Source organism: Brevibacillus sp. NPDC058079 (assembly GCF_042885155.1).
Lineage (GTDB): Bacteria > Bacillota > Bacilli > Brevibacillales > Brevibacillaceae > Brevibacillus.
The window spans coordinates 533140-590810 of sequence record NZ_JBHVSO010000002.1 but is presented as its reverse complement, the minus strand read 5'-3'; the positions used below and the strand labels follow the sequence as shown (position 1 = coordinate 590810).

Genomic DNA, 57671 nt, shown 5'->3' with positions numbered 1-57671 from the left:
TCGAGCAAAAGTGTCGTCCATTCAGGCTGAGAATACGATTGAGGAAATCGTACACCGACTGGAAGAGCTTGGTTCCATTGATCATCTGGTGTGGATCGCTCCTTTTGATGCGATAGATTCCTTGGCGGATCATCGATTAATCGCGGGGCAGGATCAGGGAGTGATTCTATGCTTCCGAACGATTAAAGCCTTGCTTCGCTTGGGATACGGAAGTAAGGAGTTGGGGTGGAGCGTCATCACGGTTCAATCCCAACCCATTTGCCATACAGATGTTGTGAATCCTTGCCACGCCAGTATTCATGGATTAATTGGTTCGATGGCAAAGGAATATCCAAACTGGAAGATTCGCCTCATGGATGTAGAGGCCGAATCTGAATGGCCATTAGATGATATGGTGAGGCTGCCGAGAGATCGTCAGGGGCGTCCGTGGGTTTATCGTCAGGGTGAATGGTATCGCCAGCAGTTGCTTACTGTCGATCATCCCCCGATCGATCAGACACGTTTGAAGCAGGGTGGCATTTATTTGGTGATTGGCGGTGCTGGTGGCATCGGCGAAGCATGGACCGAATATATGATTCGTACCTATCAAGCCCAGATCATATGGATTGGTCGTCGTCAAAAAAATGAAGAGATTCAAGCGAAGATGGATAGGCTTGCCACTTTTGGACCAGCACCAGCCTATATAGCAGCGGATGCAACGCAGCAGAATGCTTTGCAAGAAGCTTTTGAACAGATAAAGCAAACGTATACACGGATTGACGGAGTTGTTCATTCTGCCATGGTCCTGGTTGAGGAAAGCTTGGAAACCATGCAAGAGGAAGGTTTCCGAGCAGTGCTTTCGTCTAAGGTTGATGTGAGTGTGAACATCGCTTTGGTGTTTGAGAAGGAGCCTTTGGATTTCGTATTATTCTTCTCTTCGCTCATGGCAGTTACAAAAGCTCCGAAGCAAAGCAACTATGCGGCTGGATGTACCTTTAAGGATGCCTATGCTCATCAATTGGCCCAAGCATGGCCATGTGCGGTGAAACTGATCAATTGGGGCTATTGGAGCAGTGGGCAAGTGGAAGAGTCTCATCAAGAGATGGTAGAAACCTATCGTCGTTTGGAGCAAATCGGCATTGGTCTTATTCAGCCTCCAGAAGCCATGCAAGCCATAGAGACACTTCTCGCAGGAGCTATGGATCAAGTTGCTTTAATGAAGACCACGAAGCCTATTGTCATTGAAGGGATGAAGGTAGAGGAATGGGTGAATGTTCACGTTGCACTTTATCCATCCATGCTACAGCTGTCTGCCCATGAAAATGAAGGGCTTGCTGGTGTGGTGGCTGCCTTTATCAAGGAGAGATTGAAGCAGGATCCATCAGCGCGAATGCGGATTCTCGAACTCGGGTCAGGTACAGAATCTACCAGTTCCTTGATTTCACAAAAATTACATGCCTATCGATCTTTTATGAGCTTCCAAGTTATTGATCCAGAAGCGGCATTAAGTGAACAAGGTATGAATGCTAGTGAATACGACCTGATTATCACAGCTGATAAACTGCACACAGCTCAACAAATTCGCCAAACCATGCGTAACTGCAAGAATCTCTTAAAAAGGAATGGTCTGCTTCTAGTAAAAGAGATGACCGATCAAAACGTACCTAAAGACCTCGCAGAAGGTCTTTCACTACCTCTGGAAGCTTGGCAGAAAGTATTGAGAGATGAGGGCTACCGAGTTGTCTCCTATCCACAGTTGATGATCGCTGAAAGTGACGGCGTGGTCCGCAAGTCCAAACAACAGCAGAAATCAATGGGGACCTTAGCTTCCACTCTACCCATTCCTTCACATGCAGACAGAGGAACGAGCACAGAGGAAATACTTCGGGCGAAAAGCATAACCTATTTCAAACAATTGGTCGGAGAAACACTGAAAATTCCATTTGACCAAATCGATTCTTCTGCCGCTCTGGAGGAGTATGGCATTGATTCGATTATGATTGTGCAGATGACGAATGTCTTACGGAAAAAATTGCATCAGATCAGCACGACCCTCTTTTTTGAATATCAAACGATTGATGCGCTGGTCGAGCATTTCATGACAACACAAACGGATGAATTGCTTGCATTAGTCGGAATAGATGAACAGCAGCCTGTTCAAAAGCAAATAACCAACGCAGCAGCTTCTGCAAAGCCAACCAGAGAGCAAGCTGGCTCGACATTTCGAAAGGCAAAGTCTCGCCGTTTCCTGCAAGTTCTTGATAAAGAATCGGAAAAACCAACAGCGCCGTCCAGACAGGATGTGGCGATCATTGGTCTTTCAGGTCGTTATCCGCAAGCGGAGGATGTCTGGGAGTTTTGGACTCGTCTGAAAGAAGGGAAGAATTGCATCACGGAAGTACCGGAGGATCGTTGGAATTGGCAAGAATTTTTCAGCGAAGAAAAAGGGAAAAGAGGATACATGTACACCAAATGGGGCGGTTTCATCGAAGATATTGATAAATTCGACCCGCTATTTTTCCAAATTTCGCCTAACGAAGCAGAGCAGATGGACCCTCAGGAGCGCTTATTTTTACAAACGGCATACGCCAGTATGGAAGATGCGGGCTACACACCTGCCACATTAGAGGAAAGTAGAAAAATTGGTGTGTTTGTTGGTGTCATGAATGGAAATTACCCAGCAGGAACGAGCTACTGGTCGATTGCGAATCGCCTTTCCTACTTGTTCAATTTCCAAGGACCGAGTCTAGCAGTGGATACGGCATGCTCCTCTTCTTTGACGGCGATCCATTTAGCCTTGGAAAGCCTGTACAGCGGTACAAGTGAATGTGCCATCGCTGGCGGTGTCAATTTAATTGTCGATCCGTTTCACTATATTCGACTGTCTGGAGCGACTATGCTATCTGCTGGTGACAGCTGCAAGTCGTTTGGCGACCAAGCGGACGGCTTTGTAGATGGAGAAGGTGTGGGCGCTATCGTATTGAAGCCTCTGCAAAAGGCGATTGCCGACGGAGACCACATATACGGCGTGATCAAGGGAAGCATGCTCAATTCAGGGGGCAAAACAAATGGATATACGGTTCCAAACCCCATCGCGCAGTCGCAGGTAATCCACGAGGCATTGCAGCGAGCAGGAGTGGATGCTCGTGCCGTCAGCTATATCGAAGCGCACGGTACAGGTACCGCTTTGGGCGATCCAATCGAGATTGCGGGACTGACTCGCACATTCGGACAATACACGAAAGACAAGCAATTTTGCTCGATCGGCTCGGCCAAGTCGAACATTGGACATACGGAGAGCGCGGCAGGAATTGCAGGCTTGACCAAAATATTGCTCCAGATGAAGTATGGTCAAATCGCACCATCCCTGCACGCTGAGGTCATGAATCCAAACATTGATTTCAGCGATACACCATTTGCGGTTCAGCAAAAGCTGGCTGAGTGGAAACGACCAACCATTGAAATCAACGGAGTAACCAAGGAGTATCCGAGAATCGCCGGGCTATCATCATTCGGGGCAGGAGGAGCCAATGTCCATATCGTCATCGAAGAGTATCCCGAAAAAGATAGACAGCCTCAGAGTAGCATCCAGCCACAGCAACCAAAAATGATCGTGCTCTCCGCGAAGAACGAAGAGAGACTGTTCGTTCAAGTGAATCAATTATTGAAGGCGATCAAAGAAGAATCATTCACCGATGCCCGTTTGGCTGATATCGCTTTTACGCTTCAAGTAGGGCGGGAATCGCTGGAAGAACGCTTGGCTGTTATCGTCAGATCAGTTGATGAGCTGGAGGAAAAACTAACGCATTTTACAGAAGGCGCAGAGTACATTGCCGAGCTGTATCGTGGGCGAGTGAAACGCAACCATGACACGGTAGCTCTTTTTGCTGATGAAGATATGAAGCAAACAGTGGAGACATGGATTGCCAAGGGGAAATACACAAAACTGATGAACCTTTGGGTCAAGGGCGTCTCTTTTGACTGGAATAAACTATATAGCGAAGATAAGCCGCGCCGCGTCAGTTTGCCTACCTATCCTTTTGCTAGAGAGCGTTATTGGATAGACCTTCAAAAGCCAATAGCAACAGGTATGCCCGAAGCATTTTCGGCTAGCGGGGATATCCTCCATCCATTGCTTCATAAAAACACTTCTGACCTCTATGAACTGAGATACAGTTCCAGTTTTACAGGGCAGGAGCCGTTCTTGGCAGATCATCTTGGAAACGGGCAATGCCTCTTTCCACTCACTGCTTATCTGGAAATGGCACGGGCGGCAGTGAAACAGGCAGCAGGAGATAGAGCGGGGACTTTATCTGGAATCCGAATGACTCATGTTGCTACAGAAGAGCCGCTATTGGTGGGCGATGATTTGGTTCAGGTACATCTGGGGATCTATCCAGAGGATACTGGAGAGCTTGCTTATGAAATCTACAGCGAATCGAAAGAAGATGATACCAAGTCTGTGGTACATAGCCAAGGTATGGTCGAATTTACTTCGCTCGTTGAAGCACCAACTTTGAATCTAACTGCCTTGCAAGCCGAGAGCAGCGAGATGCTTACTGCCCGACAATGCTACGAGCAGTTAAAAGAACGTGGAATGGCTGATCAACCGAATTTGCAAGGGATTGACCACGTATACAGGACGCGAGGACAAGTACTGGTAAAACTCTCCTTGCCCTCAATTGTGACGGAGACAGCAGGACAATTCGTTCTTCATCCTAGCCTGCTAGAGTCCCTGTTGCAGTCATCTCGTCATCTCATCACGGAGGCTACATCATCTGACAGTATCAGCTCCATCCAATCAGATGGTACTTTTACCCTTGAAGAGCTGGAGATCTTCGAGAATCATCCTGTTCTGATGTTTGCTCTCATTCGATTCAGTGATGATGTCCAAGAGGAGAATGAGACTGCGACAATAGACATTGATTTATGCGATGAGGCAGGCAGAATAGGCGTGAGGATGAGAGGCCTATCAATTGGGAGCGAAAAACGGGTTGCGACGTTGAGAGAGACTCAGGAAACAGTGGCTTCCGCTCCACCGCTGTTGGGAACCACGATGCTCACTCCAGTATGGAACGCCGTGTCTGTAGAAAAAGGGGAAGTCATTCCAGCAACAAGTGATCAAGTAGTCATCGTTTGCGCCGAAGAAAAGGACGGAGGTCTCCTACAACGTCTTTACCCTCAAGCTACTGTTTTACCGCTTCAGTCAGATGACTCAATTGAGGTTATCGCAAGTAAGCTGGAAGAGCAGGGGGTAATCGATCATATCATGTGGGTTGCTCCTGATAGCTCTTTGGAATCCGTAAAAGAGGAGTCCTTGATGAACGATCAGGAGCGGGGCGTTATTCAAGTTTTCCGCTTGATCAAGGCTTTGCTTGCGTTGGGGTATCAGACGAGAGACTTGGGCTGGACGATCATTACTGTTCAGGCGCAGGCTATCTACAAAAAAGATACGGTTCATCCAACGCATGCCAGCATCCACGGGTTGATCGGATCGATGGCGAAGGAATATCCGAACTGGAAGGTAAGACTCGTCGATTTGGGAGCGCATGCCGATTGGCCGCTACATGATATTTTTGCTTTACCTGCCGATGCTCATGGAAACGCTTGGGCATATCGTGGACACGCGTGGTATCGCCAGCAGCTGATGCCCGTGCAGAGTCCTTCCATCAACCAAACCGTCTACAGTCAGCATGGAGTCTATGTTGTAATTGGAGGCGCGGGCGGTATTGGACAAGCGTGGAGCGAATACATGATCCGCACCTATCAAGCACAGATCATTTGGATCGGTCGTCGCAAGAAAGATGAGTCGATTCAGAACAAAATAAATCAACTTGCTGCCCTAGGACCCGCACCGCTCTACATCGATGCCGATGCTACGGATCGCGAGTCGCTGCAATCTGCTTACGAAGAGATCAAGAAGCAATATGCCAAGATTAACGGGGTAATTCATTCCGCAATTGTTCTCCTTGATAGAAGTCTGGCGAATATGGACGAGACAACCTTCCGCGCTGGACTGGTACCAAAAGTAGAGGTAAGCGTGCGGATGAGCCAAGTATTTGGCGAGGAGCCATTGGATTTCGTCCTATTTTTCTCCTCGATTAACTCGTTTACGAAATCGCCAGGACAAAGCAATTATGCTTCAGGCTGCGCCTTCAAAGATGCTTTCGCCCATCAGCTTGCCAAGGAATGGACGTGTGCGGTGAAAGTAATGAACTGGGGATACTGGGGCAGTGTTGGAATCGTTGCGTCCAAGGGCTATATGGAACGCATGGAACAAATCGGCATTGGCTCGATTGAACCTTCAGAAGGGATGGAGGCATTGGAAGCCTTGTTATCTGGTCCGATGAATCAAGTGGCGCTGATGAAAACGACCAAGCCACTCGATATGGAGGGAATCAATACAAGCGAATCTGTTGCAGTCGTTTCAAACAAAATTTCCTCCAGCATGGCAAGCATTAAAAACAAGATAAAAGTAAAAGAGATGCCGAGAGCAGCCTATTTTGCATCAGAAATGGATACGGACAGGCACAGCTTGTTTGATGACGTACAAGCAACGATCATTCAACTCGCCTCTCTAATCCTGAAGGTAGAGAGCGAAGAAATAGATTCGGATATTGAACTGAAGGAGTACGGATTCGATCCAGTCAAGCTCAGCGAATTTTCAACTAAAATCAATCAGAAGTACAAGCTTGAACTGACACCTGCTGTGATGATGGACTATCCAACGCTTAAGCACATCACTGAATTTCTAGTCAATACCACCCTGAAATCTCAATCGGAAAGAGAACAGGACAAACCGGTTCTATACGTGTAAGCCGAAGGAGTGCCTAGAATGAACAAAATGGACGAGCTTCTCTTAAAGTTAATGTGGGGTCAATTGCAGTCGCTTGGCTGCTTTACGGAAAAGAATCAAGCGCTTAGCGATCTCAAAAGAAAAAGCGGTCTGCTTGACTTATACGACATGTGGCTCGAAGAAACGGCTTCTGTTTTGGCCCAGAATGATTATCTCGTTTACGATAGCGCAACATCTACCGTGATCGATACTGCTCCCATTTCCAGTACGGCTGTCTGGCAAGAATGGGAGCAAGAAAAAGAAGTCTGGCTAAAAAATTCGGATACGAATGCGCAAGTTAAGCTAGTGGAGGCAACCTTGCGTGCTTTACCACAAATTCTCACTGGAAAAGTGCGGGCCACAGAGGTCATCTTTCCCAATTCGTCGATGGAATTAGTAGAGAAGGTATACAAAAATAACACCGTTTCCGACTACTTCAATGAAGTGCTTGCTGATACAGTGGTTGCTTTTGTGGAGGAACAGCTGACCCAAGATTCTGCGGCCCGAATTCGCATTCTCGAGATTGGTGCAGGTACGGGAGGAACGAGTGCTGTCGTTTTCCAAAAACTAAAGGCGTATGAAGAGCATATCCAGGAGTATTGCTACACAGATCTCTCCAAAGCCTTTTTCATGCATGCAGAAAAAGAGTACGGCCCAAGCAATCCTTATTTGACCTATCAGATTTTTAACGTAGAAGAGTCAGTGACGGGACAAGGAATGGATCTGGGCAGGTATGATATTGTCATTGCAGCAAATGTCCTGCACGCCACCAAAAATATTCGCCAAACCGTGCGTAACGCGAAAGCCGTTCTAAAGAAGAACGGCTTGCTTCTGCTAAATGAAATGAGTAAAAACACCATCTTCCTCCATCTTACCTTTGGTTTGCTCGAGGGATGGTGGCTGTATGAAGACCCAGAGCTGCGCCTTTCGGGCTGCCCTGGGTTATCTTCGTCAACCTGGCAGAGAGTATTGGAGGAAGAAGGATTTCAGTCGGTCTTTTTCCCATCAGAAGAGGCGCATGTGATGGGGCAGCAGATTATTGTTACCGAAAGCGACGGCGTGATCCGCCAACAGCAAAGACAACAGCCTAAACCGAAGCAAAACATACATGCTGAACAGCCAAAAGCAAAGAGAGTGAATATACCTTCCGCTCCTAAAGAAAGGGCAATCGAGGATGTCCTGCGCGAAAAAAGTACGGAATACATCAAACAGCGAATCGCTGAAACACTGAAGATGCCGAGTAACCGAATGGATGCTTCCGAGCCTTTAGAGGCCTACGGTATGGATTCCATTTTATCTGTACAACTGATCAATCAATTTCGGAAAATATTCGGTGAAACTATCAGCGGTACTTTGTTTTTTGAATATCAGACAGTAGCTGACTTAGTCGAGCATTTACTAGAGACACAAAGAGAAGCGCTGATTTCGCTCACAGGATTGGATGATCACAAGCAGGAGCAGGAGCCAAATCGAACGGAAGATCATGTTGAGTTTGCCCCATTGCCGAAAACCGAAGGGAAACGTAACCGAGGAAAAACGAGAGCATTTGCGTCATCTGCTCATTCGCAAATGACGGCGTCCAAGCCTACGTCCTCCGGTAAAATAGCGATTATTGGCATGAGTGGGCGTTTTGCTCAAGCTAACAACTTGGACGAATTTTGGGAGAATTTACTGCATGCGAAAAAGTCTATTTCAGAAATCCCAGAAAAGCGTTGGGATTGGACAGCGTATTATCATCCAAATCGGGAGGAAGCCATTTCCCAAGGAAAAAGTTATAGCAAATGGGGTGCCTTCTTAGAGGGATTTGATCAGTTTGATCCGTTATTCTTTCAGATGACTCCGCGAGAAGCAGAAAATATAGACCCTCAAGAGCGCCTCTATTTAGAAGAGTGTTGGAAGGCGTTAGAAGATGCAGGATATGCCTCATCGAAGATGTCTACGGAGCTGCGAAAGCGAACAGGGGTTTTTGGTGGCATTACGAAACAAGGATTTCATCTGTATAGCACGGAAACTACCCATCACTTTCCGACAACCTCGTATTCATCGATGGTTAATCGGGCTTCCTACTATTTAAACTTACAGGGACCGAGTATGCCGATTGATACGATGTGCTCCTCAGCTTTAGTAGCGATTCATGAAGCATGTGAATACATCCGAAACGGGAAGGGAAGCATGGCGATTGCTGGTGGGGTGAATCTGTACACACATCCGCTTACGTACTTCGGTCTGACAGTGGGACAGCTCATCTCCCATACTTCTGACAGTGCTGCCTTTGGGAACGGGGGTATAGGTTTTGTGCCTGGCGAGGGAGTGGGTGCGGTTGTTCTCAAGGATTACGATCAGGCTGTACATGATCGGGACCATATCTATGCCGTGATACGAGGAACCGCCGTCAACCATAAGGGTAAAGCCAATAGCTACATGACACCAAGCCCCATCCCCATTGCAGATGTGATGGAAGCGGCGTTGGGAGAAAGCGGACTGGACCCTCGATCCATTAGTTATCTGGAAGCTTCTGCCTATGGGTCAGACATAGTCGATGCCGTCGAAATGACAGCGGTGACGAAAGCTTTTCACAACCGTCAAGGAGCAGAAGGGGATTATCGACTCGGTTCGGTCAAACCGAATATCGGGCATTGTGAATCGGCTTCCGGCATGTCGCAGCTGATGAAAGTAATTTTGTCATTACAGCATCAGACGCTGGTTCCAACCCTGATTCCTGACGAATTGAATCCGAATATTCATTTTGATCAACTCCCATTCCAATTGCAGCGAGAGGTATCGGAATGGAAGCAGGTCACAGTAGATGGGCAGACAGTCCCCCGGCGAGCAGGCATTACCAGCTTTGGCGGCGGTGGAGTGAATGCCCATCTTATCGTTGAGGAATACAACCACAATCCATCATCAAGGAGAGTAAACGATTCAGAACCTGAGTTGTTTGTCTTTTCGGCTAAGAATAAAGAGAGATTGCAAGAATACATTCACCGCTGGATTGGTTATTTGCATAAGAACCAGCATATCCAAATAGCGAATACAGCCTATACCCTTCAAATCGGAAGAGAAGAAATGCCTTGCCGTTTGGCTGTCATCACCAAAAGTCAAACAGAGCTTTACCAGCAACTGGAACGCTGGTTAGAACATCAAGAAGAGACGGAACATTGCTTTTTTGGCGATCTCAAGGAAAACAAAGAATTGATGTCAGACCGGGTTACGCGGGCCATCGAATCAAAAGATGTAGGAGAACTGGCAAAATTGTGGGTTCTAGGCAATCCCATCCTGTGGCAGAAGCTGCATGAAGGGAAGGAGTTATCCCGAGTAGCTAAGCTCCCAACCTATCCATTTAAGAAGAGAACGTGCTGGATAGAACGCAATCAAACGAATCGCTCTAGGAGGGAGACGAGCATGACATCCGCTCATCCAGAATTCGAAAACAAGGCCGTTGAGATTTACACATATAGCGCCAATAGCAGCGAAGCGGAGTTTTCAGAGGATTACTTGACTGTATGTCCATTTGAAAGGAAGATTCCAGGCTTTTCAATGAGCCGTGTCATTTTGAACCCGGAAAAATATCCGTTGGAAAGAGAAATGGTAAGAGAGAAGCAAGTAGAGATGCGCCAGGTACTTTTTTGCAAAGAAAATTTTTCGCGCGTGCAAAAAGTATTGGACTTTGGATGCGGTCACGGGACAGATGTGATTCAAATAGCAGAGCTCTATCCGCATATGGAAACCCATGGATTTACAATTACCAAGGCGCAAGCGGAACTTGGCAATCAACGAATCGCGCAGAAAAATCTGGGGGCACGAGCGAAAATTTTTAATAAAGACAGCTCCAAGGATGCCTTTCCCGCTCTCTATGACATTATCGTCGGGATTGAAGTGAGCTTCCATATTCGTAATAAACATGGACTATTTCAAAATATCTCCTCTTCTCTGAACGAAGAGGGAACCGTTCTGTTGATCGATTACATAGCCAATACGCGAGGGCCGATCGTAGACCAGAACGTAGAAGTCAGCATTCCCACCGTGCAAGAATGGAGTGAGCTTTTAGCGGAGCATCAGTTAGTGATCGATGAAATCATTGACGTATCGCCGCAGATTGCTAACGCCTTGCATGATCCTGACGTGGATCAGTACATCAAGCATTTGCCTAAAGCTGTTCAAGATTTGTATATCAACACGGTGAATCAATCCATCTCTCTTGAAAGAGGGTGGATCAGCTATTGCTTGTTTAAGCTGAAAAAGGCTCCGCATCTTGCGTACACGAAGCGTTGTGAATGGAATGCCAGTAAAATATCGAAGAAAAGACCGTATCCAGAAGCATTAGCGGAAATGGTAAACAGCGGCTATATTCCTTATCCGAAACAGCAAATGAGAACTCTTCCTCATCCAAATCAGTATGACCACAGCTTTCATTGGAATAGGGAAACAATCAAAGAATCGTTGGTCGAGGCTTTTGCCGCCGTTTTAGGTCTTCAACCAGAAGAACTGGAAGAAGTAGAAACCTTGAAGGATATAGGAATTGGCTCTCTTAACGCCGTTGCCTTATCCGAAATGATTAACAGCAAATTTAATCTGAAGCTACCGACCAGCGTTGTGTTTGAACATAATACGTTAGATTCTTTGGCAAGCTATATTGCTAGCCATTTGCAGCAAGACGAGCCTAGCCAGCTCCATGCAAGTAAACCATTCGTATCGAATGCTCAAAATCAACTAATAACATCTGAATATTCTGGACAAAAAAGCAATTTGTCGACAGATCAGTCCATTTTAGATCGGACAAAAATCAAAGCGAGCCTGATCGAGGTCTTTTCGACCGTTTTAGGCTTGAGACAAGAAGATCTGGAAGATGTGGAATCCCTAAAGGAATTGGGAATCGGCTCGCTCAATGCCGTTCAATTATCCGAAGCCATCAATAGCAAGTTTCATCTAAAACTACCGACAAGTGTAGTGTTTGAACATAATACGCTAGAAGCATTGGCGAGCTACATAGCGACTCATCTACCAGAGCGCCAGCCAGCTCAAACAGAATCGTTTAACCAAAATCATGGAAATCTTGAAGAGAAGCCTGCTTATACGGAGAGGGTCTCGACGCGGAATATTGCCTACGAGCCGACTAAAGCGGCTTCTGATGAGATTGCGATCATTGGGATTTCCTGCCGCACAGCAGGTGCAAAGGGGCAAGATGAGTTCTGGGAGCTCGTCAGTCAGGGCAAAGATTGTATCAGAGAAGTGACCAATCCAGACTGGCGCGCCTTTTTCAAAGAAAATGCACTCGGCGATATTCCGATGAAATACGGGGCAATGGAGGATATTGAATATTTTGATCCAGCGTTTTTTAAAATTTCTCCTACTGAAGCCCAATCGATGGATGTCACGCAGCGCATCCTTTTACAAGAGAGCTACAAAGCGCTAGAGGACGCAGGTTATACCCCGTCCATGCTGCGAGGACAACCGGTTGGAACCGTCATTGGTGCAATGGCGGGAATGACGGTAGAACAAGATTTCTCTCATTTTGGCATGCTCGGATCGGATACGAGTATACTCGCCTCGCGCATTGCTTATTTCCTTGACCTAAAAGGACCAGCTTTGGCTGTGAACACAGCTTGCTCATCCTCTTTGGTTGCAATCGATATTGCTAGCCAAAAGCTGAAGACGGAAGAGGTCGATCTTGCTATCGCAGGAGGTATTACGATTTATTCCCATCCTGCTCCGTTTATCTCGATGAGTAACGCAAGGATGCTATCTCCTACAGGGGAGTGCCGCCCGTTTGACAATGGAGCCAATGGCATTGTCGTTGGGGATGGCGTTGGTGTTGTGATTTTAAAAAGATTGCAAGATGCATTACGGGATAACGACAGCATCTATGGTGTCATCCGTGGCAGTGGAACCAATCAGGATGGACGGACATTGGGCATTACCGTGCCTAGCTTCCAAGCGCAAAGCGACCTTCAAAAATCTATTTACGCGAAAAAACAGATTGATGTGGAAGACATTCAATATATCGAGGCACACGGAACCGCGACCAAATTAGGGGACCCTGTTGAGATTCATGCACTGAGTGAATCTTTCCGCCAATTCACGCCGAAGAAACGATTCTGCGCAATTGGTTCTTTGAAAGCCAATATCGGGCATACCACAGCAGCGGCTGGGGTGTTGAGTGTCATCAAGGTTTTACTCAGCATGAAAAACAAGAAGATGGCCCCTTCGATCCATTTTGTCAAAGAGAATGAACACATTGATTTTGAAAACAGCCCTGTTTATGTGAATACCAAGCTGCAAGATTGGCAGACCAATTCCAAAGGCTCTCGCTTGGCTGCGGTCAGCTCTTTTGGCTTCAGCGGCACCAATGCTCATCTGGTGATCGAAGAGTTTGATAGAAGCAAGACCAGATCCGCTGCTCCTGTTAAGGGTCAAGAGAAAGCAATGGGAGTCTTCGTGCTGTCAGCTGAATCACGTGAACAATTGGTGGCCTATGCCAAGAAAACAAAGGCATTTGTAGAGAATCATCATGATGTGAAACTGGCAGATTTCCTTTATACCTACCAGATTGCAAGGGAATCGATGTCTCATCGAGTAGCAATCGTGGTCGACAGTAAGGAACAGCTGATTGCGCAGTTAGAGCAATTCATACAAAGTAATGGGGCGAAAACGGCTGATCTCTTTATCGGAGAAATAAACAAAACGGGCGGAATCAAGATCGGCGATACCGAAGAGGGAAGGGATTTTATCCGCAATCTCGCTCTGAACAAGAAGATCAAAAAGCTGGCGGAGCTATGGGTTCATGGTAACGAAATAGAGTGGGGAGCTCTCTATCCAAAAGGAATGGTGAGCCGTCTATCAGGTCTGCCAAGCTATCCTTTTGCCGAGGAACGATACCGTTTACCCAAAGTTGTCGTAGGCAACCGTCCCCATCAAGAAGCGGCCGCGACCTCCGAACTGACAGCAGAAAAACAGGAACAGAGAGTAGCAGACATAGCCAACTCAACTGAGGTAACCCCTGATCAGGCGGAAGAAGCTGATGTGAGGGAGACAGAAATCCAAAGCTCCGTTACCCATCATGATGTTATACATGCTGATGATGACGATACACCACGTAACGAACTAGTGAGAAAAATTGCTGCTGCTTGGGAAGAGGTACTTGGGGTGAAAAAGGTTGACATCCACAAAAACTTCCAAGACCTGGGCGGCGATTCAATCATGGCCACTCAGATTATTTCCAGATTGAAGAATAGCTTTCCGGTTGATTTGAATTTAGACAATCTCTTTTCGGCGCCAACCGTTGCAGGAATGGCGGAGCTGATTGAAGAGGAACTGATTGCTGTTATTGATGAACTTCCAGAAGAGGCGATTTTGGAGCTATTAAGCTGATGAATTCACCTAGAAGTAAGGCAGCAGAATCAACATGTGGGAAGGAGCAATCCGATGATCAATGATAAGGAATCAGCTAAATCAAGAGATGAGATACTTGCCGAGAGCAAATCGAAGCTTTCCGAGAAGAAACTGGCATTGCTGGAGAAGCTGAAAGGCTCAAAACTGGAGACGAAAAAGACTGGGATTCCGCGGCGTTCAAGAGAGGGCTTCGTGCCCCTCTCTTTTGCCCAGCAGAGACTATGGTTTTTAGACCAGTTGGTACCAAACAGTCCTGCTTATAATGTGGTGGCAGCCTTCCATCTATCGGGTGAGCTTCACACGGACATCATGGAGCGGTGCGTTAATGAGATAGTGAAGCGCCATGAAGCCCTGCGAACCACCTTTCAAGTCGCAAATGGAGAGCCGTATCAGCTAATTGCTCCTGTCTTGCAAATTCCTTTTCCCATCGTCGATCTTACAGGACATCCCGAGGCGGAGAGGGAGGATGAGTTTCGCCGACTCGCTAAAGAGGAAAGCATGTATGTTTTCGATCTAACCAAGGGACCCTTGTTGCGTGTTACTTTATTCAAACTTGGCGAGGATTTGAATATTCTACTTTTGAACGTTCACCATATCATCATTGACGGATGGTCAGTCGGGGTTTTCTTCAGAGAAATGGTTCTGCTTTATCAGGCCTATCTCGCGGGTAAGCCTTCCCCATTGCCTGAGCTTCCGATCCAGTATGCTGATTTTTCAAGCTGGCAGCGGGAGTGGCTTCAAGGAGAAGTGCTGGAGAAACAGCTTTCTTACTGGAGAGAAACCCTTGGAAAAGATAGTAGCGTGTTAGAACTGCCAGTAGACCGTACAAGACCGCCTATCCAAACGTTTCAAGGAGGGAGCCTAAAACTACAAATTCCCTCTTCCCTTTCACATGCCATAAAAGCGCTGTGCGAGCAAGAAAATGCCACGCTGTATATGGTCATGATCACCGCGTTAAAGATATTGTTGCACCGTTACAGCGGGCAAAATGATATCCGGGTGGGAGTGCCCGTAGCGAACCGCAACCGCGTGGAAATGGAGAATCTGGTCGGCTTTTTTGTAAATACGTTGGTCCTCAAAACAGATGTTTCCGGCAATCGTAGCTTTAGAGAGCTGTTGTCATGTGTGAGAGAAACGGCGAACAGCGCATACAGGCATCAAGATGTACCGTTTGAACGACTAGTGGATGAATTGCAGCCTGAGCGTAATATGAGTCAAAATCCACTGTTTGAAGTCTGCTTTGTGTTGCAGAACTTTCCTATGCCGAAAAAATCGGACATGTCTGCATTAGGCTTTTCCTTGGTCAAATTTGAAGAGTTCCGTAACAACACATCCAAGTTTGATCTCTGGATTCAGGTTGTAGAAAAAGGGGATATCTTTGACCTAGACGTTGAGTTCAACTCCGATATTTTTAATGAATCAACAATCAGTCGCATGTTAGAAAGCTTTACAATCGTGCTGGCAAGCATTGTTGCGAATCCGAACAAGCCGATTTCAGATTTGCCGATTTTGACCGCTGCTGAAGAGCAAAAGCTGTTGGTTGAATGGAACGATACGAAGACGTACTACCCACAGCAAGATAGGTGCCTTCATGAAATGATCGAAGCGCAGGCTGCCAAAACACCAGATGCGCCAGCCGTTATTTTTGAAGAGGCGCTACTCACTTACAAGGAATTGGATCAACGGGCGAATCAACTGGCTAACTATCTCCGAAAACAGGGCGTAAGAGCGGAAACGCTTGTGGGCATTTATATGGAGCGCTCCTTTGAGATGGTCATTGGGCTGTTAGGTATCCTCAAAGCAGGCGGCGCCTACGTTCCCCTAGATCCAAGCTATCCGCAAGATCGGGTTGCCTTTATGATCACGGATGCGAATCCTTCTTTCCTCTTGACTGCGAAAGGGCTGATGAACACGCTCCCTGAATACGATGGACAACTAATTTGCCTCGATTCAGATTGGGAGACAATCAGCATGGAGAGCCATGTGGCGTCTGCAAGCGGAGTCAACAGCGACAATTTGGCGTACATGATTTACACCTCAGGTTCTACTGGTAAGCCAAAAGGTGCGATGAATGCTCATCGCGGTATCGTCAACAGACTTTTATGGATGCAGGAACAATATCAGCTGAATGAAACCGATCGGGTAATGCAAAAGACGCCTTTCAGCTTTGATGTGTCAGTATGGGAATTTTTCTGGCCGTTAATGACGGGCGCCTGCATGGTAGTAGCTCGTCCAGAAGGTCACAAAGATACGACCTATCTGGCCCGTCTGATCAAAAAAGAGAAAATCACCACCATGCACTTTGTTCCTTCGATGCTTCAAGTATTCCTGGAGGAGACGGAAATTAGCGGCTGCGAAACGATGCGACGAGTCATTTGCAGTGGGGAAGCCTTATCTTATTCAACGCAGGAGCGCTTTTTCGAGTGTCTCGATGCGGAATTACACAACCTTTATGGTCCTACAGAAGCGGCGATTGATGTCACGTACTGGGTATGTCAAAAAGGAAGCAAACTTAGATCCGTGCCGATTGGACGTCCCGTGGCGAACACCCAAATCTATCTGTTAGACGAGCACTTGAATCCTGTTCCCGTCGGTGTTGCTGGAGAGCTACACATCGGTGGTGTGCAACTGGCTCGCGGATACTATAACCGACCTGAGCTGACAGAAGAAAAATTCATCCCTGATCCATTCAGCAATAAAGAGGGAGCACGCCTTTATAAAACAGGTGACTTGGCACGTTACATGTCGGATGGAACAATCGAGTATCTGGGCCGAATTGATTTTATGGTCAAATTAAGAGGGTTCCGTATCGAGTTGGGTGAGATTGAAGCTGTATTAGATGAGCATCCACATGTACAAAAAGCGGCTGTGATCGTTCATGAATCCGAGCAGAGACCAGGGCATAAGCAGTTGGTATCTTATATCGTGCCAGATTCACAGTCCAAGGAAAAATTGAAAACGGCAACAGAAGAAGAAGCACTTCCTGCGGAACAGGTATCAGAATGGCAGGATGTCTTTGATAAAGCCTATGATGATGAAAATAAATATGAGGCCGATTTCAACATTACCAGCTGGAACAGCAGTTATACGGGTCAGCCTCTTCTAGCGGAAGAAATGCGTGAATGGGTCAATTCGACGGTTGATCGTATCCTTGCCTTGCAACCGAAAAAGGTACTCGAAATCGGGTGCGGAACAGGCCTGTTGTTATCCCGAATTGCGCCTCATTGTGAACAATATTGGGGAACGGATTTTTCGTCGATGGCGTTGGATTATATTACTGCGAATCTGATCAACCAAAGAGAGGATTTATCCAATGTCACTCTGCGTAAGAGCTATGCGGATGATTTTAGTGGACTAAAGGGACAGAAGTTCGATGTGATCGTGCTCAACTCTGTCGTGCAGTATTTCCCAGATGCGAGCTACCTGTTGGATGTGCTGAAAAAAGCCATACACGCCATGAATGACAAAGGAGCAATCTTTGTCGGTGATGTTCGTAATCTCTCTTTACTGCAAACCTTCCTTACTGAGGTGGAGATGGAAAAGTCACCAGCGACGTTGACCACCGATCAATTGCAGCGCCGCGTGCAGAAGCGAATGAGACAAGAGCAGGAGCTGGTTATAGATCCAGCCTTTTTCTATGCGCTTCAAGAGCAGCTGCATCAAATCAGCCATGTAGAAATCAAGTTGAAGCGTGGAAGTCATCATAATGAATTAACTCGCTATCGTTATGATGTGGTTCTTCATCTCGGCAAAAAAGTGCAGCCAATAGAGGACTTTTCATGGCTGGATTGGCATGAGGAGCGATTCCAAAATATTGATGGACTTCGTCAAATCATGACCAAGTATAAACCGCAAATCTTAGGTCTTACGAATATCCCTAATCTGCGGTTGGACAGGGCGAATCGATACCAGTCATTGCTTGCTGACAGAGATGTTCTCAAAACGGTGGAAGAACTGAGAACGGATCAGAACCATCCAGGCACTGGAATAGACCCTGAGGACCTTTGGAAGTTGGGAGCTGAGCTTCGATACAGTGTGGATATCGCTTGGATGGGTGATAGAGAGGATGGCAGCTATGAAGCTGTGCTCAGACCTGAGCATTTACTCGAAAAAAGACAGCGTAACACAGTGGTCACCGCATGGCATCGTCCAGCGAAAAACTACCAGCCGATCGAAACGTATGCGAACGATCCTTTGACAGACAGAGTTGCTCGCCAGTTCATTCCAGAGCTGCGCAGTTATTTACGGGATAAGCTGCCAGATTACATGGTTCCGTCTATCTTTGAGTTTATCAAGGAAATGCCAGTGAACATGAATGGAAAATTGGATCGCAAAGCGCTTCCTACGCCGCTTATGGAAGTGCCAGAGATGGAGGGAGATTTTGTACCACCGACGACGGAGACGGAAAAAATTCTTGCCGATGTCTGGGCTGAAATACTGGGCTTGGATAAGGTTGGCATACATAATAGCTTCTTCGGATTAGGTGGCGACTCCATTCATACCATTCGAGTGGTTGCGAGAGCAAAACAACACGGTTTGGAATTAACTCCACAGCAAATTTTCCAATTCCAGACCATAGCTGAACTGGCAGAGGTTGCAGGTGAGGCTTCCACCCAAAATGCGAAGCGAACTACAACAGTAGTAGAGTTACCAACTCTTGAGAAACATCAGCTGGATAGCATAAAAGTAGACAATCCATACATGGAGGATGTATATCCGCTGACGATTATGCAAGAGAATATGCTTTATCGATACAAACATCATCCAGAGCCTGGTTTGAATGTGGTTCATCATGCTTTTCGCATAGAGGGAGGCCCTTTCCATGTATCTGCTTTTGAGCAGGCATGGCAGCATCTCATCCAACAATTCCCTGCATTGCGAACCTCCTTCATCTGGGAAGAGCTGGATGAACCGATGCAGATCGTGCATGAGAAAGTGGATATCCACATCAAACTGGAAGATTGGCGTAGCATTCCGGAAGAAAATCAACATGAACAATTGCAATCCTATATTCAAAAGCTGAGACAACAAGGATTTGAGATGGGTCAAGCACCACATGCGCATCTTGCTCTGCTTCAAGTAGGAGAGGATGTCTACTACTTTATTTATGTCTTCAACCTGATGTTGCAGGATGGCTGGAGCTATACGTTGATCGTTAAGAGACTATTCGAATATTATCAAGCGTTTTCCCAAGGGAAGGCGATTGATATTGTTCCTGTATATCCTTACCGGGATTATGTTGCGCTACAAAAACAGCAGGACTTAACAGATGCCGAGCTGTTTTGGAAGAAGAATCTGAATGGAATGACCAGCTCCACTCTTGAATGGGCGCAAACGAGCAGGAATAATATTTCTGCCGAAGAGCCTCCCTATTCTCAAGAAAGGTTCATCGTATCGCCAGAAGTCTCCGCGGCGCTGTTATCCTTGTCCAAGAAGTACCATCTGACGCCGTATACATTGGTACAAGGGGCTTGGGCATTGCTGCTCCATCATTACAGCGGCAAGGAAGACGTTGTATTTGGTACGATCTTTTCCGGCCGCAGCATAGCGATGATGGAAGTCGAGCATTCTGTCGGGCTTTTCTTCAATATTCTGCCCATTCGCGTGAGCATCGAGCAAAACATGAGGTTCTTGTCTTGGCTCCAAAACATGCAGTCCAAGGTAGTAGAGACGAGTCAGTACGAATACACGCCGCTGAAAAATATATACGAGTGGTGCGATATTCCACGAGATCGTCTTTTATTTGACAGCTATCTGGTAAGCGAACAGCTCCCAGATTTCTCTTCTGTCTTTAGAGGTTTTAATGATGTCCTCGGAGCTACCATCTATGATTCCATCGCTCAGACGGAGCATCCATTACGAGTGGAAATCCTTTTCTATGAACAAGTGCTAGTCCTGCATATCAACTATTATCGACGTTTCTTCAACGATAAGGAGATTAGCAGTATGCTGCAACACTTGAATGCTCTTTTAGAAGGATTGGTAGCAAACCCAGAGCAAAAGGTAAGCGAGCTAGTCCAAGTTATAAAGTATCATCCCCAACACTAAATTTGCGAACAAGAGGAGAGGTTAGTATGTGTGGAATTGTGGGATGGCTTGATTGGGATGACGATTTGTCATCCCAGCATGCTATTTTGCACAAAATGGCTCAAGCGATCCAACATCGCGGGCCAGACGAAGAGGGATATTGGTTGTCTCCCCGGGCAGCGATTGCGCATCGGCGCCTGATCGTGATCGACCCAGAAGGCGGCAAGCAGCCAATGATCTACCGAGAAGGAGATCAGACGTGCGTCTTATCGTTTAATGGCGAAATCTATAATTATTTGGAACTGCGCCGCCAATTAGAGATGCTTGGACACTTCTTTCAAACCAATTCTGACACGGAAGTATTACTGCACGCTTTTTTGGAATGGAGAGAGGAATGTGTCCGTCATCTCAATGGAATTTTTGCATTTGCCATTTGGGACGAAAAAAATCATCAATTGTTTTTAGCGCGTGACCACTTGGGTGTAAAACCATTATTTTATTGCCAACGAGGGAGCTCGTTCTTGTTCGGCTCCGAACTGAAAGCCTTGCTCGCCCATCCAAAAGTGAAGCCTGAAGTAGAAGCGGATGGGTTAGCAGATATTATCGGACTCGGTCCAGCTAGAACGCCTGGATTTGGCATTTTCCGCAATGTACATGAGGTTCGAGCTGGGCATTGTGTAACAGTCACGAAGGAGCAAATCAGGACAAGGCCATACTGGAAACTTGAGAGCAAGGTGCATACCGATGATATGGATACAACGACAGAAAGAATACACGCACTGTTACAAGACACGGTACAACGCCAGTTAATCTCTGACCTGCCTTTAGTTAGTATGCTGTCTGGCGGTTTGGACTCTAGTGGCTTGGTGGCTTTAGCTGCTGAAGAGCTAAGTAAAAAAGGGAAGACGTTGCAAACCTATTCGGTTGATTTTGTTGACAATGATCAGCATTTTGAAGAAGGCTTGCTGCACATTAGCTTGGATGCGCCATGGGCAAAATCCGTCTCAGAGCATGTACAAACGAGGCATCAAGAGATTACCTTTAACGCCCAAGATCTGATTACTCATTTTCATATGCCGTTGAGAGCGCGTGATCTCCCGGGATTAGGGGAGACGGATACCTCGCTCTATTTGTTCTGCCGGGAAATGAAGAAAAAAGCGACCGTCTCGCTATCAGGTGAATCGGCAGACGAAGTGTTTAACGGGTACCCTTGGTTTCAGAAAGAGAAATTCTTGAATTCAGGCAAATTCCCTTGGATGGAGCATGACGGATGGAGTTCATTTTTAAATGAAGAAGCCATCGAAAAGATTCGCCCACAAGAATATCTTCGAAGACGGTATGAAGAAGGGATTGCAGAGGTACACCCTTTGGAAGGGGAGACAGCATTGGAAGCTCAACAGCGCAAAATGTCGTACCTCTTTATCACGCGTTTTCTTCCGTTGCTATTGGATCGCAAGGATCGAATGAGCATGTATACGGGGTTTGAAGTACGTGTTCCCTATTGTGATTACCGTCTGGTTGAATATTTATGGAATGTTCCATGGAAAGTAAAAAATATTGATCAAATCGAAAAAGGCTTGCTTCGTAGAGCGTACAAAGGATATTTGCCGCATGAAGTATTGTACCGCAACAAAAGCGCATATCCGATGACCTATCACCCAGAGTATTACCATGCGATTTTGGACCATATGAAACAAATTTTAGCGAACCCTAATTCGCCTCTACTACCATTGATTAATAAGTCTGTGATTCAATTTGTACTAGATGGAAAAGCACCTATGAATCTAGCTCAATCAACGAAGCTGATCGAATACCTCGTCCAAATAAATATGTGGTTAGAGGAATACAAGGTTTCCATTCGATAGAAGCCCTAAGATTTGCTGATAAAAAGGACAGTCAGGATGCTTATTCCTGACTGTTTTTCTTTCAAAAATTGTAGTTGAAGGGATGTGTAGGAAATGAATGTCAGTGAGGCAAATCAGAATATGGCAATCCCACAACGACTGCCTGCAAACGGAAGTGACAGGTTTAATTACATGGTTAGCTATCTTTCCGATTGCCAACTTCAAATGGTGCTGGAAATGGACGGACAGGTGAATCAACAGCGATTGCTTCAAGCGATGGAGGCAAGCACCATTGCGGAACCTATCATTGGTTGCCGTTTTATAAAAGATCCAGTCCGCCCCTATTGGGAGCGACGCAGCGATTTGGCGTCAAGCGGTTGGTGTTCCTTGCAACTTCTCAGTGAGTCCGATTCCGAAGAGAAAGCCATACAGGAGTGGCTGTCGAGCCCAATAGACATCGATGCTGATGCGATGGTCAAAATTCGCATTCTGCGGACCTCGACCAAAGATATCATTTGCATCAAATTGAATCATTTATGCAGTGATGGTGCAGGATTGATAGAGTATGTTCACCTGCTAGCTTCGCTATATAGTGAGCTTGCCAAAAACCCTCGCTACGTTCCCGAGTCAAACCCTGAGGGTAGGGATCAGAGCCGTTTGTTCAAGGAGATGGGTATTCCAAATGGCGGGATGCAGCAAGCTCCAGAACCCCAGGGACCAACACTTCCTTTTACGCCTGGAGAACCAGCTAAAAGGAGACAAGCCATTCGCAGAATTCCGCGCGAAGAGTGGCTAGAGCTGGCGCAAGGATTTAAACAAAAAGGGTTTACAGTAAATGATGTGTTATTGGCTGGCTACATGCGAGCTTTATATCAACAAATAGAGAATGTTCCAGCTGAGCAGGTCAAAGTCATGGTGACGGTTAATGTAAGAAAATTCTTACCCACGGGCAAGGCGGACGCGATTTACAACTTGTCTGGTGTTGTTCACGCCTCCATGAATCAAGCAGCAGGGACATTTGCAGATAAGGTGAAAGAAGTGGCGGAATTCATGAAGAGTCAACGCGATAACAAAGAGATTCTGCATGATGCGGTAAACACGTTTGCCTTTGTGGAAAATTTTGAGTTTCAACAGACATTGAAGATCATACAGGATGTAAGAAAACAAATCGTAGCAGATAGAAATAGCACGCCAATATTATCAAATTTTGGTATGATTGGTACTAGTCAGATAGCATTCGATGATGTGAAAGTCGCAGGTGCGTACATCGTATCGCCAGCCTATTACGCACCAGGATTGATGCTTGGAGTCAGTACGTATCAAGATTGCATAACCCTCAACATTTCCTTCTTTGAATCGAACACAGACATTGGGTTAATAGAAAAACTCCTGGATACCATGGTAGAAGAAATCAAGTCATACCGAGAGTAGCCAGCTTACAGCAATTACCTACCCATTTAGATAAGGAGTGAATGAAATGAATAAAGTAGTATTCCCTAATGAAATATCAGGTGCCGAGAATCTGCAACAACAGTTCGAACCCTACGGCTGGTATGCAGAAATGAGAAAAAATAGCCCGGTACATTACGACGAAAAGCAACAGGTTTGGAACGTATTTCTGTATTCGGATGTAGAGCGTGTGCTGACCGATTATCACCTCTTTTCAAGCGATACAGGCAAACGAATCGCTGGTTCCCTCGCATTGAAAGAAAAGGGGATCACAGAGATGGACCCGCCTGATCACGGAAAAAGGAGGGCTCTCTATACAAAGGCATTCTCAACAAGAACACTCCAGGAGTGGGAGCCGCGAATTCAAGAAATTTCACGTCATTTGCTAGAGGAAGTAAAAGAAAAGCAAAGCATCAAAATTTTAGGTGATCTCGCAACCCCGATGCCGGTAATTGTCATTGCCGATTTGCTCGGTGTACCGTCCAGTGATTGGATGCTGTTCAAACAATGGTCCGATGTTCTCATCTCTTCCGGGACCCGCGAAACGTATGAGGATATTAACCTCAAAAAGGAAGAAATCATGAAGGAAATGGCCGTTTATCTCTCTCCGATCATTCAAGAAAAAAGAGAGAACCCGGCAAAAGATTTCCTTTCCGATTTAACGCAAACAGAATATAAAGGCCAAAAACTATCTGACCGCGAGATTATTGATATTGCAATCAGCTTGCTGCTTGCCGGAAATGTAACGACAAGTACGCTCTTGTTTAGTGTTTTCTACTGCTTTTTACTGGATCGACCAGGCGTATATCGTGAATTAAGAGAGAATCCGCAACTGGTAGATCAAGCAATCGAGGAAGTATTGCGCTTCCGTCCGCCAGCACAGGTTTTGATGCGCAAGGTTCAAGAAGATACGGATATGTTCGGAAGTCTGATGAAAAAAGGCGAAATCGTCATGGCATGGCTCGGTTCTGCCAATCGTGATGAAAATACTTTTGCACAGGGAGATCAATTCGATATCCATCGACCTAATAGCAACAAGCATTTATCCTTTGGAAAGGGCTGCCACTTATGCCTGGGCGCACCACTATCCAGGCTGGAAGCAAAGGTGATGCTAACAGAAATGATCAAGTGCTACTCAGACATCTCAATCGGCGGCTTTGACAACGATCTGATCCTCAATGTAACGAGAGGCTAATCCTATCGTTTGCCCGTTTTCGTTTCTAAAAAAGCAGTTGAGCAGGAAGGTTATCCCTGTTCAACTGCTTTTTTTATTTGGAGAGAAGGAAAATAGAATTCCATACTTTTCAATACTTATCTTTCCGAATCAACAAATAAACAATCAACCCTATAAGCGGAAAAAACAAGGAAGCAACAAGCCCGATGATAGCGAATTCCTTGCTATTCCCTCGTCTCCTTGCATCGCGGTATACCCAAATACTGATGACAATGTTAATGATGTTTAAAAATAAGATTATTAGTAACGGGAGGAACACAATAAAGCTAGAGGGAGCATCGCCTACTTGAACCAAAGGATCACCTGCTTTTAAATGTTTTCAAGACTTTCCCAATTATATAAAAGGATGAGGGAATTGTGAAATCTATTTATGAGCCATTTTCGTAACGATCACCGGGATGGAAACTTCCCCCGAACCTCCTCCAAAAAAGCCTGCACCGCCGGGGACAAATAACGATTTTTCATATACGCCAAATAAACCGTCCGCTCCAACGCAGGCGAATCAATCGTTTTCCGAACAAGCGAAGCATCTGTTGATCCAGACAAATAGTTCTCCGGGATAATCGTAACCCCGAGATTCTCCCTCACTAACGTTAACGCGGTTTCAAATCGCTCAATCTCAAATTTGATTTGCGGGTTGACTTGTTCAAACGAAAAGGCCGTTAGAATATCCTCCCTCGTCTGAAATCCCTCTGTACTAATGATGAATGGCTCACTAGCTAAGTCTTTCAATCGAACCGATTCCTTTTGCGCAAGTGGATGATCCTTGTGCAGCACCAGCATTAAGCGCTCATCATACAGGGGAAATAATTCGATATCTTCTTCATCGATGAATTGGTTGGTTATGAGTAAATGCGTATGATACTTCCGCAGTGATTCCTTTACAGCTTTCCCGCTCAACACCTCGATTAGCTTGATGTTAATAGAGGGAAAACGCCCCTGATATCCGCGAATGACTTTTGGAATCCAATGCTTCACGGACTCAATGATGCCGATGATGAGATCTCCGCTGCCAGTCAGCTTTACTTCTTCCATCTCTTTTTTCAACATGTTCATTTGGGAAAGAAGCAACAACGATTTCTGATACAAAATTTTACCAGCATCCGTCAATTCCATTTTTCTTGTGTTTCTCTCGAGCAGTGGAGAGCCGACTTCTTGCTCCAGATTTTTAATCGCATTACTTAAGGAAGGCTGTGAAATATGCAGTTTTTGTGCGGCTTTGGAGTAGCTCAACTGATCACAAACTGTCACAAAATAGTGCAAATGTTTGATGTCCAACTGGATCGCCTACCCTTATTTATAGCTTTAAGCTATCAATTTATTTAAATTATATATTAGAAATAATAAGTTTGTCATTATATAATCAATAAACAAAAGGTTCAGAAAGGATGAATAGCTTGCCAAAGAATGTATCAGCAGATTTGTGGACCGGCCGGACTGACCATACGGAGAGACGAAGCAGTTTTCGCTATCATCAGATTGTAGAAATAACGGACTTGGATATATTGCAAGCTGCTAAGGATCGTACAGTCGCCATCATTGGGTTTGAATGTGAAGAGGGAGTGAGGCGCAATCAAGGACGATTAGGTGCAGCCAAAGCTCCAAACGCAATTCGGCAAGCGCTTGCAAGCCTTCCTTGGAAGGTGGAGGAAGGAAAACGGATTGTTGATGTGGGGAATGTTGCTTGTCCAAACGAAGAGCTAGAAGCTGCCCAGGAAGAATTGGGGAACGCCGTCTCTGCAATCTTTTCCAAAGCTATGACGCCCATTATTTTAGGCGGAGGCCATGAGACATTGTATGGACATTACCTAGGTGTCCGAAAGCATATTGGAAAAGAGTCTTCCTTGGGAATCATCAATATTGACGCTCACTTCGATCTGCGTTCCTATGAAGTTCAGCCTTCATCGGGGACGATGTTTCGGCAAATACTAGAGCATGACAAAAATAGCAGCTATTTTGTGATGGGGATTCAGCGTTTCGGAAATACGCAGGAGCTATTTGATAAAGCAGACGAGCTCGGTGTCCGTTATGTGTATGAAGAAGAGATGACAGACGCAAGAATGGATGAAATTACTTTATCTGTAAGCGAATTCATCGAAAAACACGATCATGTCATGCTAACGCTATGTACAGATGTTTTAAACGCAGCTTTTGCACCGGGAGTAAGTGCTCCATCTCCTTTTGGCCTAACACCAATGGTTGTTCGTACTTTGATCCGTACCGTTGCCGCTCATAAGAAAACGCTTTCTTTTGATATTTGTGAAGTGAATCCGATTTTAGATGAAAACGGAAGAACAGTAAAGTTAGGTGCTTACTTGACGAATGAAGCCATCATGGGATTACTAGAGAACTAAGGGGAGACAACTATGACGTTAGCACTTAATCAAGTAACGACGATTTTTCTCGCAGTAGCACTTCTCGTATTAGGTACATTCCTCGTAAGAAAGGCTAGTTTCTTGCAAAAGTTTTGTATCCCGGCACCAGTGGTTGGGGGCTTGTTGTTCGCTGTCATTGCAACGGCTTTGAAAGCGACCGGAATTTTACAAATTACATTGGATACTTCCTTGCAAAGCTTGTTCATGCTCACGTTCTTTACTACCGTTGGATTGGGAGCGAGCTTCAAGCTGATCAAGCTTGGCGGTAAGCTGCTCGTTATTTACTGGATCGCCTGTGGATTTCTGGCTTTGGCACAAAACGTAATCGGTGTGTCTTTGGCTTCAGTATTCGGCATTCATCCATTGATCGGGATGATGGCAGGGGCTGTTTCCATGGAAGGTGGACATGGAGCGGCTGGCGCTTTTGGACAAACGCTTGAGGACATGGGCATTCAATCTGCGTTGGCGGTTGGGATCGCAGCAGCTACCTTTGGTCTCGTAGCAGGGGGCTTGGTTGGCGGACCCACTGTGAAATATTTGATTACCAAATACGATCTGAAGCCGACGGAAACGGAAGAAGTAGTAGAGACAGTAGAAGAAAAAGGACAACCAATTAACTCGAATACCTTCTTCATCCAAGTCCTGTTGATTACATTCTGTATGGCATTGGGAACGTATTTGGGAGAGCTGTTCTCGACTGCAACTGGATTCGTTTTGCCAGGTTATGTGGGAGCGATGTTTGTAGCGGTGATTGTCCGTAACATCGTAGACAAGCTCAATCCAAAGGCAATCGACATGAAGAGCATCAACCTGATCAGTGACGTGACGCTCGGAATCTTCCTGTCCATGGCACTGATGAGTATTAAGCTGTGGGAAGTTGCAGATCTTGCGCTTCCAATGCTAGTCACCGTGTTTGTTCAAGTAGTATTCATCGTTTTGTTTGGGATTTTCGTCCTGTTCCGTTTGCTTGGCAAAAACTACGACGCCGCAGTCATGGTCGCAGGCTTTACAGGACATGGTCTGGGCGCTACACCAAACGCAATGGCGAATATGGCGGCAGTAACAGGAAGATTTGGTCCTTCGAGAAAAGCATACCTAGTCGTTCCGATCGTAGGTGCCTTCCTGATTGACGTGTTCGCGATGCCGATCATTATTACCACGATTAATTTGTTTAAATAAAGACGATTCAAAAATCCCTTCATGCTGGAGAAAGTCGAGCTGGAGGGATTTTTTGTGCTTATGTTCACTCTGGCCTACTATCTACGCCTAGAATTCTACAAATAATAGAAAGAAAAGGAAATAATTTCTTGACTGTTCGCATCTTGTTCGTATATATTTATATAAGAACGTACGTTCTTGTTTTGGTATCTTTGCAAATACAATTTCACCCAAAAACACAAATTTCAGGGTGGAGATGTGGAATTCCGGTTTGGTAAGAGACAGCAGGAAGGGGCTGAAAAGGGGCATCAACTCCGAGGCAAATTTGAGGCACTGGTGCAGAGCCAAAGTTTGCACAAGTAGAAGCTAATACAAAATTATTTATTTTATTTTTGCGAAAATTGTAACCTATTGTCATTTTTTGCGTATTAATTGGCAGAAACAACCAAAAAGTAGAAAATGTGGAGGGAAGAAGAATGAGAGAACTTCATGCTGATGTGGTAATTATTGGGGGAGGTACTGGTGGCTGCGCAGCAGCACTGGCAGCAGCAAAATCAGGAAAATCAGTCATTATGACGGAAGAAACCGATTGGATTGGCGGTCAATTTACGAGCCAAGCGGTACCGCCAGATGAGCATCCATGGATCGAACAGTTTGGTTGCACGCGAAGCTATCGTACATTCCGTGACAGCGTGCGTGACTATTATCGCAACCATTATCCAATGACGGCAGAAGCACGTGTCATCCCGAATCTTGACCCTGGTAATGGTTCCGTAAGTCGACTTTGCCATGAACCAAAAGTAGCGCTCGCTGTTTTTTATCAGATGCTTGCTCCTTATATTAATAGTGGTAGACTTACTATTCTGACGAATCACAAGCTGCATGCCGTTCGCATGGCTGGCGATAACGTACTGTCGATCACAGTAGAAGATCAGAAGCATCATGATTTTCATGAACTGGTAGCACCTTATTTCTTGGATGCGACAGAATGTGGAGATGTGCTCCCACAAGCCGGCGTTGAATACGTACTTGGCGCTGAATCAGTCGATCAAACAGGGGAGCCAAATGCTGTTGTCGGGCCGCCACAGCCAAATGATATTCAGGCGTTTACGTATTGCTTTGCCATGGATTATTTGGAGGGAGAAAATCATACGATTGCCAAACCGGAAACGTATGACTTCTGGCGAAACTACAAAGCAGATTTCTGGCCGGACAAGCTGCTTAGCTGGACAGGCTCCAATCCGCGAAATACTGCTGAATCCGTACGATATGAGCTGTTCCCGGGTACTAAATATTTTCCGCTCTTTACGTATCGTCAGATTGCTGACCCGAAAAACTTCCAAACCGGATTGTACAAGAGCGGCGTAACGACCGTTAATTGGCCGCAAAATGATTACTGGCTCGGTTCGATCATTGATGTGCCAGAGGAAGAGCGTCAGCGTCACCTCTACGGCGGTAAACAACTGAGTCTCTCCCTTCTGTATTGGATGCAAACAGAGGCTCCTCGCCCAGATGGTGGACAAGGGTATCCAGGACTGCGATTGCGCAAGGATGTAATGGGAACAGAGGATGGACTAGCGATGTATCCTTATATTCGTGAATCCCGCCGGATCAAAGCCGAATTCACCGTATTGGAGCAACATGTGAGTGCATTCGTCCGCAATACAGGCAAAGCAGAAGCCTTCCATGATTCCGTTGGGGTCGGCAGCTACCGAATCGACCTGCATCCGAGCACGGCAAACCGCAATTACGTCGATGTGTCTACCTATCCGTTCCAAATTCCGTTGGGCAGCTTAATCCCTGTGCGTGTAAATAACCTGCTGCCAGCGGGCAAAAATCTTGGGGTTACGCATATTACAAATGGATGCTTCCGTCTCCACCCAGTAGAGTGGAACGTCGGTGAAGTAGCTGGCTATTTGACAGCTTATTGCTTGCAATATGGCCTGACTCCACGCGCTGTCCGAAATACTCCTGATGAGCTGAAAAAGTTCCAAGCTTTCTTGTACGCGGAAGGCGTAGAGTATTTCTGGCCAACGATGTACGCAGTGTAAGCAGTTAGACCATCTGATTGCCTGAGTTCGGGATTTCACCGAACTCAGGTTTTTTCATGGATAGCGGGCAATCAACCAACCGCAAGATTTCCTCGACAGTTTCCTGAGGTGTCTGCTCGGAAGAATCGATCCACATGCCGAGCTTTGGTGTTTCGGTCTGCAAGATTTTATTGAGGTGGGGAATCGTCCAAGCACCATACCCTAATTTGGAACGGGAAGCCTCTCTCTCTTCAACCGCTTTTTCATTTGGCGTGAGTACTACAACATACAACGGACGGTTCCGAATCATTTCAACAAATTTGCTCAAAAAGGGGCCGATCACAACATCCTGTACAACGACATTAAATCCTTCTTCAAAAAAAGTGTCTGCCGTAGAGGCTGCTATTTTGTAGCGCAACCATAACTGACGAATGGCTTCTTCTGACGGTTCGGGCATATATTCCTCTCTGCCATTTACAATCATTCGTCGGAACGAATCACCTCGAAGATGAACGCCTCGATTTAGCTTTTCAGCAAGTAACTGAGCTACTGTTGATTTACCAGAAGCCATAATCCCAGTAACGAGAAAAATACATCTGTCTGGAGCGTGAAGATTGGCATTCTCTTGCAACATCATCATCCCACCTTGCTTATTCGATGTCATGTGAGTCTATATGGTAATCATTGGATAATCCTTAGCTTTTTGAATCATAACATGGCGGTCATGAAAACGCGATTTAGAAAATGAAGCACAAATAGGATAATATTTCTACGTGTCGAAAAAGGAAGTACAGTCACACCAAAATGAGGGGGACTTTATCGTGATAGGTCCTATTTTTTTGCGAGGGGAATTAATAGAGAGATTTCAGGAGCATCTATTGAATGTGCCTTATTATCTGGTGATTCATCAAGGAATAAGCTGCGTTGACAACGCAATGAAGAAGGTAAGCACCGATGATGTAAATGAGATCATCAATCAATTTGTACAGGCTCGTTTCCCTATTGTTTGTTCTGCTGGGAGTAAAAGCTCCATACCATTTTGGGACTATCATCTCGCCTTACAATATGACGAGGAGAAGAGAACAGCTATCATCCGCGAGCTCCTCGTGCGTGAACCAAACCAGGATCATTGTAAAAATGCGTTGCTCATGGCGTATTATTTATTGGTGAATCCGAAGATGGGCGTAGAAAGGATACAAGCCCCCATGAATCTGTCCAATTTGGCTGATTGCAAAGAATTTGAAGATATCTTTTTTGAGTTCATTCCACACCAAAACATCACATATTTTTCTTAGAAGAACAATAACACATGGAGGTGCCAATGTATGGTAAACCTGATCAAAATTAGAGCGAGTGTATTTATCCCCCTGTCATGGACGGAACCAAGGACCGATCCCCAAACAGGAAAAATCATTCAATTCGAAGGCGATTCACGTGAATTTACCCCTTATGCCGTTAACACGATGCGTTCTAGAGTGGAGCAAGAGGTTGTCGTAGACTTTTTGAAAAAAGAAATTTTTAGTTATCAGAACACGGGAATCACAACAGAGAAGATCACGAATCCTGATGGATCGATTCAGCTGAGAAAAGGAAAAGCGAGTACAGAGGGCATTTTGTGCAGGAATATGGTATGGAAGTCGGATGAAGAAGTGAGCTTTGAAATGAGCGCAAGTGCGAGTAATCCCCTGAATGAGCATGCGCCTCCGGTTGACTACTTCATATCGGTAACGGCGAAAAGGGATGGGCTTGTACAAATCGAAGGAGCGCATGATGGCTTCCCTTGCTTTGAATTTTATAAGCAAGCGGATTTTGGGCCGTTTGAAACGATTTATACCCATGATTTCCGAGTAACAGGTGATACTCCGGCAGCCTTGGGTGGAGAGATGGAATATCATTTTCGTAAGATTCTGTCGTGCGAATAGATGGCGCAAGTTTAAAACCTTGATAAATCAAGGTTTTTTCTTTTTGTGATGCGCGGATTCAAAAATAATTTCCAAATGACGAGATGTTTTTTTCTTCCAGACGCGTGGGAAGTTCCCATTCAGATAGAAAAATAATAGGCAAAGATGGTTTTTTGCCTCATTTCACTCTGCTTTCCTTCCACCAGTAGAACAATGTTGTCACGACAAAAATACCGATCAATAGCATCGTCAAAAAAAGGAGTCATAGCTAGGAGCCTCCCGATTCAGCAATCCCAATGAATATTTCGTAAAACCGCGAGTAGCCAAAAAAGTGCCACACCAAACTACGCGGCTCATCTTGACTGGGATCAAACGTAAACGTTTTGGGAGGGCTGAATTGGCTAGATATCTTTACGATCCCATTGCTTCTCCTTCTTGTCCTTCCTATAATAAACCATATCATTCTCTAGATGATGAAAGGGAGTAGGCACCAAAAATCTCCCATCCTACGTTTTCGAGGAGGTTCTTATCGTGAGTAATCCGACTATGTTCGATCAATTCCCTGTCATCGAAACAGACAGATTGATCCTTCGCCAACCTGATCAACAAGATTTAGAAGATATTTTTGAAGTGTTGTCACATGAAGATGTGGCGAGATATGTAGGGATAGCGAGGTTTCAATCGATAGCAGATGCTGAAAATGAACTTCGATGGTATCGAGACTTATTTGAACAAAAACAGGGACTCAGGTGGGCGGTTACGGACCGTTCCACTGGAAAATTTCTTGGCAGCTGCGGCTACAAGCATTACCATGCTGTACATAACAAAGCGGAGATTGGCTATGATCTGAATTTTTCGTGGTGGAATAAGGGGATCATGTCGGAAGCAATGCGGCCCATTATCGCGTACGGGTTTACGCATATGCACCTAAACAGAATAGAAGCAGAGGCAGATACGCGAAATACGGCATCTATCCATTTGCTCCAAAAATTTGGCTTTCAAGTGGAAGGAATCCATCGAGAAACGGAATTTGAAAATGGGATGTACATTGATCTTGTGAAGCTGGCGTTGCTTCGAAAAGATTATGAATTGAATTCGTAAAAGAATCGATAAGCGGCGGGGGAATGTACGGAATTTTTCATCGTACAGACCCCCGCTCATTTTCTCCCCACTTCTACAGCCACGCGCATAGCAGACTCAATCGCCCCTTGAATCCAACCGTGATGTTCATTCGAGGTGTGCTCCCCTGCAAAATAAATTCTTCCTTCAGGCGCACCAATGTAGGTAGTTAATTCCGTCTCCTGCAACGGTTTGAACAAGGCAAAGGCACCAGCAGCATGAGGCTGCAACGCCCAATTATGTGTGACCCCCGTAACGAACGTATTGTACACCTGCTCCCCATGAATGTCTGCCAGATGCTTTACCGCTTGCATCACTTGTTCTTCTTTCGACATGCTGAGCCACGGAAGGTCGTCATCCTCCCATGTGTAACTGACCAATACGACACCCCCTGGCTGATCAAAACCGTGGTTGGCAAAGTAGGAGAGGCGAATAGGCGTATCTGTTACTGTTTGTCCGCTCCGTATTCCTTGTGCTTCCCAGAATCGCTGAGAAAACTGGACGCCTATTTTGGATGAGGAAACATAGTGGAGTTGACGAATGGCTTTCCATTTTTGATAGGAAAACAGATCGTACGGTTCAACCCGAACAAACTGCAAAACGGTAAAAGGGATGGTAATAATCACGATATCACCGGTCATCTGAAACAGTTCGTCTGTGTCGGTACGCACGCCAGAAATGGTAATTTGATTTCCCGTCTCGACGATTCGCGTCATTTTATGCTGGAAATAGATATTCTCCTGTAATTGGGGGAGAAATGCCTGTGGTAGCTGGTCAAATCCCCCTGCTATTTCGTAAAAGCGTGTAGAAGGATCGAACAAGATGAAGTCTCGTAAAATTTCGGGAAAGGCGAGCTCAGGGAATCCTTCGAAGCCAGTCATGACCTTGATCATATCGATAGCGGGGGCGGATAAGGAAGGGCCAACAGGATTGAAGCGCAAGAATTGATCCATGGAAAAACGATCGTATTTTTGGACAACGATGGGCCAGTTCGTCGCTGGATTGAGTTTGATGAAGTCAATGACAGGCTGAATGGCTTGCCCGGCTAATTCATTGAAAGTACGGCCTTTTTCATGTGGCGCTACAGGGAAGCGGAGGATGTCGGGATCGCGTTGATAGATCCAACGTCTTGTTTTGATGCCATTTATTGAGATGATGTCGTTCGGAGAGTTGTTGATAAACGGACGAAGGGGAAGAGAGAATTTATTCACGTATGCTAGGGTAAGTTCGTGCGTGTGAGGAATGCGCATGGCGCCAGCATCTAGATAATGGCCATGGGTAAAAGGAGAGCGCAATGTGTAAACTCTGCCGCCTATCCGGTCCGCTGCTTCCAAAATCGTTACGTTGTGTCCCGCTGTTTTTAGCAACGAGGCAGCAACAAGACCAGCCATTCCAGCCCCGACGATGATGATAGTGAGGGGGGAGTGCGTTCGTGGGATTCCATTGCGAATAATGGACAGCATGTCAGGTTGTGTTAAGGAGAAGGAGGGATTATCCATCGATTGTCTCCTTTCCATTCTTTTCCGGTACTATGATCCTATTCCATGGATGACTTAGGTATGCGTTGTGTAAGCCGATGCTACAGGACTCTACCATTTTCATCCAAGAAATGATAGGATGGAGAAAAGGGGAACAAATGATCGGAGGAGTCCGCATGTTACCAACAAATGTTATCTGGAAACCAACGACAGGAGTCGGATATGAGCACTTGAGAATACGGGAGGGCTCGAACAGAATCCACGTAAATAGCATAGTGATCGGGAGGCTGGATGACGCCAGCCTAACAAGAATCCAGTATGAAATTGTCCTTGACTCAAATTGGGTCACGCGAGAGGTTTCACTGGCAATCATGGGCGAAGAAGGAGCTTTGCATCTCTCATCGGATGGCGAGGGAAATTGGACAAACGAGGTGGGTGAGCCCATTCCTGAGCTCTTTGGCTGTATCGATATTGATATTTCTTGTACACCTTTCACGAATACACTGCCGATCCGCCGGTTGTCGTATACCCAGTTAGAACCTCAGTATATACAAGTAGCCTATTTCTCAGCCCATGAGCTGACGTACAGACAAGTGCAGCAGCAATATACGTTGCTAGAAAGCAAAGGGGACTCTTCTGTCTATCAATACCGGGCAGGAACATTCATGGAGAACATTACAGTAGATTCGAACGGACTTGTTCTGATCTATCCCGAACTGTTTTTGCGTGAGCAGTTGTAACGAGACAAGAAGTGATCGTTATAACTGATTGGGTTCAAGTCGTCTCAGGCAACATTTTGGAAGCAAAGGAAAGGGGTAAGGGTTTTATACCTTTTCCCTCAAAATCAGCGTTCTACTGCGTGACACACCCATAGTAAAAACGGGGTGCGGTTGGTCTATGAATGACCGCCGCGCCCCGTTCTTTTTATTATTACAATGTTATCTTTTTCTGACTAATTGCGTGTATATATTTCATTGTAAGTTTCCATAACACTTTCCCCAACAAAAACATCAACACACCACTCACAATAGAAATTGGCAAGTACTGCATTGGGCGGGTTGCTGTAAATGCTCCAAATTCGAATGTTATTCTGGCAATATCATGTCCCATAAGATACCCGATAAATTTAATAATTCCGCCTATTGGTGTAATAACTCCACTAATCATTAAAGCAATGGAAAGAGTACTGATAATCGGCAAAACAAAAATACCGCTTACGCCTGCAAAGCTGCTACAAAATGCAAATACAGCCCCGAATTTACGCCAACTAAATGTACTGTTCTTTGAAATGGCTTCACCTAAGTATGCTTTCGCTAATTCTTTTGGGTTTCCTAACCGTTCGATGATTTGCTCAGAAGATACACCATTATGTTGCAATTCAAGCATTACACTTTTGATTTCTTTTACAATGTCAATACGCTCGGGAGTGGACATAGGCTTCAAATGTTTTCCGATTTTTTCAAGATAGTCATTCAAAATTTTATCCATAATTTAACTCCCCTTAATTTCTGATATAGCTGTTAATAAATTATCCCATTCTAAGGACATAGCGTTTAAGTATTCGTTTCCTTTTTCTGTAATGGTATAATATTTTCTCGGTGGCAAGCCCTCTGTACTATCTTGCCAAGATGAAGAAATATATTCTTCTTTCAATAATCTTCTAAGCAAGGGATAAATTGTATTTTCTTTTGCAGCAATAATAGGATACTGCTCTAACTTACTTATGATTTCATACCCATAATATGGTCGTTGCTTTATTAGCAATAGAATACAAAAATCGAGTGTTCCTCGCTTAATTTGTGATTTCCAATCTTCTACATTCATGTATTGTACCTCCTGCATATACATCGTACAACACAGTACTTCGTTAATCAATAGTATATCAGAATTTTTTTATTCAACGTAATAGAGATATTTTGAAAGAAATACAGTACCAACAACCGCCGAACGCAAGCAGAAACAGCGGGCAATGTTACGCATTAGTGGCGCATAAGCCCTTGTATAGCGCGGTTTTCCGGGCGCGTTTTGAGAGGGGCAAGGTTTAAAAAGTTGCCGACGAAATCCCAAAAATCCCCAAACCCTTTTTTAAAAGTAAGTTGGGGATTTTGAACCAGAAAGGTATATTTTTAACTATAAAAACTATGACAAAATTTCCCTTTTTTCCTACTTGCTAAATTCAGCAAGTAAAATATTTGTAAAAGGATTAGGACTGTTATCTCTACCTAAACTGTTCAAACTGACGACCAACGTATGCTTGCCTCCAAGTGTACCTCCAGCAAAAGTAGAAAACCCTAGAATGCCACCTGTGTGTCCCCATATCGAGACACCGTTTGGAAGCTTAAATTCAATGATTCCAAGACCATATCCATCCATTCCTGCTTTTCCTGTAGGAACTGTAGTAAGCATTTCTTTTAGTTGCTGTTCCTTTAGTAATTTGCCACCGAGCAAGGAAGAGAAGAATTTATTTATGTCGTCAGCAGTAGAAATCATATCTCCAGCCGAGCTACCTGCACTTGGGTTATAAAAAGTAACGTCTTTTATCTCACTTGCTTCGTCTGGTTGAGAATATCCCCGAGCATGCTTGGTGCCTGGAATAACGCTTGAATTGCCAGGTAGGAATGTATCCGACAATTCAAGCGGTTCAATAATCCGATTTTCAATCTCTTCCGCGTAGCTGTTTCCGGTTACTTTTTCAATAAGAATCCCCAGTAATACGTATCCTGTGTTTGAATAAGACCATCTCTTTCCTGGGGCAAAGTCTGGGGGCAGAGAAATCCCCATCTTCACTATTTCTTCAGCCGTATACGATTTTTTTGTATCCATAAAATCAGCGTCTTTTGACCTTGAGTATTCAGCGATCCCACTTGTATGATTCAATATTTGCCGGATGGTAATCTGTTTACCATTATATCCGTTTCCTTGAATGACACCAGGCAACCATTTTTCGATGGAGTCGTCTAGATTCAAGCGGTTCTCTCCAGCTAATTGAAGTACAACCGTTGCGGTGAACGTCTTCGTCACGCTACCAATGCGAAAGCGAAAATCTGTTTCCATTGGTTTCTTTGTGCTCAGATCCGCTACCCCTGCCGCATAACCCCACGTTTTTCCACCCTCAGAAGTTTTAGCAAGTATCCCCGGGAATCCCAGTAGCAATGTTTCCCGCATTGCTTGCTCGACGGAATTATGATCTCGTTGAGTGCTTGTTTGTAACGAACTAGATACATTTTGAGTGGGCTCTGCTTTTACAATTGAGGTTGGCGATGTGTATAGCAGGGAACTTCCAGTTATTACAAGGGCCATACTTGCAAATTTAATTTGACTATGTATTTTCATAAGACATTCCTCTTCTCTATTCATATTGTATAGGTGGTTGCTTGTTGTTCCCTATTAATCACTCAGCTATCATCTCCACCAATGACAAAATCTCATCATTAAGTTTGTAATCATCTTCATAATTGTTTTACCAACGCCATTCTGTCCTAACAATCGGTAAATTCCTCGTTTTTCACATGTATGTTCCCCCCTAAATGCCTTCTTTTCCTTGAAACACTCTTGTAAACGGGTTTGTTTTTCATATATACGTCATATCTGTTCCGCCTTTCACGCCTACCTCCTGTATATACATCGTACAACACAGTACATCAATCATCAACAGTATATCAAATTTTATTCAACGTAATAGAGATATTTTGAAAGAAATTCAGTATCAACAACCGCCGGGGGACTGGGAGGTGGTAAGCGAACAGCTTGTCAAAATTTTTGAAGGCTATGGTGTAAAGGTGTACAAATTCGAAGCGGATTGACGGCAGAGGATCACATGCGCTATAGTGAAAAGAACCATATCTAGGGAGAGATGTTGATGTCGGCGGTCGTTCTTAACTAAAGCAATTCCATACAAAAGGTCTTGATTCATCATTCGAAATTTTGCCATGTAGCAAAGTTTCTTTGTGCTGGGTGATAATCGGCCTTGGAATTAGTTAAGAACAACGGATATCATACAATGCCTTAGGTGAAAACCCTATCATTGCGCCCAAAATCCGTGCTGTGTTCAGCGCGGTTTTTTATTTGGTTGCGTTTTGTTTAGGTATCCCAAAAAAAGGGCGGAGAATGACATTTGTTCATTCTTCGCCCTTTTTTATTTTTCATAAAAAAGGAGAAATCAGACATGAATGAAAAAACATTGCAGCGTCTCGAATACGACAAAATCAAAGAAAAGGTAATGGAATACGCTTTATCGTACGTAGGGAAAAAGCATGTAGAACAAATGATGCCGATTCACTCTGTCAAAGTAGTACGAAGTAAGTTGGACGAAACAGCAGAAGCCAAGAATATCCTGCAAAATGGAGCCAGTGTACCGATTCCTGCGCTGGAAGGGATGGAGAAGATCCTTTCCCTCCTGGGGACGGGATATGTATTTGGCGTAAACGATTTTACGAATCTGTACCTGTTTTTAACGAGTTGCTCACAGCTAATGAAGTACATGGCGACAAAAGCACAATTGGCGCCACGCGTAAGCACCTATGCAGCATCGATGTATGACGTCCAAAAATTAAAAAATGAAATCGAACAATGCATCCGTCATGGGCAAGTTGTCGATTCTGCCAGCAAAGACTTGCTGAAGGTGCGTAAACGCATTGTCGTATTTGAAGAGCGCCTGAAAAGACAACTGGATTCGATCATGAACAAATATCGTTCGATCATGCAAGAAAATGTCATTAGTACACGCAATGGGCGCTATGTCATCCCCATCAAAAAAGAACATCGCAAGCAAGTGGCTGGCAGTGTGTTAGATGAATCGGCGAGCGGTCAAACCGTCTATATGGAACCGACGGAGATCAGCACCGTACAGTTTGAACTCACAGCACTCAAGGCAGAGGAAGAACGCGAGGTAACAAAAGTACTGATGCAATTGTCCGCATTCGCAGAGGAATATACGTATGAGCTCACCATGAATGTTGAGACCGTTGGAATATATGACTTCCTTTTCGCAAAAGCGAAGTACGCATTGGCAATCGGAGGCGCGAATGTCGAACTAAACGAAAAAGGGATCATCGATGTCAAGGAAGCACGGCATCCGCTACTCGGTCCGAAAATGGTTCCGCTGCATATGAGGATTGGTCGCGAGTACAAATCGCTTATTATTACAGGTCCAAATACAGGCGGGAAAACATTGACGTTAAAAACCATCGGGCTCTTAACCATGATGGTACAGTCGGGTTTGCTCGTACCTGTACAGGAAGGCAGTCGCTTCTCCATTTTCCGCAGCATCGCGGTTGATATTGGAGATGGGCAAAGCATTGAGCAAGCCTTAAGCACATTTTCCGCACATATTCATAATGTCCTGGAAATCCTGAAGGTTACCGATGCTTCGACCCTCGTTCTGATTGATGAGATGGCTACCGGTACAGATCCAGGAGAAGGTGTCGCCTTGTCGATTGCGATTTTGGAGGAGCTACACCGAAGAGGCGCGACGGTGATTGTGAATACCCATTTTAACGAGATCAAAAATTTTGCCTCCGCAACTGCTGGGTTCCAAAATGCACGAATGGAATTCGATGAGGAGACCTTGCAGCCACTTTATCGCTTGCGAATAGGAGAAGCTGGCCAGAGCTACGCATTCCTGATCGCACTGAAGCTAGGTATCCCGTCTGAGATGATTCAGCGTTCACGGGAAATTACTCGGAATGGATTCACGACTACAACTACCACTACGGAAAGGCTGGAACAATACCAAGACGTTGAGCAGGAACAGTATGAGGATGCCAATTATGTGGAGACACGGATGATAGAACAGCCGGAAGAAGCGGAAGTAGAAGAGGAAAAGCGTGAGCAACCTTCACAGGAGATTTCCGAAAATACCGCAGTTACACCAGCCACAACTGAGCGTGACAAACCATTTGCTGTTGGTGATTGTGTATTCATTTCCTATCTGGGGAGAACCGGCATCGTGTTTGCTGGGGAGGACTCCAAAGGCATCGTTGGCGTCATGATTCAAAATCAGAAATATAAAATCAACAAAAAGCGCCTCGTCTTGCATATTGAAGGCAAAGAACTGTATCCAGCCGACTATGACATGGACATCGTATTCGAGACAAAAGAGAACCGGAAGAAGCGCAAAATGATGAGTCGCAAGCATGTGGAAGGATTATCGATCGAGACGAAGCGGGAGGGGTGACGAGTACAGGCAAAAAGCCGATTTTCTCTAAGAGAGAATCGGCTTTTTGATTTTTGATGTTGATGGGAAGAACGAATGGTCTATTTGGCTGTATGGCTAACCGTAATTTGTTTACTAACAAGCACCATCATGATCGCTAAAAGTAAGAAGTAGAGTGGCATGGTGACCAACGAGCCGTTATGAAAATAACTCATGCCACTCGTGATGAGACTGACGATGAGGTAGTAACCCAAACCAAAAATAGCGCCAGCAGTTCCGAGCACATCGCCGTAGTGGACGAGAGCTAAACTCAGGCAGTTTGGAATCGCGATCCCAATCCCCAGCAAAAGGGTAAAGATAGAGGCTACCATGATCGCCATCGAGGCAACGGACGGACTCGCGCCGTACATAGTGAAGCTTGTGAGGCATACTGCCCCTAACGTCGTAACCAGCGAGCCGATTAGAATAATGTTCTCAGCCGGGTATTTGGTTAGCAGTTTTTTCGAGAGCATTGCTCCAATCACAGAAGCCAAAGCTACGAAAATACCCAAGAACCCAAACACGCCAGGCGTCATTCCGAAAAACGCAATGAAAATAAATGGCGCTTCGGCATAGTAACTGAACAACATGCCATTTGTCGCCCCAATTAAGAAGCCAAAAGCCCAAATCCTTTTGTCCGTAAAAAGTCGTTTGGCTACAGCTAACGTGTTTATTTTTGAAGCAGTAGACGTTTTGGTCTCAGGCAACGATACAAACGCGTAAGCAAAAATCGCTACGCTCATCGCAATCAGCGTGAAGAAAACAGCCTGATATCCAAACGATTGATCCACCCAACCACCGATTAAGGGGCCAATTGCAGGCGTAAAAGCGAGAGCAGCTGAAATCTGAGCAAAAACAGCATGACGCTTGGTGGTGTCGGTACTCTCTCGCAAGATGGTTTGGGTTACCACCGATCCTGCACTCGCGCCAAAAGCTTGAATGAACCGGCTCCATAACAACCAATCAGCCGAATCGGAGAGATAGCAACCAAAGCTGCCCAAACCATAAACAAATATTCCCCAGAGCATAGCAGGGCGTCGACCGATAGAGTCAGAGAGCCTTCCCCAGCAAAATACACCAAAGGCAAAACCGAGGAAGTAAATACTGAGTGTTAGTTGGATCGTATTGTTACTGGCATGGAAACTATTGGCGATATCAGGTAACGAAGGTGTATAGATCGTTTCACTAATTTGCGGAAAACCAACCAGGATCATCAACAGTAACAAAGATGGTGTTGAGATTTTTCTATTCACTTGTACATTCCCCCTATATTCCGAAAATCTCAAACAGCGTAGGAGGAGATTACGGGATTGGGGGTTTACATTTACTGAGTCTTGAAAATGAAAGCATATTGTCACCTTACCAAAGTAATAGGGGGAATTTTTTCAATAGAATAGCATTCGTTTGGAATCAGTGACAAGTCATTTTCGTCTGAGGTCTACTCACACTTTTCTCTTTTCCCTCGATGTAGGGCTGTACGGAAGCTGCTTCCACAGCCGCAGGTTGCGATCGCATTCGGGTTTTGGATCGTAAATCCACCCATCATTCCAGTCTCTTTGTAATCGATTTCGACGCCATCGACATACGGATAGCTTTCTGGATTAACGACCAGCTTCACACCATCAATATCGATTGTGGTGTCGCCTTCTTGAAAAGCATCATCAAAACCGAGTCCATAGGTCATCCCGGAGCACCCTCCGTCCTTCACACCAAAACGAATGAAAAGAGAAGAGCTTTCTTGTTCGAGCATATTTTGAATACGAGTGACGGCAGCTTCGCTAATTTGAATCATCGTGAGACCTCCCTTTTATGTTTACTGTTCACCTACGACTACAACTTCAGGAACAAGGTGAATCCCTGATTGGCTGTGAACTGTTTCCTGAATCTGCTTCATGAGTGTCCATACATCAAGTGCGGTGGCATTACCGGTATTCATAATAAAATTGGCATGCTTGCTCGATACTTCCGCGCCTCCATACCGCATGCCCTTTAAGCCAGCATCTTCAATGAGCTTTGCAGCAAAATGGCCCGGAGGATTTCTGAATACACTGCCCGCACAGTCAAACGGCAGCGGCTGTGTTTTTAAACGCTTTTCTTTATAGTGGTTCCACTGGAGCTTGATGCTTTCGCTGTCGCGCGGAGTCAGCTCAAAAATAGCTTCCGTGATAATGACATCAGTCTCTTGCAAGGAAGAGTGGCGATAAGAAAAATCCATATCTACAGCACGCAGGGAGCGAATGGCTCCAGCTTGTGTGATCACTTCAGCTGAGTGAAAAATGTCCGATATATCCGATCCGTTCGCGCCTGCATTCATATACACAGCGCCGCCGACAGACCCGGGTATTCCGCCTGCGAACTCTAAACCACTGAGCCTATACTTGTTTGCCAATGCTGCAAGCTTGATCAAGGAGTAGGCGGCCCCTGCATAAATCTGATTGCCTACGATTCGGGCATAGTCCAAAGCTTTGTTTAATTTAATGACCGCGCCACGATAACCCTTGTCTGTGACTAAAAGGTTGGAGCCCTTTCCCATCACCATCCATGGGACATGATGTTCATTCAGTATTTGTAGGACCATGATCAGTTGGGATTTACTGCTCGGTGTAATCAGTAAATCTGCAGGCCCGCCAATTTTCCAGGTAGTATGTGCCGCCAAAGGCTCCTGATAAGTCACTTCGACCTGCCGTTCACGGAGAAGGGAGAATACAGGTTTCATTCGTTTCACCTATCCTTCTTGGAAAAAAGCACCTTGCACTACAATCACAGTATATGCACTATTTTATATATATTCAACTAAAATGTTTAATAAATTGCAGCTGTGTAGGTTTCTCGATGAACAAAGAGTGTCACTTTATAAACATGTTTGTTGAATTAGTTATACAAAGGACATATACTGTGAGCGTATCGTTCTTTTCCAATAAAGGGGCGAAGAGAAAATGGAGAGATATAGACACCTATCAACACGTGAATACATTCTATTGTTGCTGAAAAGGGAAGGGGAGCTCAGCACAAAGGATTTGCAAAACAGGCTGGAGCTCACAAAGGTAGCTGTCAGCAGGCAAATGATTTACTTGGAAAAAGACGGTTTTGTTGTATGTAGAGTAGGCCGTCAAAAAGCAGGTAGACCGATGCACTACTACTCGTTGACACAGCAAGGTAACGAACAATTTCCGAATGATTATGGGCAATTGGCCGTGGATTTGATGGAGCATATCGTGCTGGCAGACGGGGAAGATCGAGTGGATCAATTTTTCGCAAGACAGCAAGAGAAGATTATCCAGAAATACGAGGGACAAATGGAAGGAAAAGCGCTATCTGAAAAGGTAGCAGAGATGGCACGCATCCAAGATGACAACGGATTTATGGCGAGATGGGAACAGGTAAGTGATGAGGAATATGTGATCACGCAGCACAATTGTCCATATTTTAAAGTAGCAGGTCGGTATCAGATGATCTGTACAAGAGAGCTTAATTGTTACCGAGCGCTACTGCAGACGAGCGTAGAACGGACGGAATGCGTGGCAATCGGCGGTAAGAAATGTGTCTATCAGATCCGTTCTACGCAATCGTAGCTGCAAAGCATCATCACGGCAGATGAAACGACAAATGGGAGGGAACGAACACAATGACCAACTCGAATCCATGGGATGCTGACTGGGAAGTATCTGAACCATTGGCACGCGAACTCATCTTCCGTCAGTTTCCGCAGCTATCTACTATGCCCATCAAGCTGATCGGCTGTGGTTGGGATAACATGGTCTTTCGAGTAGGGGACGAATATGTTTTCCGTTTTCCCAGGAGGAATGTCGCTGTTGAATTGATCAAAAAGGAAGGGGTGCTGCTGCCAATGCTTGCGGCATTCCTGACGATACCGTATCCGAAGCCAGTTTTTTATGGAGAACCAAACGACGACTATCCATTCGCTTTTTTGGGGTACACGTATGTTTCGGGAACGTTTCCAAAAGGCTTGACCGACGAGCAGCGTGCTTCTTCGGCAGTGGCACTTGCGACGTTTTTAAAAAGTTTGCACACGTTTCCGCCCCAGCTTGCCCGCGAGAACGGGATCGAACATGATCACAGGAACCTCCTGGATATTGCACAGAGAAAAGAAAAGATGCAGACGTTTTTGTCTACCTTGGCTGTACATATTTCTGAAGAGGATCGGGATGCGATCGCGAATTATTTAGGGCAAATCGTGATAGACCGAATAAGTCCGCGTGAAGTGCTTCTGCACGGAGACTTGCATGTTAAAAATATGCTGATAAATGAAGTAGGGCATATATCAGGCATCATTGACTGGGGAGATCTCAATGTGGGTCACCCGGGAGCGGATTTAAATGTGGTCTACAGTTTTTTACCGCCACAAGCCCGCCAGTCATTTTTTCATGCGTATGGAGAAGTGGATGAAGAGACAAAAATATTGGCTAGGATCATGGCGGTGTACATTCCGATGCTGCTCTGGATGCAAGCCCTTGATCATAATGACAAAGAAGTCGCAGAGGAAGCAAGAATGACGATAAGGCGAGCACTCGCTGACGAATAGGGCATCGGTAAAATGTTTCGGGGGACAAGCTGCTTACGCTCATCCCCCGATTTTTCCTTATCCGATTCCTAACTCTTCCATTTTTCGATACAGGGTGCTTCGCGCAATTCCTAGCTTTTTGGCAGCAGCGCTGATGGACGGAGCTTGTGTGATGGCTTGCTGGATCGTCTGTCTCTCTAATTCGCGCAATAATGGCAAAGGTTCACCGGATGCTTCTTGCAGTCCGTACTGTTGCTGCCATTCGCTCGGAAGATGGTGAGAGGTGAGCCACGAATCGGCGTACGCATGTAAAAAGGCTCGCTCCACGATATTGCGCAGCTCACGAATATTTCCGGGCCATGAATGCTGCTGCAAGATTGCCAGGGCAGATTCACAGATGCCTGTCGGACCGCAAGCGTATTGGGTATGAAGCTGCTGGAGGAACTCGTCAGCCAAGGTTGCAATATCTTCCTTGCGTTCGCGCAGGGGAGGGATGCGTATTTGCAGGACATTGAGCCTGTAGTAAAGGTCTGCACGAAACTGCCCATTTCGTACTTCTTCTTCAATGGAACGATTGGTGGCAGCGATAATCCGAATGTCCAATGACTTTTCTTCGTGAGAGCCCAATCTCGTCACTTTGCGTTCTTCGAGGACGCGTAACAAAAGCACTTGAAGCTCCATGCTCATTTCCCCGATTTCATCGAGAAATAGCGTTCCTCCATTTGCTGCTTCAAATTTCCCTGATTGTCCTCCTTTTTTTGCTCCAGTAAAAGCTCCTTCTGTATATCCAAATAGCTCACTGGCGATCAGTTCACGCGGAAGTGCTGCGATATTGACCGCAAGAAAAGGGCCGTCTTTTCGTGAACTGGAGGAGTGGATGGCACGTGCCAGAACTTCTTTGCCACAGCCTGTTTCTCCGAGCAATAACGTATTTGATAGAGATTGTGCAGCGATACGCGCTGTATGTAGTTGGGCTTGATAGAGGGGACTATTTGTATGAATCTCTGAAAACGAGTAACTGCTAGCTGTCTTTGACAAGGCTGACGTGTGTGGGCGAATAAAAAAGAGGCGATACCACGTCTTTTCCCCCAGATCGAGTTCCTCCAAGAACCAATTGGTGAAGCGTTCTTGTTCCCAATCCGCCTCGAGCACGAGGCCTTCAACTAACGAAAATCGTTCTTGTGCCCGCTGGTTAGCAAAAAGTACGACACGATCGTCGCTTACGGCGATGAGGTATTCTTGGCTATTTTCGGCCCATGCGAAAAGAAGACTCTTCCAATTGGGAACAGAATGAGAGGTATGCCTGAGAGCTGGATTCATAGGATCAGTTTGGAGTGCAGAAGAACGTCGGGTAGTGGAAAGGGATAGCGGGAAAAGTGGCAAAGAGCTATTTTGTAGCAAATGGATTAGCGCATCCCTGATCAGAGAAAATTCGTAGGGTGATAGATTCGCAGAGGCCTGTAATTGCTGATAGAGAGAATGAAAGACTGCATGAGGGGTCGCGCGATGATGGGAACGCTCGATTACGGAGGAAGAATCGAAAGACGAGAGCAGTATGCCGGCTTCAAAAATCGTTCTCGCATCCTTTCTTGGTAATAGTTTGTTTGTTCGATCGTGGGACAGGTGTCCGACAAGGAAGCAGGGAAACAAACGACACACAATGACGAAAGCGATACAAGAGATAAGGGAATTTTTCGATCAAAGACAGATCAACTGCATGACCTGTTTTGCGACAAGCTCTTTGTAATAAGTATACAGGAGAAAATAGCCAAAAGAATCGGTATCATCAAATTTTTATTGGGGCCGGCAAGCATTGGCATGTCATTTGCTTCTTTTGGTGTATGTACGGCATACGCCATTTTGAACATGTGAGGGGGAAGCAGCATGCCAGAAGTTTTATTTCGAGTTGACTTGAACAAACCGATGGAGGAGCAGGATACACCTGGTCACAACAGATGGCACCCAGACATTCCAGCAACCGTTTCCGTGAATCCAGGAGCTGTTTTTCGCATGGAATGTAAGGACTGGACGGACGGGCAGATCGCGAACAACGATGACCCTTCCGACATTCGCGATGTCAATCTCAATCGCGTCCATGTGCTCAGTGGGCCTGTCTGGGTGAATGGAGCAGAACCAGGCGACCTCTTGGTTGTCGATATTCTCGATATCGGGGCACTCCCCCAATCGGAATGGGGCTTTAACGGGATTTTCGCCAAAGAAAACGGCGGGAGCTTTCTCGTCGATCATTATTCGCAAGCGGCCAAGTCGATCTGGGACTTCCACGGCATTTACACCACCTCTCGCCATTTGCCAGGAGTCAAATTTGCTGGCATTCTTCATCCAGGCTTGATTGGTACGGCGCCGTCCCATCAGCTACTGGATCGCTGGAACCGAAGAGAGAGCGACCTCGTAGCGACAAATCCTGAACGAATGCCGCCACTTGCAAATTTGCCGACCCCGCACAGTGCCGTGTTAGGCAGTCTAAAAGGAGCGGAGTTTGATCGGATTGCCAGAGAAGCGGCTCGAACAGTTCCCCCTCGCGAGCATGGCGGAAACTGCGATATTAAAAACTTGTCCAAAGGCACTCGCATCTACTTCCCGGTTTATGTAAATGGAGCGAAGCTGTCCATGGGCGATTTGCATTTTTCACAAGGAGACGGAGAAGTGACCTTCTGCGGCGGAATTGAAATGGCTGGTTGGCTGGATCTACATGTGGACGTCATCAAGGGCGGGATGGCGAAGTATAACATCGTGAACAACCCTGTATTCAAGCCAGGCCCAGTAGAGCCTCGCTACACGGAATACCTCGTTTTCGAAGGGATTTCTGTCCATGAGACGACAGGGCAGCAGCTGTACATGGATGCGCATGTCGCTTACCGAAATGCATGCCTGAATGCCATCGAGTATTTGAAAACAGCGATGGGTTTCACCGGGGAGCAGGCGTACATGCTGTTGGGAACAGCACCGGTGGAGGGAAGAATTGCGGGGATCGTCGATATTCCGAACGCGTGCTGCACCTTGTCTATCCCGACAAGCATTTTTGATCGAGATATTTTGCCGAAGTAGCCAAGAAAAAGACCCCGAAAGAAGGAGCCAAATACGATGCCGAGATACGATTACATGTGTGAGGAATGTGGTCCATTTGTACAGTGGCTGAAGATGAGCGAGCTGACAGATAGCGTTGATTGCCCCGATTGCCAGCTACCGTCAAAGCGTTTGTATGCTGCACCAGGATTGATCATGACACCGCAAGCACTGCGCCAACGGATCGAGCGTGGTGTGGAACCGAAAATCCTACGGAAACAATCGCATTCCCATGAAGGAACAGGATGCAGCCACAGCCACGGTAGTCAAGCACATCGGGGACATACCCACAGCCGTGGGGGCAAACGCCCTTGGATGGTAGGGCACTAAACGGAAATGATCAAAAGGGCGTTCATTCAGTCTCCATCTGTCTGAATAAACGCCCCTTTGCTATTACCGCAGATATCCTCCGTTGTTGATGTCAAAAGTCGCACCGGTGTAATGCTTGGACTTCTCTGATAACAGGAAAACAACGGTATCCGCCACGTCCGCAGGCAATACAGGGCTGTCGATGAGGCCATGAGCGAGATATTCTGCCCGACGCCACTCTGGAATGGTGTCCATCATCGGTGTAGCAACCATGGTGGGTGCAACCGCATTGACCCGGATGTAGGGAGCGAAGTTCATCGCGCAGCTTTTCGTCAAGCCGAGAATCGCCGCCTTCGAGGTTCCATAGACCGCATCCGAGCTGCCCTCTAGTCCGGATACAGAGGACAGGTTGACGATCGTTCCACGTTTTTTGGCAGGAAAAAGCAACTTCCCGAACATCTGTGAGAAATAAATGTATCCTTTTATATTAATCGCAAGCACTTTTTCAATCGTTTCGAAGTCGTAGTCCAGTACGTTTTTCGCTAGGTAAATGCCTGCGTTATTGACGAGACTGGTACAATCCGCATGCTCTGCCTCGATATGCGCAAAAAAAGCCGCGACCTCCTCATATTTGCTAACATCCACACAATACGTATGTAGTCTTTCTCCTCGATCCATCTCTTCTTCCAGTGCGAGCATGGCTTCCTGATTGAGGTCACACGCGATGACAGCGGCCCCTTCTTGTAGGCATTGCATTACTACGGCTTTCCCGATCCCAGAAGCTGCTCCCGTTACAATTACTTTTTGATTGCTCAGCATACCTGTACCTCTTTCTGTCTGTGATTTAGTAGAAACATAGGTAGAAAATATGAGATGCTTTGTTAACATATAAGATTATTTTGAAATATTTGTCTACAAGGAAAGTAAAACGTCGGAGTGGTCATCTTGATGATCGTTAGGCGTTTTTTTGCTTTTTCTCAATTAAGTGCAATTGCAGTTTTGTCAGGTCTCTCGTACAATTGGTGAGAATTGTTATCAACGGATTGCTACATCATGATGTAAGAGGAGTTAGTTATGGGAAAAACAGACAAATATCGTGATCCGAATGTCATCACTGTAAATGATGTGCAAGTTTTGTCCATTTCAAAAGAATGGAAGCTTGTAGAAGCGAGAGATAGAAGCGAACAAATAATCATTTTGGTAATAGAGGGCAGGGCGTCGTTTCGGTTGGATCAGACAGGAGGCATGCTTAACCAGGGAGATTTCATGGTCATATCTCCAGAGGATATGCAGGAAGGGCTCGCCCTTTTGCCCATTACGGAGAACATCTATGTTTGTTACGTGGCGCTTTTTGCTGCTCATGCCAGAAAAGAAAGGGATGGCTGGCTTATAAACGAAGTGATGCTCCCGATCCGTGGGAAGCACCATATCGAAACGATCTCCTTGATTCACCATCACATCGAACAATTGCATCTGGCATGGCGAAAAGATCACTTCGATCAGACAACCATGCAAATTCTTTTTTGGAAGCTATGGCAAGCTATTATGGCTGGAATCACGCTGCAAGAGAAAAAAACAGATCGTCAGCAACTTCTTCAAGGGATCGCTGAGCATATGGAGCAGCATTGTGAGGAGACTTTTCAGATCGAGGAGATGGCTCGCTACTCAGGAATGACGCCGACCCTTTTCTATCAGCAGTTTAAGGAGTACACCTCGCTCACTCCCTTGCAATTCATCAATCGGAAACGAATGGAGAAGGCCTGTCAGCTTCTGGTAGCGGAGGACGTAATGATTCCTGAGGTAGCTAATGAAGTGGGCTATCGGGATGTGTACTATTTCAGTCGTATGTTTAAAAAGATCGTCGGCGTTCCCCCTTATCGCTTCAAGAAATCGTTACAAAAGAAAATAGCTGTACTCCATCCCGCAATCATCGGCGATCTGCTCGCATTGGGGGTTTCGATCCAGCATCTGATCCCTGTTTGGGAAAAGGATCGGCAAAAGAGGCCGTACTCCCAGATGGACGCAGCCACGCTGGAATTTGACTTGTACCGTCTACGCCAGATGGAGCCGGATTTGATTGTCGGTACAGATCAGGTTGCACCCTGGCTTGAACAAATGGAAGCCATTGCACCGACCTGGCTCATTCCCTTCAAAACAACGACCTGGCGGGATCATTTGCAGCAGGTAGCTACCATGCTGGGAATTGCAGAAGTAGCCACGAGTTGGCTCTATTATTATGATCTGAAAGCAGTTGCAGCCCGCGAGCGTATCCGCAAAAAAATTGGGAATGAAACGGTTATGGCAGTGAGGGCTTGGGATGGTGGAGCCCGTATATTTGGTGCGAGAAGGCGGAAAATTTCCGATATTTTGTACGGAGACCTCCAGGTAAGACCTCCAGTGGGAACAGATCATTTTGCCTTTCTGGATATCACGAGCCTGGATGAGCTTCATGATTTTCAGGCTGATCATATTCTGCTTTTTGATGAAAGGAAAATTCGAACAGATGTACGCAAGCATCGTTTGAAAGGAAATGTACATCGAGCTGGGGTATATCCTTGGCTGCATTATTCTGCACTCGGCCATGAGCAAGCTATATCAGAGGCGCTCACGCATCTAGCAGAGTCACAGGAATGTACAAAAAAGGAATCAGGTTCTTCAATTTTCTTGCGTCCACAAGTTTGTGATAATGATTGAGAATGAGTATCACTATTGTTGGAGGGAACGAGATGGAATCATCATTGTATCCGATTGCACAAGCGATCCGTGACCGCAGAACCATAAAGAAATTCAAGCCAGACCCGATTCCACTGGAATTGATTCGTGAGTTACTGGATGTAGCTGTCTGGGCACCTAACCACGGACTACGCGAGCCTTGGCGATTCGTCCTTTATATGGAAGAAGGGAAGCGGGTTGTCGTCGATGCCATTCTTCAAAACGCCATGAAAAAAAGAGATCCGGAATTGCTTTTACGCGTCCCGGCGTATCTTTTGGTTATTGTAAATGAAGACTCTCGGCAAAGAGAACGGGAAGAGGATTATGCGGCAGCCTGCACTTTGATTCAAAACTTTCAGCTAGCGGCGTGGGAGCGGGGATTGGGCGTCGTTTGGAAAACGGAACCGTTCACGTATCAAGCAGGATTTTTGCAAGCGGTAGGGGTACGTGCGGAGGAAAAACTTGTAGGAATGCTTCAGCTTGGCTTTCCGGAGGTCATCCCGGAAGCAAGAGCGAGAACGGCTGCAAGCGACAAGCTGACCGTGATTCATTCGAACGTTGCTCTGGAGGATAAGAAGGGAAATGTCACTGTCACAGCCGATCACTAAAAATGCTTCGCTTCGAACTAGGCCGTGGATGGCGACCGTTTTAATTGTTGCTGGGATTTGCGCCTTCTTGTTCGGGCTAGGTTCATCCATTATCACAGGAGTGGCTAACATCTCATTTGCCACCGTTTGGAACTCGATTTTTCACTATGATTCTAGCAACGAGCATCATGTCATTATTCAAACACTGCGAATGCCGCGTGCCTTGGCAGGAGCGCTAGTAGGAGCTGCTTTTGCCGTAGCGGGAGCCATCATGCAAGGAGTCACGAGAAATCCGATTGCCGATACGGGCTTGATGGGCATTAATGCAGGGGCTGGATTCGTGCTCGTACTCGTTTTTGCTTTTGCACCAGGACTCCCTTTTGAGTCTATTATTCTCTTTTCTTTTGTTGGAGCGGGTCTGGGGGTAGGGCTTGTTTATGGACTGGCCTATTTTTCCAAAAACGGTTTGACACCTTTACGGCTCGCGTTGGCGGGGGCAGTCGTCAGCTCGATCATATCAGGGATTAGTCAGGCGATATCCCTCCTCTTTCAGATCAACTACGATCTGGCATTCTGGTCAGCAGGGGGGATATCTACAGCAGAGTGGTTTCAAGTATCCGTCATGATGCCATGGATTGTGGGAGGAATCATTGTGGCCATGATTCTTTCTCGCTCCATTACCATTTTGAGTCTGGGAGAAGAGATCGCAGCGGGACTCGGACAAAAGACCAGGCTGGTGAAGGGCTTGGCGGCGGCTGTCGTCATGGTGCTGGCAGGTGCCTCGGTCTCAACGGTTGGCGGAGTTGGGTTTGTCGGTCTCGTCGTCCCACATATCGTCCGTTTTCTGGTCGGGGTTGATTACCGCTGGATTATTCCTTGTTCGGCAGTCATGGGAGGCGTTTTGGTTGTTTTTGCAGACATCGGAGCCAAAATGATAGCGATGCCCTACGAGACACCGCTTGGCGCTATTATCGCTGTCATCGGAGTCCCTTTTTTCCTGTACCTGGCACGTAAGGAAAGGAGGGAGTGGTAGTGGACATCGATCTATTTTCCCAAAAAAGAAAAAGTCGTAGTATCCGACTGATCCTCCTTTTCGCGGTACTTTTGGTTGTCGGTTTTATCCTGAGCTTGAACACAGGACCGTACAGTATTGGGCCCTTTGAGGTGTTGCAGACGTTGCTGGGGGAGGGCTCGAAAAAGCAGGATCTCGTGCTGTTTGAGCTGCGGCTTCCTCGCATGGTGATTGCGGTCATGATTGGGGCTGGGCTGGCTGTATCGGGGGCGATTCTGCAAGGAATCTCTCGCAATGGTCTGTCTGACCCCGGCATTCTTGGAATCAGTTCAGGTGCTGGACTGGCCGTATTGTTGTTCGTCTCTCTTTATCCCGCGACGAACATGGCCTCGCCTTTTTTGATGCCGTTTCTCGCACTCATCGGTGCCACTGCCACAGCAGCCATAATCTATCTGCTTGCATACAAGAAGGGGCATGGCATATCTCCTACCCGTCTCTTGCTTACAGGGATTGCAGTAGGGGCGGGACTTAGTGCCATCAGCATTATTTTGACACTTCAGTTGAATCCGCGAAACCTCGAGTTTGTCGTCACTTGGCAAATGGGATCGTTGTGGGGTTCGAATTGGAAGTTCGTGCTGGCACTTTTGCCGTGGATGGTGATTCTGCTGCCGTACGTGTATCGGAAGGCAAATGTGCTGAACCTGCTCAGTATGAATGAACAAATTGCAGCAAGTCTGGGCGTATCTCTTCAACGAGAGCGACTGGCCTTGATGGCGGGAGCGGTTGGCTTGGCTGCGTCGAGTGTAGCGACAGGCGGAGGCATAGGCTTTATCGGCTTGCTCGGTCCGCATATCGCGCGCAGATTGGTCGGACCCCAGCATCAATACATGCTGCCCATTACGGCGCTCGTCGGTTCATTGCTCGTATTGGCCGGGGATACGATAGGGCGAAGCATCATGCCAGCTACAGAAGTACCAGCGGGTATTGTCATTTCCCTCATTGGGGGGCCCTATTTTCTGTATTTGTTGATCCGGACAAAAGGGTAAGTCATGTTTGAAATCAGGAGATGAAAAAAGGAGTTCAATCCATATGAAAAAGAAATTATCAGGCATTCTATCCGTAATGTTAGCCACAGCTGTCGTAGCGGGTTGCGGAGCAGGACAGTCGACTACAGACACAAACGCTAACAATAAAACGCAAACGGTTGAGGCAGGAGCATCACAACCCGATACAAAAGGGACAGGGGAGCCTGTGTATCCTCGAACCATCAAGCATGCGATGGGGGAAGTCACACTGGAGAAAAAGCCGGAGCGTGTCGCTTCTGTCGATATCATGGGAACAGATTACTTCCTCGTGCTAGATTTTGCTCCGATTGTATCGGAAGGCTTTGAGTCGACGAAAAGTAAGTCACCCATTTTTGCGAAGTATGCGGAAGGTAAAACAGTGAAGGATCTGGGTGGAAAAACGAATTTGGAGACTTTGTTGGAGATGGACCCAGAGGTTATTGTCATGACAAGCACCGGAAAAGGCTCCAGATTTGAAGAATTCAACAAAATGGCTGATTCCATCGTCATTGATTTCTCAGTGGATGCACCCACCCGCCTCATGAAAATAGCTGAAGTTATTGGCAAAGAAGAAAAGGCGAAGCAAGTTTTGGCCGATTTTGAGACGCTGAAGAACGAAGCAAAAGCAGCAGCAGACAAACATAAAGGAGAAACGGCGCTATTCCTCGTTTCCAATGGCAAGGATTTTACGGTGATGCATCCCAAAAACTTCCCGATTTACTATGAGGAAGTGGGACTTACACCGATAGCAGGATTGCCCGAGGATGGTAAGATTGGGGGGCGTATCGGAATCGAGGCGTTGAGTGAGCTCGCTCCCGATCATATCTTTATTGCTGAGAACCGTCGTTCGGCGAAAGCAGAGGAGCCGGAAGGGTTGATTCATATATGGAAGGATCATCCTGTCTGGAAAAACCTCAAAGCAGTGAAAAACAACCATGTTTACACGATGGATACACTCGCGGGCGATACGTTCTTCCTGGGAGAAATCGCTGGATTGGAAGCCATTAAGAACAATCTCGGAAAATAGAAATGTACATCTACTCTCTTCCTGCAAAACCGAGCTCTCCCCGAGGTTCGTAACCATTCCTGCTGTCACTCCTTTTTCACATGAATGGTTTTAGCAGAAATATAAGAAGCACTCTACAAGATTAGTAGAGTGCCTTTTTTCATTTCCGATTGCCTGATTCCGTATGGGCATATGAGATAGCTTGGGTTGCTTGTGCAGTCAATTGGATACGTGCTGGGTTTTTCACTTCCAAGGTCATAACTGACATGACGACCGTTTGCATGGTGACGAGAAAATAGATTCAAAAAAAGATGTTTTTCAAAAGTGGTGATTCCACGGAAAAATCGTTTCTCCTTCTCATTAAGAAAAAATAGAAAATAGTTAGAAACGATATGTATTACACTGCCATTCACGCTCTCTTTCGTATGTCATCGAGCCGATTGTTGTCCTCTCGATTGCTTTTATTATACGGAAAAAAGCGGAAAGCACGCAAAAGCATGGATGTTTCATTTATGTCGATTTACAGCCGGAATGGATCATTTTTGCCAGTAGAAAACACTCGCTCTTTTTGTTTATCGCTGTGGCTCACCGGCAAACATGAATTCTGTGAGAGGTCACCTCTATTTTCTCATCAATTTCTAATCTCTCTCTTTTTTTCCCTTCATCTGTCCTTTTTATGATAAAGGAGATCAAACAAAACCAGTCGAAAAAAGGAGCGAGATCATATGAAAAAAGTAGTCATGACCATGGTAGGAGCACTGATTGTAGGGAGCCTAAGCGTAACAGCGTTTGCACATAGCAACCAATATTACAGCGTACCGCAAAAGAACACTTCTACCGTGTACCTGCAAATCGACGATGATGTGAAACACAACTGGGCGAAGCTCGTACGCATCACGCCTGAAAAAGCACTGAAAAAAGTTCGGGATGCACAGTCTGGTATCATTACCGAGTGGAAGTTGGATGAAGAGGACGGTTTCCTCGTATACAAAGCAGAGATCAAAAACAAGCATCAAGAGATTGACGTGTACGTCGACGCGATGACTGGCGATGTGTGGCAAACAGTTGACCGCGATGACAACGATGATCATGACGACGACAACGACGATCAGTGGAAAAACCAACCAGTAAAAATCAGTGTAGAGCAAGCGAAAAAAATCGCTTTGGCTAAAGTGAGCGGCAACATCAAATCCATCAAGCTGGATGAAGACGATAATCACTATGTGTATGAAGTGGAAGTGAAAACGGCTAAAGGACAGGAAGTAGATTTGGAGATTTCCGCTACGACAGGCGCTGTACTGGATGTAGACTGGGACGATTAATCGATTCTGCTATCTTTCTCAACCGACCCTTTAATAAGTAGAGGGTCGGTTTTTTTGTGCGATGGCCTCCATAAATTCCATCGCTTCTTGAGCCGTAGGTATTTTTCGGACATTCTCTTCGGCAAATTGCTGAGCTTGCGGATAGTTCGTGGAAGCGATTTGTTTTGCAGCTGTCATTTTACTTCGCCTCCCATTTTTTTCCGGATGATCTTCAAAACCTTATTTCCAACGATCCAATTTGAACCTATAATGTATCTTGGGCATATCCTCTAAGCTATGGTATAATTTTGACGCCAAATTACGATTAAGGAGTATGGATGATGGAAAAAAAATTAATCTTCGGTCATAAAAATCCAGACACAGATTCCATTTGTTCAGCACTTGTGTACGCTGACTTGAAAACAAAACTGGGCGCGAATGTAGAGCCTGTTCGCCTGGGTGTAATCAGCAGCGAAACAGCCTTTGTGTTGAATTACTTCCAAGTAAAAGAGCCGCGCTTAGTAGAAACAGTGGCGAATGAAGTAAATGAAGTCATTCTCGTAGACCATAACGAGCGCCAGCAAAGCGCGAATGACATTGAGCAAGTGCAAGTGGTTGAAGTGATCGACCATCACCGTATTGCGAACTTTGAGACGAGCAATCCTCTCTACTTCCGTGCTGAGCCGGTTGGATGCACCACAACCATTTTGAAGAAAATGTACAAAGAAAACGGCGTAGACATTCCAAAAGAAATGGCGGGCTTGATGCTTTCTGCTATCATTTCGGATACGTTGCTGTTGAAATCTCCAACTTGCACGGAGCAAGATGTAGCTGCTGCTCATGAGTTGGCTGAAATCGCGGGTGTCGATCTGGAAGCATACGGTCTGGACATGCTCAAAGCGGGGGCAGACCTGAGCGACAAAACAATCGCACAACTGCTCACACTAGATGCAAAAGAGTTCCAAATGGGCAATGCGAAAGTAGAAATCGCGCAAGTAAATGCAGTGGACGTTAATGATGTACTTGCACGCCAAGGCGAACTGGAAGCGGCTATGAATGCAAA

38 protein-coding genes (2 of these 38 only partly in view) are annotated in these 57671 nt (G+C 45.8%); 25 read left to right on the top strand and 13 right to left on the bottom strand.

Features of this window, described 5'->3' with window-relative positions; translation table 11 throughout:
• The 6 genes from ACFVS2_RS09465 to ACFVS2_RS09440 form a co-directional block, all read left to right on the top strand.
• A protein-coding gene (locus ACFVS2_RS09465) for an SDR family NAD(P)-dependent oxidoreductase (protein ID WP_390233259.1) crosses the window boundary here: on the top strand, positions 1 to 6796 show its 3' portion. 4553 nt of this gene lie to the left of the window's left edge; 6796 of the gene's 11349 nt are visible here — the last part of the coding sequence; its start codon lies beyond the left edge, outside the window; the stop codon is at positions 6794 to 6796.
• Positions 6797 to 6814: 18 nt separating this feature from the next.
• Positions 6815 to 14182, top strand: a complete 7368-nt coding sequence (locus tag ACFVS2_RS09460; RefSeq protein ID WP_390233257.1) for a beta-ketoacyl synthase N-terminal-like domain-containing protein — start codon at positions 6815 to 6817, stop codon at positions 14180 to 14182.
• Positions 14183 to 14236: 54 nt separating this feature from the next.
• Positions 14237 to 20251, top strand: coding sequence for an amino acid adenylation domain-containing protein (locus ACFVS2_RS09455; RefSeq protein WP_390233255.1), 6015 nt, complete (start codon positions 14237 to 14239; stop codon positions 20249 to 20251).
• Positions 20252 to 20277: 26 nt separating this feature from the next.
• Positions 20278 to 22095 (top strand): asparagine synthase (glutamine-hydrolyzing), encoded by a 1818-nt coding sequence (asnB, locus tag ACFVS2_RS09450; protein ID WP_390233253.1) that lies wholly within the window; start codon positions 20278 to 20280, stop codon positions 22093 to 22095.
• A gap of 93 nt (positions 22096 to 22188) precedes the next feature.
• Positions 22189 to 23505 (top strand): condensation domain-containing protein, encoded by a 1317-nt coding sequence (locus ACFVS2_RS09445; protein ID WP_390233251.1) that lies wholly within the window; start codon positions 22189 to 22191, stop codon positions 23503 to 23505.
• Positions 23506 to 23551: 46 nt separating this feature from the next.
• On the top strand, positions 23552 to 24718 hold the full coding sequence (locus ACFVS2_RS09440; RefSeq protein ID WP_173617116.1) for a cytochrome P450: 1167 nt from the start codon (positions 23552 to 23554) through the stop codon (positions 24716 to 24718).
• 109 nt (positions 24719 to 24827) lie between these two features.
• Here ACFVS2_RS09440 and ACFVS2_RS09435 read toward each other — a convergent pair whose 3' ends face one another.
• Positions 24828 to 25052 (bottom strand): hypothetical protein, encoded by a 225-nt coding sequence (locus ACFVS2_RS09435; protein ID WP_228088494.1) that lies wholly within the window; start codon positions 25050 to 25052, stop codon positions 24828 to 24830.
• A 95-nt stretch (positions 25053 to 25147) separates the two neighbouring features.
• Positions 25148 to 26035 (bottom strand): LysR family transcriptional regulator, encoded by an 888-nt coding sequence (locus tag ACFVS2_RS09430; RefSeq protein ID WP_173617117.1) that lies wholly within the window; start codon positions 26033 to 26035, stop codon positions 25148 to 25150.
• A gap of 110 nt (positions 26036 to 26145) precedes the next feature.
• Here ACFVS2_RS09430 and hutG point away from each other — a divergent pair, with 110 nt between their 5' ends.
• The 3 genes from hutG to ACFVS2_RS09415 all read left to right on the top strand — a co-directional run bounded on the left by hutG (position 26146) and on the right by ACFVS2_RS09415 (position 30341).
• Positions 26146 to 27111: a formimidoylglutamase gene (hutG, locus tag ACFVS2_RS09425; protein WP_390233248.1), complete on the top strand. Its 966-nt coding sequence runs from the start codon at positions 26146 to 26148 to the stop codon at positions 27109 to 27111.
• 12 nt (positions 27112 to 27123) lie between these two features.
• Positions 27124 to 28311: a sodium/glutamate symporter gene (gene gltS / locus ACFVS2_RS09420; RefSeq protein WP_173617119.1), complete on the top strand. Its 1188-nt coding sequence runs from the start codon at positions 27124 to 27126 to the stop codon at positions 28309 to 28311.
• Between the two features lie 455 nt (positions 28312 to 28766).
• The gene (locus ACFVS2_RS09415; RefSeq protein ID WP_390233246.1) at positions 28767 to 30341 is read left to right on the top strand and encodes an FAD-dependent oxidoreductase; all 1575 of its coding nucleotides are present in this window, start codon (positions 28767 to 28769) and stop codon (positions 30339 to 30341) included.
• Positions 30342 to 30345: 4 nt separating this feature from the next.
• On the opposite strand, the gene ACFVS2_RS09410 is transcribed toward ACFVS2_RS09415, so the two are convergent.
• A complete protein-coding gene (locus ACFVS2_RS09410; RefSeq protein ID WP_390233244.1) occupies positions 30346 to 30957 on the bottom strand; it encodes an AAA family ATPase in 612 nt (203 codons plus the stop codon).
• Positions 30958 to 31141: 184 nt separating this feature from the next.
• Here ACFVS2_RS09410 and ACFVS2_RS09405 point away from each other — a divergent pair, with 184 nt between their 5' ends.
• The 3 genes from ACFVS2_RS09405 to ACFVS2_RS09395 all read left to right on the top strand — a co-directional run bounded on the left by ACFVS2_RS09405 (position 31142) and on the right by ACFVS2_RS09395 (position 33322).
• Complete coding sequence (locus ACFVS2_RS09405; RefSeq protein WP_390233242.1) at positions 31142 to 31615, top strand: hypothetical protein; 474 nt, start codon at positions 31142 to 31144, stop codon at positions 31613 to 31615.
• Between the two features lie 30 nt (positions 31616 to 31645).
• On the top strand, positions 31646 to 32242 hold the full coding sequence (locus ACFVS2_RS09400; protein ID WP_173617122.1) for a DUF3238 domain-containing protein: 597 nt from the start codon (positions 31646 to 31648) through the stop codon (positions 32240 to 32242).
• 510 nt (positions 32243 to 32752) lie between these two features.
• Positions 32753 to 33322, top strand: coding sequence for a GNAT family N-acetyltransferase (locus ACFVS2_RS09395; protein WP_390233240.1), 570 nt, complete (start codon positions 32753 to 32755; stop codon positions 33320 to 33322).
• Between the two features lie 56 nt (positions 33323 to 33378).
• Here ACFVS2_RS09395 and ACFVS2_RS09390 read toward each other — a convergent pair whose 3' ends face one another.
• Positions 33379 to 34839, bottom strand: a complete 1461-nt coding sequence (locus tag ACFVS2_RS09390; protein WP_390233238.1) for a flavin monoamine oxidase family protein — start codon at positions 34837 to 34839, stop codon at positions 33379 to 33381.
• Between the two features lie 155 nt (positions 34840 to 34994).
• Between ACFVS2_RS09390 and ACFVS2_RS09385 the strand changes: the two genes are divergently transcribed.
• Positions 34995 to 35558, top strand: a complete 564-nt coding sequence (locus ACFVS2_RS09385) for a putative glycolipid-binding domain-containing protein (RefSeq protein ID WP_390233236.1) — start codon at positions 34995 to 34997, stop codon at positions 35556 to 35558.
• Between the two features lie 190 nt (positions 35559 to 35748).
• Here the strand turns inward: ACFVS2_RS09385 and ACFVS2_RS09380 are convergent, their stop codons facing one another.
• The 3 genes from ACFVS2_RS09380 to ACFVS2_RS09370 form a co-directional block, all read right to left on the bottom strand.
• Positions 35749 to 36306 carry a DUF1700 domain-containing protein gene (locus ACFVS2_RS09380; RefSeq protein ID WP_390233235.1) on the bottom strand — a complete coding sequence of 186 codons (558 nt, stop codon included), beginning with the start codon at positions 36304 to 36306 and terminating at the stop codon, positions 35749 to 35751.
• A gap of 3 nt (positions 36307 to 36309) precedes the next feature.
• Positions 36310 to 36642: a PadR family transcriptional regulator gene (locus ACFVS2_RS09375; protein WP_007716392.1), complete on the bottom strand. Its 333-nt coding sequence runs from the start codon at positions 36640 to 36642 to the stop codon at positions 36310 to 36312.
• Positions 36643 to 36981: 339 nt separating this feature from the next.
• Positions 36982 to 38151, bottom strand: coding sequence for a serine hydrolase domain-containing protein (locus ACFVS2_RS09370; RefSeq protein WP_390233233.1), 1170 nt, complete (start codon positions 38149 to 38151; stop codon positions 36982 to 36984).
• Positions 38152 to 38983: 832 nt separating this feature from the next.
• Here ACFVS2_RS09370 and ACFVS2_RS09365 point away from each other — a divergent pair.
• On the top strand, positions 38984 to 40993 hold the full coding sequence (locus ACFVS2_RS09365; protein WP_390233231.1) for an endonuclease MutS2: 2010 nt from the start codon (positions 38984 to 38986) through the stop codon (positions 40991 to 40993).
• An 80-nt stretch (positions 40994 to 41073) separates the two neighbouring features.
• Here ACFVS2_RS09365 and ACFVS2_RS09360 read toward each other — a convergent pair whose 3' ends face one another.
• The 3 genes from ACFVS2_RS09360 to murB form a co-directional block, all read right to left on the bottom strand.
• The gene (locus tag ACFVS2_RS09360) at positions 41074 to 42264 is read right to left on the bottom strand and encodes a multidrug effflux MFS transporter (protein WP_390233229.1); all 1191 of its coding nucleotides are present in this window, start codon (positions 42262 to 42264) and stop codon (positions 41074 to 41076) included.
• A gap of 185 nt (positions 42265 to 42449) precedes the next feature.
• The gene (locus ACFVS2_RS09355) at positions 42450 to 42803 is read right to left on the bottom strand and encodes a HesB/IscA family protein (protein ID WP_390233227.1); all 354 of its coding nucleotides are present in this window, start codon (positions 42801 to 42803) and stop codon (positions 42450 to 42452) included.
• 21 nt (positions 42804 to 42824) lie between these two features.
• Positions 42825 to 43727 (bottom strand): UDP-N-acetylmuramate dehydrogenase, encoded by a 903-nt coding sequence (gene murB, locus ACFVS2_RS09350; RefSeq protein WP_390233477.1) that lies wholly within the window; start codon positions 43725 to 43727, stop codon positions 42825 to 42827.
• A 220-nt stretch (positions 43728 to 43947) separates the two neighbouring features.
• On the opposite strand from murB, the gene ACFVS2_RS09345 reads away from it, so the two are divergent.
• Both ACFVS2_RS09345 and ACFVS2_RS09340 read left to right on the top strand, forming a co-directional pair.
• Entirely contained in the window at positions 43948 to 44583 is a 636-nt protein-coding gene (locus ACFVS2_RS09345; protein WP_173617130.1) for a helix-turn-helix transcriptional regulator, read from the top strand.
• A gap of 53 nt (positions 44584 to 44636) precedes the next feature.
• Positions 44637 to 45554, top strand: coding sequence for a phosphotransferase (locus ACFVS2_RS09340; protein ID WP_390233225.1), 918 nt, complete (start codon positions 44637 to 44639; stop codon positions 45552 to 45554).
• A gap of 57 nt (positions 45555 to 45611) precedes the next feature.
• On the opposite strand, the gene ACFVS2_RS09335 is transcribed toward ACFVS2_RS09340, so the two are convergent.
• The gene (locus ACFVS2_RS09335) at positions 45612 to 46934 is read right to left on the bottom strand and encodes a sigma-54 interaction domain-containing protein (protein WP_390233223.1); all 1323 of its coding nucleotides are present in this window, start codon (positions 46932 to 46934) and stop codon (positions 45612 to 45614) included.
• A 483-nt stretch (positions 46935 to 47417) separates the two neighbouring features.
• On the opposite strand from ACFVS2_RS09335, the gene fmdA reads away from it, so the two are divergent.
• Positions 47418 to 48599 (top strand): formamidase, encoded by a 1182-nt coding sequence (gene fmdA, locus ACFVS2_RS09330; protein WP_106782843.1) that lies wholly within the window; start codon positions 47418 to 47420, stop codon positions 48597 to 48599.
• A 36-nt stretch (positions 48600 to 48635) separates the two neighbouring features.
• Positions 48636 to 48947, top strand: a complete 312-nt coding sequence (locus ACFVS2_RS09325; RefSeq protein WP_390233220.1) for an FmdB family zinc ribbon protein — start codon at positions 48636 to 48638, stop codon at positions 48945 to 48947.
• A gap of 63 nt (positions 48948 to 49010) precedes the next feature.
• Here ACFVS2_RS09325 and ACFVS2_RS09320 read toward each other — a convergent pair whose 3' ends face one another.
• The gene (locus ACFVS2_RS09320) at positions 49011 to 49745 is read right to left on the bottom strand and encodes an SDR family NAD(P)-dependent oxidoreductase (protein ID WP_173617133.1); all 735 of its coding nucleotides are present in this window, start codon (positions 49743 to 49745) and stop codon (positions 49011 to 49013) included.
• Positions 49746 to 50000: 255 nt separating this feature from the next.
• On the opposite strand from ACFVS2_RS09320, the gene ACFVS2_RS09315 reads away from it, so the two are divergent.
• The 6 genes from ACFVS2_RS09315 (at position 50001) to ACFVS2_RS09290 (ending at position 56629) form a co-directional block, all read left to right on the top strand.
• A complete protein-coding gene (locus ACFVS2_RS09315) occupies positions 50001 to 51620 on the top strand; it encodes an AraC family transcriptional regulator (RefSeq protein WP_390233218.1) in 1620 nt (539 codons plus the stop codon).
• Positions 51621 to 51652: 32 nt separating this feature from the next.
• Positions 51653 to 52246 carry a nitroreductase family protein gene (locus ACFVS2_RS09310; protein WP_390233216.1) on the top strand — a complete coding sequence of 198 codons (594 nt, stop codon included), beginning with the start codon at positions 51653 to 51655 and terminating at the stop codon, positions 52244 to 52246.
• Positions 52221 to 53258, top strand: coding sequence for a FecCD family ABC transporter permease (locus ACFVS2_RS09305; RefSeq protein WP_390233214.1), 1038 nt, complete (start codon positions 52221 to 52223; stop codon positions 53256 to 53258). Before ACFVS2_RS09310 ends, ACFVS2_RS09305 begins: the two co-directional genes overlap by 26 nt.
• Positions 53258 to 54283, top strand: a complete 1026-nt coding sequence (locus ACFVS2_RS09300) for a FecCD family ABC transporter permease (protein WP_390233212.1) — start codon at positions 53258 to 53260, stop codon at positions 54281 to 54283. Before ACFVS2_RS09305 ends, ACFVS2_RS09300 begins: the two co-directional genes overlap by 1 nt.
• 43 nt (positions 54284 to 54326) lie before the next feature.
• Positions 54327 to 55328 carry an ABC transporter substrate-binding protein gene (locus tag ACFVS2_RS09295; RefSeq protein ID WP_390233210.1) on the top strand — a complete coding sequence of 334 codons (1002 nt, stop codon included), beginning with the start codon at positions 54327 to 54329 and terminating at the stop codon, positions 55326 to 55328.
• A gap of 704 nt (positions 55329 to 56032) precedes the next feature.
• Complete coding sequence (locus ACFVS2_RS09290; RefSeq protein ID WP_390233208.1) at positions 56033 to 56629, top strand: PepSY domain-containing protein; 597 nt, start codon at positions 56033 to 56035, stop codon at positions 56627 to 56629.
• A 30-nt stretch (positions 56630 to 56659) separates the two neighbouring features.
• Here the strand turns inward: ACFVS2_RS09290 and ACFVS2_RS09285 are convergent, their stop codons facing one another.
• Positions 56660 to 56806: a hypothetical protein gene (locus tag ACFVS2_RS09285; RefSeq protein ID WP_390233206.1), complete on the bottom strand. Its 147-nt coding sequence runs from the start codon at positions 56804 to 56806 to the stop codon at positions 56660 to 56662.
• 143 nt (positions 56807 to 56949) lie between these two features.
• Between ACFVS2_RS09285 and ACFVS2_RS09280 the strand changes: the two genes are divergently transcribed.
• Positions 56950 to 57671, top strand: partial view of a manganese-dependent inorganic pyrophosphatase gene (locus ACFVS2_RS09280; RefSeq protein WP_390233204.1) — the 5' portion only. The gene runs 211 nt beyond the window's last position; only the first 722 of its 933 coding nucleotides appear in the window; it begins with the start codon at positions 56950 to 56952; its stop codon lies off the right edge, out of view.

What these genes read in the sequence shown, in the direction of transcription:
- ACFVS2_RS09460 (WP_390233257.1), top strand. Translation starts at nt 6,815, where the DNA reads ATGAACAAAATGGACGAGCTTCTCTTAAAGTTAATGTGGGGTCAATTG.
- ACFVS2_RS09455 (WP_390233255.1), top strand. Translation starts at nt 14,237, where the DNA reads ATGATCAATGATAAGGAATCAGCTAAATCAAGAGATGAGATACTTGCC.
- asnB (WP_390233253.1), top strand. Translation starts at nt 20,278, where the DNA reads ATGTGTGGAATTGTGGGATGGCTTGATTGGGATGACGATTTGTCATCC.
- ACFVS2_RS09445 (WP_390233251.1), top strand. Translation starts at nt 22,189, where the DNA reads ATGAATGTCAGTGAGGCAAATCAGAATATGGCAATCCCACAACGACTG.
- ACFVS2_RS09440 (WP_173617116.1), top strand. Translation starts at nt 23,552, where the DNA reads ATGAATAAAGTAGTATTCCCTAATGAAATATCAGGTGCCGAGAATCTG.
- hutG (WP_390233248.1), top strand. Translation starts at nt 26,146, where the DNA reads ATGAATAGCTTGCCAAAGAATGTATCAGCAGATTTGTGGACCGGCCGG.
- gltS (WP_173617119.1), top strand. Translation starts at nt 27,124, where the DNA reads ATGACGTTAGCACTTAATCAAGTAACGACGATTTTTCTCGCAGTAGCA.
- ACFVS2_RS09415 (WP_390233246.1), top strand. Translation starts at nt 28,767, where the DNA reads ATGAGAGAACTTCATGCTGATGTGGTAATTATTGGGGGAGGTACTGGT.
- ACFVS2_RS09410 (WP_390233244.1), bottom strand. Translation starts at nt 30,957, where the DNA reads ATGATGTTGCAAGAGAATGCCAATCTTCACGCTCCAGACAGATGTATT.
- ACFVS2_RS09400 (WP_173617122.1), top strand. Translation starts at nt 31,646, where the DNA reads ATGGTAAACCTGATCAAAATTAGAGCGAGTGTATTTATCCCCCTGTCA.
- ACFVS2_RS09390 (WP_390233238.1), bottom strand. Translation starts at nt 34,839, where the DNA reads ATGGATAATCCCTCCTTCTCCTTAACACAACCTGACATGCTGTCCATT.
- ACFVS2_RS09385 (WP_390233236.1), top strand. Translation starts at nt 34,995, where the DNA reads ATGTTACCAACAAATGTTATCTGGAAACCAACGACAGGAGTCGGATAT.
- ACFVS2_RS09380 (WP_390233235.1), bottom strand. Translation starts at nt 36,306, where the DNA reads ATGGATAAAATTTTGAATGACTATCTTGAAAAAATCGGAAAACATTTG.
- ACFVS2_RS09375 (WP_007716392.1), bottom strand. Translation starts at nt 36,642, where the DNA reads ATGAATGTAGAAGATTGGAAATCACAAATTAAGCGAGGAACACTCGAT.
- ACFVS2_RS09370 (WP_390233233.1), bottom strand. Translation starts at nt 38,151, where the DNA reads ATGAAAATACATAGTCAAATTAAATTTGCAAGTATGGCCCTTGTAATA.
- ACFVS2_RS09365 (WP_390233231.1), top strand. Translation starts at nt 38,984, where the DNA reads ATGAATGAAAAAACATTGCAGCGTCTCGAATACGACAAAATCAAAGAA.
- ACFVS2_RS09355 (WP_390233227.1), bottom strand. Translation starts at nt 42,803, where the DNA reads ATGATTCAAATTAGCGAAGCTGCCGTCACTCGTATTCAAAATATGCTC.
- murB (WP_390233477.1), bottom strand. Translation starts at nt 43,727, where the DNA reads ATGAAACCTGTATTCTCCCTTCTCCGTGAACGGCAGGTCGAAGTGACT.
- ACFVS2_RS09345 (WP_173617130.1), top strand. Translation starts at nt 43,948, where the DNA reads ATGGAGAGATATAGACACCTATCAACACGTGAATACATTCTATTGTTG.
- ACFVS2_RS09340 (WP_390233225.1), top strand. Translation starts at nt 44,637, where the DNA reads ATGACCAACTCGAATCCATGGGATGCTGACTGGGAAGTATCTGAACCA.
- fmdA (WP_106782843.1), top strand. Translation starts at nt 47,418, where the DNA reads ATGCCAGAAGTTTTATTTCGAGTTGACTTGAACAAACCGATGGAGGAG.
- ACFVS2_RS09325 (WP_390233220.1), top strand. Translation starts at nt 48,636, where the DNA reads ATGCCGAGATACGATTACATGTGTGAGGAATGTGGTCCATTTGTACAG.
- ACFVS2_RS09320 (WP_173617133.1), bottom strand. Translation starts at nt 49,745, where the DNA reads ATGCTGAGCAATCAAAAAGTAATTGTAACGGGAGCAGCTTCTGGGATC.
- ACFVS2_RS09315 (WP_390233218.1), top strand. Translation starts at nt 50,001, where the DNA reads ATGGGAAAAACAGACAAATATCGTGATCCGAATGTCATCACTGTAAAT.
- ACFVS2_RS09310 (WP_390233216.1), top strand. Translation starts at nt 51,653, where the DNA reads ATGGAATCATCATTGTATCCGATTGCACAAGCGATCCGTGACCGCAGA.
- ACFVS2_RS09305 (WP_390233214.1), top strand. Translation starts at nt 52,221, where the DNA reads ATGTCACTGTCACAGCCGATCACTAAAAATGCTTCGCTTCGAACTAGG.
- ACFVS2_RS09295 (WP_390233210.1), top strand. Translation starts at nt 54,327, where the DNA reads ATGAAAAAGAAATTATCAGGCATTCTATCCGTAATGTTAGCCACAGCT.
- ACFVS2_RS09290 (WP_390233208.1), top strand. Translation starts at nt 56,033, where the DNA reads ATGAAAAAAGTAGTCATGACCATGGTAGGAGCACTGATTGTAGGGAGC.
- ACFVS2_RS09285 (WP_390233206.1), bottom strand. Translation starts at nt 56,806, where the DNA reads ATGACAGCTGCAAAACAAATCGCTTCCACGAACTATCCGCAAGCTCAG.